Below are 57,671 nucleotides of genomic sequence, written 5' to 3'. Positions count from 1 at the left end.
CCTCGCCGCCGGGTGGCTCAGGGGTTGTTGGTTAACAACAACCGCCAATACCAAAAAGCCCCGGAGAGCAGACCCCATGACTACCGACAAAGCCCGCGAACTCGCCCAGCAGATCGAAACCAGCGTTTCAACTCTCGCCGCCGAAACCGATGCAGCCCGCCGCAGTGATGTTTTCCTCGGATGGCTGAACGCGATGGCGCAGTTTCACAATTATTCTTGGAATAACCAACTCCTGATCGCGATGCAATGCCCAACGGCGACGCGCGTTGCCGGCTTTAACACATGGCGCAAAATGAACCGATTCGTTCGGAAGGGCGAAAAGGGAATCGCCATCTTTGCTCCCTGCATTTACAAACCGAAGAAGCGGGATGAGCCAGAGGGAAACGATGAGCACCAAACGGGCACGGCCGGAACACTGCGCGGATTCAAAGTTGCCCACGTGTTCGACGTTTCCGCCACAGACGGAGAGCCTCTTCCTTCTCTGCCGTGGAAGGTGAAGGATGATTGCGCAGAGTTGCTTCCGAATGTCGAGCAGGCATGTCACGAGCTTGGAATTGAGCTTGAATACACGACAATCACTGACGGCGCAGAAGGATTGAGCCTTGGGGGCAAAATCCAGATCAATCAAGCACTCAGTAACAGCGACCGCGTGGCCGTGATTATCCATGAGCAGGCACACGAAATTCTTCACAAACAGGCTGAAATTTGGAAGAATACGACCCGCCAGCAGCGCGAACTTGAGGCGGAGTCAACCTCATTTGTTGTGCTCTCGCATTTCGGAATTCAGCATGGCAGCCCGTTCTATCTGGCCACCTACGAGGTCACACCCGAAATGCTCACCCAATCATTGGCGACGATCAGCGGCGCCGCCAAACGGATCATTGAATTGATCGAAAGGGATCTTCCGGCAGTAATGAATGAAGACACCCCAGAACTGCTCGCCAGCTAGCCAGGCGCGGATTGGGCCGAACTTCCCGGCCCAATCCGCGATCTCTCCCGCAACGAGCCAATCATCAGTTCGCCAGCCTAGCGCACGACCTCTTCGAGAATCCTTCTGGCAAGCCCGACACTTTCAGCAATGACAGATGTCAGTCTTGGCGACGGCCTGCTGATGTGCTGATCCCGTGCCAGCCTCACCGCCGCAATGATCGATGCGGCGATCACCAGTGTCGATGCGAACCGGTCTGTCATCCGCTTCTGCTCTTCCATCGCATTCCTTCGCTCCTGCTCCTCGCGAGCTACCGCCCGCCTCATCAGGCCCACGGATCACCTCACGCCTCTGACCCGTTGCACCGCGACGTGATGGGAGAGCTTTCCCTGAAAAATCGCTGCTGGCAGATAGCGGCGCTTTTGGGCACAGAGCGGACACACTGCAATGATCCAGTCATCCGGCAACGTCTCCACCGGCGCAGGAATGTTCTCGTGACACCCTTTGCAGACGATGACAAACGGAATACAGTCCGGAAGTCGGGATGTGGAACATGGATTCAGTATAGGCGAATATACGGCGAAGATTTGAACAATGAATAGTATACTTGAACTACTTGTTTAAAAATAGTATATTTAAGGTACTATAAACCCATATGGCGAAGAAACCCGAGCACCGCGACCTCTTTCCTGGCGCACTGGAATTAATGGTCCTTAAGAGCCTCAACTGGAAGCCGATGCACGGCTATGCGCTTGCTCAGCGGCTCAAAGATATTTCCGAAGATTACCTCCAGATTGAGGATGGTTCCCTATATCCCGCTCTGCAGAGGATGTTGAAGACTGGCTGGCTGGAAACGGAAATGGGGCTCTCGGCCAGGAATCGTTCCGTGCGAGTTTTTAAAGTGACCGACGCAGGCAGGAAGCACCTCGAGCGAGAACTTGCGAGCGTCGAGAAGATGTTCGCCGGAGTCACGCGCGTACTTGCACTGGCAGGACAGTAGGAGACCTTATGGGCTGGCTTGGACGGTTGTTCTCTCGGCGTCGTCTCTATAATGAGCTTTCAGAGACGATCCGCGAGCACATCGACGAGAAGATCGCGGACCTGATAGACAGCGGCATGACCCGGGAAAAAGCCGAACGTGCTGCTCGCCGTGAATTCGGCAACGTTACGCTGATCGAGGAGCGCAGCCGCGAGGTCTGGCAATGGCCCAAACTTGAAAACACCTTCGCCGATATTCGCTTCGCATTTCGCCGGTTTCACAAGACCCCTGGGTTCGCCCTCGCCGTAATCGTTGTCCTGGCACTCGGCATCACTGCCAGCGTCAGCATTTTCGCCTTCGTGAATGCCGCCCTACTCAAACCTCTGCCCTACCGAGACCCCGCAAGTCTCGTCGCCGTTTTTGAACAGACGGCGACCTGTCGCGAATGCGGTTTGTCTTATCCTGACTACCAAGACTGGAGCCGGAACAACTCCGTTTTTCGAGCATTCGATGTCTGGGCCCCGCATGCGTATGTTTGGCGCAATCCCGCTGGCGCTCAAGCCCTTCGAGTAGGTCAGGTCTCCGGCGGTTTCTTCGAAACGCTTGGCGTTTCACCTTTGTTGGGCCGCCTGTTCACTCCATCCGATGACACTCCCGCCGCGCCACGTACCGTCGTGCTTCCCTACGGCACATGGCAACATTTCTTTGGAGGGCGTGCCAATGTCCTCGGTGAATCGCTAACGCTCAACAATGACGCTTATATCGTAATTGGCGTCCTCCCGCGTGAGTTTGAGTTCGCTCCGCGCGCCGCCGAGCTTTGGGTGACGATTCACGACCCTGGTCCCTGCGAGCAAGATCGTGCCTGCCGCCCTTTCTCCGCCGTCGCGCGCCTTAACGAGGGTATTTCCATCGGCGCTGCGCTCGCGAGTACCCGGACGATCGCCGCTCAACTGGAAAAGCAATATCCTCAGTCGAATCTCGGACAGGATGCATTTGTAGAGCCCTTCCGCGACTCAATCATTGGAGACGATCGCCCGATCCTCCTCATTTTGCTTTCTGGGGCCGTGCTGCTGCTGCTCATCGCCAGCCTAAACGTGGCCGGCCTCTTCCTCGTTCGTTCCGAAAGCCGCCGTCATGAGATGGCTGTTCGGGGAGCGCTTGGCGCATCCCGGGCGCGTTTGGCTTATCAACTCCTCGTCGAGGCAGCTCTTCTCGTGGCGCTCTCGGTCGCCGCGGGACTTCCCGCCGCCTATAGCGTGGTCCGCCTGCTAGCCGTACAAATTCCCGAGCGCGTCCTCCGCGGCATGCCGTACTTCCAGTCCATCAACTTCGACCACCGTGTCTTCATCTTCGTTGCCGCAGTCTTGCTCCTCGCCGTGACCGTCTGCACCAGCGCGTCTGTCTCGCGGCTCTGTTTCGACGATCTGCACACCGGTCTGGCAAACGGAGCACGTAGTTCCTCCGCCATTTGGCGACGTTTCGGCTCTCACCTCATCGTCGTGGAACTAGCCCTGGCCATAGTCCTTCTCGCGGCAGCGGGATTGCTCGGCAAGAGCTTCTATCGCATCACCCACGTTGATCTCAATTTCAACCCCGACCACATCGCCACCTTGGAGATCGACGCCAACACAGGCTATGACACTCCCGCGCGACAGCTCGCGCTCCTCCGCAGCCTCCTGGCGACCGTCAACACTGTCCCGGGTGTTAAATCAGCGGCAACTGTAACGAGTCTTCCCGTCACCTGCAACTGCGACGTAGCCCCCTACCGTGTCCTCGGGCATGCATGGAGCGGTACACAGCAATCGGCCTTGTCACGCACAGTCAGCGCGGCATACTTCGCGACACTTGAAACCCGACTACTCAGTGGCCGCTCTTTCAACGAAGCCGACAACGGAGAACATCCTCACGTAGCTCTGATCAATCGCACCATGGCACAGCAGTTTTTTCCCGGTGAAGATCCGGTCGGCCGCATCGTCGGGGACACCACCCTATCTCCCGCCTCGCTCCATCAGGTCGTCGGAGTTGTCGACGATGTCCGCGAAGGTGGACTCGACGAACCGCTACGACCTGCCGTCTACTTCCCCGCCAATCAGAATCCATCGAATTACTTCTTCCTCGTCGCGCGAACGACGCTGGATCCCGCCGTCGCCATGCCTGCACTCGCAACCGCCGTCCACAGACTTGATCCTAGCCTCGGAGTCCGCAACGAGTTCACTATGGTCGGCCATATTCATTACGGAGCGGCTTCCTATCTTCATAGCTCCTCGGCGTGGTTCACGGGAGGCTTCGCCGCCTGTGCACTTCTGCTCGGCGTCATTGGGCTTTACGGCGTCATCGCCTATTCCGTCAGCCAGCGCACTCGCGAGATCGGCGTGCGCATGGCGCTGGGAGCACAACGAGCCGCGATCTGTCGCCTCGTCCTTCGGAAAGCAGCCTGGCTCGTACTCCTCGGTCTTGTCTTGGGAATCGCAGCTTCATTTTTCACCGGGCGTCTTCTCGGGAGCCTGCTTTTCGGCGTTCGGCCCTGGGACCTTTCGATTCTCATCGGAGTCTCAGCTACTCTCGCAGTCGCAAGTTTCGTCGCAGCCTGGATACCGGCCCGCCGTGCCGCTGCAACCGACCCTATCGAGGCACTCCGCAACGAGTAGTTGTTGTTGTGCTCGATCTGGACGGAGACGGAGTGCTCCTTTTTTCCTGGCAAGAGCCACTCTTCACACCAGTCTCGTCACCTGTGTGCAGCGCGAACTCTGGAACTGTATAGCTGAAACAGCGAACAATAGACTCTAGCAACGAGTCTGCATAAGACTACCCCTACGCCAATCATGCTGCTCAAGACCAGAGTGATGCAATAAGCAATCCAAAGCATATTCGACTCCCTACCAGTGCCTCCCCAGCCAAAAGCCGCAAGCCAGGAGAGCGGCGCCTGCCACTAGGCCGGCAGCGAAGACGCTCCAAAGCAGACCGCTCCATGCTCCGAAAAGTCTGACGCGAAAATCCCTCGTCACGGTGCCGAGCGCGCCCTCTGCCAGTTTGATAGAGTCGTTGAGCTTGCCCGTTACCCACGATTCCATTTTGGCTTGGCTGATTTCGAGCGCTCGGCCCAGCTGCGCTTCCATGATTCGTGCGATCACGACACCGAATTGTTGCCTCGTTTCCTCTGTATAGCTCTTGAGGATTGCCTCGCCGGCAATGGCATCATGCAAGTTGGCCTGAACGTCCTCCAAGAGCTGGCGCGTTTCTGCCGTCGTAGTTTGAACCGTCATCTTCAACTCGCGAGCGGTAAAGTCGGCGATCTCCCTTGTGACCCCGCGGAGCCGATCTTGGGCCGCGGCTGATTCAACCAAGCGGGTAGCTACGTTTTCCATCGCTCGGCACTCCACCACGGTCAGTTTGTACCGCAGCCACTCGGGATCTTGCGGGTCCATCTTCGCGAACTGTTGAATAAGGTCGAAAAGAGCGCGTTCCCGTGCCTCGCCTTCAGGGAACGCCAGGTAGACAAGATCACGTATCCAATCGGTCGAACTCGTTTTCAACTCGGCTGTGGATGAATTCATGGCAATAGAACCCTCTGTACAGTCGCGAACTCGTTGAATGCTCGAAAGCGGTATGTTCGGGCACGCAGCATCATATCCGGCGCCCTCAATTCCGGAGCCTTCGCCTTTCGCTCTCCGACTGCCGTGAGCGTGTCACAGCCGATCCGCATGAACTTCTGAAGATCGGGCCGACGCGCGTCCATGCGAATCTCCATTGGAGAGAATGCCCGTCGAAAGGCGGAGACAAGCTCTGCAACCGATGGACTTTCCCACGCAGAGGCCGCATCGTCGCGATGATGGTTGTGGACGATCAAGTAATCCACACCATCCTGCAACGCCTCACCCCAATCAAGAACCGACCGGGCGGACGCAATGTCGGTATCTACCACTCCGATAGCGGTCCACCGAAGCGGGATTCCAGAATCTTGCATGACCCGATAGAAGTCACGAAACCACGGAATCATTCGATGGCCTTGGGCAGCGCCCATGTCCGCCAGGACGATATCCGCCTCTGAGTCCAGCGACACTCCGAGCAGCTTGTCGTATGTCCAGTTCTCCAGGGCCGGCAGCTTGTGAGCATCCGGGAAAAATGAAAAGAGCGATCCCTCAGCTTTGTTGTCCGGGTCCATATCGAACATAGCCACCTTGAAGCCATTGCTCACATACCACTCTGCCAGGGTCGCCATAACGGTAGTTTTGCCAACTCCGCCTTTTCCTGCCATGGGAAAGACTACCCGCTTGGGCTTAAGCTCTCCGGGCCAGTCCCCATTCACCTCGGCGGTTCGAATGGCTGATTCGTGAACAGCTTGGGCTTGACCTTGCTCGCCTCCCGCCGCCGATATTCCTCCGCCTCCCGATCCAGTCTCGCCGCTACTTCTTCTCTCTGCTGCTGCCATGCCGGTTTTCCCTTCTCCTGAATTTCACCTTCATCGTTGACCGAGCTGCTCGACTTATCTTGCGGTGGTACTCTTTCCCCTTCCTGGGGGAGGAGGTTTTCTTCGACGTATGCTTCGGCAGACCGCGATTCACTGCCGCGCAGACCGACGATTCGACCGCATGTTTTGCAGAACTGCGGATAGCTTCCCTGGTAACCGTTCTCGTTCAGGGCCTTCCATATCACCTTCAGCGTGAGCCCGCTACGGTACGCCGCAATGAGTTCGGCGGCGAGTCCCCTCAACAACCGCGCGCGCAAATGAGCCGCCGTTCTGAGGCCAGTGAACTTCACGATGACGGCCTGTAGTTCCGCAGTGCGTTCTTGTACTGGCGTGTCCATTTCAATACCACAGTGCCAGAGAATCGGAAACAATGCAAGAGCCGAAGCGATATAGACCGCGCTCACCCGATACCACGCGAGACTCAGACGGTCAGAGTTGGTAGGGAAAGATACGTGCGGGCGACAATCTCGTTTAGGCGCGGTCTGTCTCACGTAGTCTCGCTACGTCTCGCTTCTTGTTGCAGCCGCAGGCTGCACTTTCTGGCCGAAGGCCTCAGAGAGGTGGGCTGCTGTAAGGCAGCCGGTCTCAACAGGTATAGGGGTAATGGAACATAAAGGAGTGCCTCTCTTTGAAGGTTTTTTCTTTTCCATCCGGTTGCAGTTTCGGGCGATAGGTGCGATTCACTTTGGGCTAGTTCAAATGCAAAATGACTCACTTTCAGTTCGCAGTGTAGCCTTGTAGTGAAATGCACATTGCGGTAGTATTCGACGTATGAACACTCGCAAGAGATCGGAGAGCGTGCAATTCACGTTGCGGCTCAATCGGGCTCAAGCCGAGCGCTTCGAAAAGATTCAGCAGGAGTTGAACGTCAAAAGCAAGAGCGACGTATTCGATTACTTGGTCACGTTTGCATCGGCGAAGAGGGATGACCAGGAGACCCTCTTCTTTTCACTCATTGATCGACTAGGCGAGATGATCGGCAAAAGGCTCCAACACGTCGAGACCATCAATCAATTGCATTTGGCCCTGACTGACTCATTCATCAAGTACGCAGTCAGCGCGCTTCCCGACGTCCCAGCGCAGCTACTTGATGCAGCAAGGTTTCGCGGGACCCAGATTTACGAACGAATCAATATAACCGCGGCGCGCGAATTCCAACGTCGGCGAAAGAGCGACGCCTATGAACCTTCCGCCCTCGGAATCGACGAAGATATCGAAGGCTTGACATAGGGAAATGACGAATGGCCAGATCTCCCAGATTCTCGATATCGAATCGAGACGGAAAGCAGTCAAGCATTGACGGCCCGTCTGCCAGACTGCGGCCCGGACGTGTTCGACGACTAACCGCGAGCCCAAGCACAGGAAGTGCACGTCGTCTGCTTCACTTGGCGCGCTCGGTCAGCAGAACCCCGAGTCTGCGATCCGGTCAGCGAAACACCGTCCGGAGCGGTAGGGGAGCGGTCACCCAGTTTCAACGCCGGGCGATCGTGAATGTCAGGTATTCGAATTCCCGCGTCAAGGGAGCCTGGAAAGCCCACGGAAGATATCTTGAGCGTGAGAGCGCAGCCGGCAAATCCGGCGGCCTTGAACATGAACGGCTCGATTCCAGAAGCGAGCAGCCTCTTCACTCCATCACGGATCAATGGCAGCGGGCAGGAGATACCCGCCTGTTTAAGATCATTCTCTCTCCAGAGGACGGGGATGCAGTGGACTTCAAGGCCGCGTCTGGAGACATGATTCGCGCCCTGGAGCAACGGACGGGCGAACGCCTCGAATGGGCCGGGATCGTGCATAGAAATACGGACCACCCCCACGCCCACATCATTGTGCGCGGGCGATCTTTGTCCGGCAGCCCCCTGTTCATACAGCCCCGTGTAATTCGCGAGGTCTTGCGTGACGAGGTCCAGAGATCGCTGACGCGTCAGCTCGGCCCGCGCACCGTGGCCGATGTTGTGCGGCAGCGGACCTCCGAGATTACGGCATTTCGAGTTACGAGCGCGGATCGGAACATGGCGCGTCAGGTGACGCGAGGCAAGGAGTTCTCCCACATCTCTCCCAAAGATGACTTCGAAAGGCGCCGCTTGGCAGTCCTGGCCGGCTTTGGCCTCGCACGCGAGCAGCATGGGAGCTGGCTTGTGCAATCAGATTTCATAAAGCAGCTAAGGCAAATGAAAGACTTGCAGGATCGCGCTCGGATTTTGTTCCGGAGCGGTGCGGCCATAAGCGACCCTCACGCCCCAATGGAATTCGGGACGCAATCGCGCAAGCTGATCGGAAGGGTGCTTCTCAACAGTGAGGACGAACGGACCGGTCAACTTCAAACCGCGTTTGAAACCTTGGACGGCAAAGTGGCGATCCTCCGGCATGACGCCACTCTGCGATCAGCCTGGGCGCGGGGCGATCTGAAGCCTGGCAACATTGTTTCCATTGACAGCTTAAAAAGTGACCCAAGTCGCCTCTACGCGGCCGCACTCGGAAACTCAGAAACCATTCTCCATGATCCAAAGGCCCTCGACGGAATCGCGAGGCGCGTGAGAACGATAGGCATCGTTGTCTCCGAGAACGACAAGGGATGGATGGGTGATCTCCGTCGCTCGATTCGCCATAGAGAGTCCGAGATCGGTTACTGACAGTCGAAATCGCACGGGCTTCAGAATGAATACGTACGTAATTGCAATGCACATCGCTGTAAAGGAGCACCGAACATGCGGAATGCCCAAATTGCGCCACCCGGTTATGTCCTCCCCAGGCGCCCAGGTTGGCAGGGCGGCTGGAATTTCAAAGCCGTTTGCGGGGCCGCAGCGGTCTTTGTGCTCACTTCGTCTGCCACCACAGAATGGCTTGCCATCACACTTGGCAATCCCATTGAAATGGGAGAGCCTCTTTTCTGGTTCAGGGGTGTTGGCGCCTTCCAGCCATTTGCCGGCATTCGACTTTGGAGTCGATATGCCGCCAGCAGACTCATCAGCTCCGAAGTGCGCCGAGACATTTGGATTGCATTCGCGGCAACAATCATCCTTGGAGTGTTCTTCGCCTGGATTGCCTACTGGTTCCTTTCACTCATCAGAGACCGCAAGGATACCGACAGCCTGCAAAATCTGCACGGTTCCGCGAAATGGGCAGACAAGAAGGCCATCGAAGAACTCGGCCTGCTTGATGCCACGGACGGCGTGTATATCGGCGGATGGCGTGACCCAAATACGCAGGAACTCCGCTATCTCATCCATTCGGGCGCAGAGCCCGTCCTTCTCTTCGCTCCGAGCCGCTCAGGCAAAGGCGTGAGCGCGATTGTTCCTTCTTTGTGCCAGTGGCGCCAGAGTGTTGTTGTTTACGATCTCAAAGGTGAAAACTGGGACCTCACCGCAGGGTTTCGACACAAGATTGGCCAGCGTGTACTCAAGTTCGCGCCGACGTTGCCCGAGGAGAGCTGCTGCTACAACCCTCTTTCAGAGGTCCGGTGGGAGACTGACCACGACGTCGGCGATGCCCAGACAATCGCAAACGCAGTCATTCGCCATGGTGGCGAGAACAACTTGTATCAGCACTTCGAGGATGCCGCTGTAGACCTCGTTTCAGCCGGCATCTTGCATCTCGGATACTTCTTCCGTCGTCTCGATCCGCCGCGCGAGGTCACGCTTTCTGATGTTCTGGATCTATACTCGCTCCCCGGAAAAGACATCTCCGACACGCTCAGGCAAATGCAAGCCGAGACGCACGATCCCGGCGGCAGGTCCGCGCCGCGGCTCAACTGGAAAGACATCAATGGCCATCCCACGGTTACGCACCCGTTCGTTGCTAAGGCTGTACAGCGTCAATTGAACCGGGCGGATCGGGAAGGGGCAAGCGTTCAGTCCAGCATCGTCACTCCGATGACCATATACGACGATCCCATCGTGCAGAAGACGATCTCTCGCAGCGATTTCAAGATCAGGGATCTCGTCTATGGCGAAAGGCCGATGAGCCTCTATCTGAAAATCCCGCAGCCAGACCGGGACCGCCTTCGCCCACTCGTACGCCTGGTCCTCCAACTGATCTTCACTCGGCTCATGGAACAGCCCGCAAAGGACCGGCACCATCTGCTATTGATGTTGGACGAATTCCCGGAGTTAAAGAAAATTCCAAATCTCGCGTCTGCAATGAGCCTGATGGCCGGCTACAAGATCAAGCCCTATCTCATCGCCCAGACCCTCACGCAGATTCGCGAAGAGTACGGAGAGAACGAATCCATCACGGACAACTGCTATATCAAGACCGCATTTCAAACCGACAACCTGATGACCTGCAAAAGCCTGTCCGAGCTGTCTGGCAACATGACCATTGAAAAGGAAACCGTGAATTATAGCGGGCAAAGGACGGACTTTTATCTGAAGCATATTTTCCGGAGCGTTGAGCAGGTTCAAAGACCCCTTATTACTGTCGATGAGATTCGAAGAATGAGACCGCCTCGTAAGGCAACAAACGATCCAGACAGCAGAATCATCGAGCCGGGCGACATGCTGATCTTCATCAATGGTGTCGCCCCAATCTACGGAACGCAGAGCCTTTTCTTCTTGAGCAAAACGCTGTTGGCGCGAACCAAGCTTCCGCCGCCGCGATTTAACACGGCTGCCAACGAACCGACCCAGGCAGCCGCCGAGAAGGTCTCGCTTGATACAGCAGCAATCGCAGAGCAGGCAATGGAGGAGGCCGCCCATGGGCAGTTCAATGAGCTCTAACATCACTCAACAAGCAGGCAATCTCACCGACAAACCAACCATTGACCGGGTTGGCAATCGTGAATTCGTCAGAGCGAGATTGGCACAGAGTTGGCAGTACGACACACAAGGCAAAACCGTCACGCATCGGCAGTTTCTGCCGTTGGTTTTCTTCGGTCGAAGCGTACAAGCGGCTCGCCACTTCGAAAAAGGCGACAACATCCATGTCACGGGTCAGCTGATCCGTCGCGAGATGCCACGGAAAGGCGACGACCCGGACGGTGGCAAAAGCCCGTCCACGGTCTGGGAAATTCATGTCACAGATGCCCACCGCATTTCAGGTCTCACCTCAGACGAGGAGCCACCCATCCACCAAAACGAAATGCGACGTGCGCAATCTCCTTATCAGCCCCCAGCCTACATTCAGGAGAGCATTCATGATTGGCCGCTTTGATACAAGCAGAGTGATCAAAAAGGCGATTCGTGTTGCTCTCTTGTTTGGCACCGGCGCTGCGGTCTCAGCACTGGCCTTCTTCGAGTTCGGATTTGTCTTCAATTTCACTCATTCGGCGCCCTTCGGAATCTACCGTCAAGCGGCGGAGCCGACTTCGGCCACTCGTAAGAACTCACCGTATGCGTTCTTTTGTCCCGATCAGCGCTGGTCAGGTTTCAGCGACAACCCAAATACGCGGCGGAGTCTGGGCACTTGCCCCGATGGCTACGCAGCGCTCTTGAAGCCGGTTGTCGCGTGGCCTGGCAATGTTGTGACAACCTCGCCCAGCGGAGTAATCGTGGACGGAACGCCGGTTCCTAATTCATCGGCACTCACTCGCGATTCGCTTGGTAGAAAACTTCACCCGTATCCTTACGGGACCTACAAAGTGGCTCAAGGCCAGATTTGGGTTGTCAGTTCCTACAGTTCAAGGAGTTTCGATTCCCGCTACTTCGGTCCGGTGCCATTGCGAACTGTCAGAGAGTGGGTTCGCCCGTTCATTACCGAACGATACAAAGTGCGCTGATAGCGCTCATCGAGTTGCCACATGTTGCTGTTCAAAGAAAACCAACCTCTTCCAAGATCGCGATCCAACGGTAGTCACACAGCCGGCCGCACGGTCATCCTGTTCGCCGCCGCGGCCCTCATCGGCTTTCTGGGATGGAGTGGCGTCGCACGCTTGAGCTGGATCTCTCTTCTTTATCCGTTCTTGTATCTGCAATCACGCTCAAGATTGGAAGCATTCTCTGCCGTGTTCTATTACGCCGGAGCAACTTGGAGCGTCATCCCAGGTTCCGCCGTGTTCTTCGGAACCAACGCAAGCTTCGCGCTTCCGTTGCTTCTCTTCCTTGGCTGCATTGCGCTCGGCAGTCTTCCCTGGCTTCTGCTTTATCACCGCCGGTTTATTGAGGTGTCTGCAATCGCCGCGCTGGCAGTTCTGGCTCTTCCTCCACTCAGCCTCATGACCGTCGCACACCCACTGATTTCGGTCGGTCAGTGGTTTCCGGGTACTCGGTGGCTTGGAATCTTCCTGCCGCTGATTGCGATACTCCTCTACCGCTGGTTCGGGCCGAGGTACACAGCGGGCATTTTGCTCGCGTCGTTTATCGTCACCCATGTCAGGTGGACTCCGCCTGCCGTGGACCCTCATGTTGCAGCAATCGACACGCACTTTGGGGGATCAGCGTTTGTACCCCGTTCCTCGTTGGTTCTGTACCATCGGGAGCGCCTGATACAGAGAGAAGCCCTCAAGCACCGTGATTCCGTTGTGTTGTTCCCGGAAACGATCGTACCCACGTGGTCCAGGATGACCGACGCCCATTGGCAGGACACATTCCGCTCTCTGCAGCAACAGCACACAACCCTCTTGCTTGGCACCACGGTCCCTGTTCCAGCCACGCAAGGCAGTCGAAATATTCTCCTCACGCGCGGATTCGGTCCGCACTTTGCGTATGTACAACGCATACCAGTTCCAATTGCCATGTGGCACTTCGGTGGCAGAGATGGTTTTCCCCTGATGCTGCGCTATCCGCCAACGATCCGCGTGCTGAATCAACATGCGGCCGTGCTCATGTGCTATGAACAGCTACTCATTTGGCCGGCTTTGCAATCTCTCGCCCGCAACCCGGACATGCTACTCGCCCCGAGCAATGATTACTGGGCCTCGAAGACTGCCATTCCGGCAATTCAGCACGAGGCGGCGAAAGATTGGGCAGACCTATGGGATATCCCACTTTACGAGGCGCGGAACGAATGAAGATTGCATTCATCGCAATGATGCTTCTCTCATCGGCGTCCACCTATGCAGAGACGGCGAATCTCAGCCGACTTCGTGACCTGTGCGTTCCTTCAGCGCCATTGGCCACGTTGGCCGCCATCGTCAGCGCGGAGTCCGGTGGAAACCCCGACGCGCTTCAGCTCGATTTTCCCCGCGCGCTAATGCAGCGCTGGCGACTTCCCCCAGGCACGCTCCGCCTCATGCGTCAGCCCAACAACGCGAGTGAAGCTCTCGAATGGATCGACTACTTGAACGCACGGCACATCTCAGTGGATATCGGCTTAATGCAGGTGAGCACCGATGAAGCTGTGCGCCGGCATATTTCGCCGGCGGCACTGCTTGATCCCTGCACAAACGTCCGGACCGGGTGGGCGATTTTGAGCGACGATTATCAGATCGAAGTGCGGACCTACGGTCCAGGACAGGCCGCGCTACAACATGCTCTTTCCCGCTACAACACCGGCGACACGAATCGAGGGATTGAAAATGGCTATCTTGCGCATGTCATGGCAGTCCGGAAGCGCCTTGCCGGTATGCCCAATCCGAGGCAATCCAGAAACGAGCAGAACCCAGGAGGTCAGAAATGATTGAGCCCGAAGATCTCATGTTTCCGGACACTACTGCCCATCCATCGAAGCTCGCGATCCGCGAATCTCGGGCGCTCAATCAGGTTAATGCAGATTCGATTGCTTATAAACTGACGGGGCTTGAGTCCACGCCGGTCATCGGTGCGTTCGACGCCAATCATCTTCAGCAGGTACATGCGCGCATCTTTGAGGACGCGTTTCCGCGGGCCGGCCAACTTCGCCAGCCGCGACCGTCTTCTCTGTCATCTTCGTTGGATAGTTTGTTCGACAAGCTCGCCAGCGAGAACCGGCTCAAGGGATTAGAGCTTGAGGAATGGTCCAAGCGCGCCACGGAGTATCTGCGCGGGATCGAATGGATCAATCCGTTCGATGAGGGTTCAGACCTCGCCTCTCTCGAATTCTTCCGTGAACTTGCAATCGAGAATGACCTTACGCTCCGCTGGGCACCCACGTTGATGGAGTCCTCAAAAGACGAACTCCAGGCACAAATCCAGAACCTCCAGACCAATAACCTTCGACGACTGCTGATACTCGCAGTGGACCCCGACCTATCCAAAAGGAAGTCGATCCCAGGCCGGGATCGGCGCAATTCACTGGATTTGTTCCCGTTCCCGTAGCGCGGAGCAACTGAACAACTGAACAACTGGCACTTCGTAGTGCCTACAATTTATTCCTGCCGAAGAGCCACCATCGGGTCGATTTTTGCTGCACGTCGAGCTGGAAGCCAACAGCCGAGGGCGGCAGTCAGAGTAACCAAGCTGATTTCCATCCAGAGGGCGCCAGAGTTTCCGGACTGGAGTCCTTGGAGTATGCCACGTAGGATTCGCATTAAAGCCAGCGTGAATGCTATCCCGGAAATCAGTCCTATGGTCGCACTGACAAAGCCCTGGCGAAAGATCAATACTTCGACCTTGCCACGTGTGGCTCCCAGCGCAATGCGTATCCCGATCTCCTGCTTTCTCCGCGAGGTAACGTAGGATGCCACCCCATAGACGCCGGCGGCAGCCATGGCAAGGGCAAGGCAGCCGGTCAGAGCCAGGAGGAGCATTATGAACCGTCGATCCGCAAGGGAGTCGTCAATGAGGGCTTGCATCGTCGCGCTTAGAAAGATCGGCTGATTGGGATCGATGCCAGCGATGGCCTGACGGACTGCCTTTTGGAGATCGATCTCCGGCCGGTGGCTTCTCACGACCAGAAATACTGCTTTGTGCAAAGCACCGGCGGCGACATAGACCGTCGCCTGCTGCTGCGGTCCATCCATTGACGAATGCCGGCTGCTCGATACCACCCCGATGATCCGTTTCCAGTTATTCGGATTTTCCGGGGAGCAAAAGACGCAGATGGGTTTGCCGATCGGGCTCTCGCCCGGCCAGAGACCTTTTGCAACAGCGTCACTCACGACAGCAGCGCCGCTGGAGTCATTCATATCTTCTTCATTCAACCATCTTCCCTGCAGTAATCGAATCCCCATTGTTTGCAGGTAGCCAGCGCTCACATCATCGATCTCCGCAGTGATCTGGCCGCTTTGCGTCGCTCCGCCAGCGTTCCTGCCAACGAGTCCGCCAGTATTCTCTCCGCTAAACGGAAGAGCATCGTTGGTTCCGGCGCTCTCGATGCCAGGAAGTGCGCGAACCGAATCCAAGGCGCTACGGTAGAACTTTCCCCACTCTTCAGGAGTCTGGTACCGCACACGGTCCGGAACTATGATGAACGCAGTGACGCGCTTCGCGTCGAAGCCGGGATCGGTCCGGAGCAGGGTAGCAAAATTTGCCAGAAGTTGCCCTCCGACCACAACCAGAGCTACCGCCAGGGCGACTTCTATGGCAACCAGAGCGCCGCGGACTCGATTGCTGCCGGCAATTCCGCTATGCGAGCGAAGGTCCTGATTCGCTTTGGCTCGCGTCCAACCTGCTCTGATAGCGGGGACCATCCCAAACAATAGACCGTTGGCGAGCGCAATAACCAGCGAGAAAACAAGGATTCGCCAATCCGCGTGTGCTCCGCCAAGGCGAGGAACGTTTACGGGCGCGATCCCCGGCAAGGCTCTCCAGGTAGCTACGGTAAGAGCATAGCCTCCCATTCCGCCGAGAACCGCGAGAACACAACTTTCTGTCAGCAACTGGCGAACAATACGTGACCTGCTCGCGCCCAGTGCCATGCGAATCGTAATCTCTCGCTGGCGCGTCAGCCCACGCGCCAGCAAAAGGTTCGCTACATTCGCACAACCGATAAGAAGAAACATCACAGCGGCCGCCATCAACACCCACAGAGCATCTTTGGCGCTTCCCAGCATCCTGTCGCGAAGAAGCCCCAGGTGGAGGATGTGGTCCCGATTCGTTGTCGGAAACTCGCGGCTGAGATCGGTGCTAATGGTTGCAAGGTCCTGTTGGGCCTCGTTTAACGAGGTGTCTGATCGCAATCTGGCTACCACGCCGACCGCTGCGTACGGGGCTTGAGGTTTACCGCTGCGATACGGAGCCCAAAAATCGACGTAGGGAGAAGGAGTGTGAGCGGCTTGGCGACGCAGCGGAAAATCAAATCCGCGCGGCATGACGCCGAGAATGAGGCAGCTTTGGCCGTCAATCGTGACGCTGTGTCCAACAATCGACGGATCTGCATTGAACCGTCGAACCCAAAGCCCATAGCTGAGAATCATCTCGTTGGCGTGGCCGGGCTGATCTTCGTCAGGCAGAATGTTGCGCCCGAGCATAGGCGCAACGCCGAGCGTGGGAAAGAGATTCGCGGTTACGCGCAATCCGTACAGGGCTTCGGGAGGTGTGGAACCGTTGCTCGCAAGGTTGAACATTTCGTTGCGATAAACAGCAACTGAAGCAAGGGTACGGGTTCGTCGAGCGATCTCCTGAGCGTCGCTCCAGAGGGCCCAGTCGGTATGTGACGGCTCGAACTTGGGGAAATCTGTTCTGATCTGTACAACTTCAGAGGGGTGGGCGTAAGGCAAAGGCGCAAGAAGCACCGCTCTGACTGCCGTGAAGACCACCGCGGTCGCTCCCACGCTCAATGCGATCGACACCAATGCAATTCCCGTAACGGCGGGAGTGCGCCATAACATTCGGAAAGCTTGCCGGAGATCGCGCATCGGCGACATACCCCCATGCCAGTATGTTGAGATTTTATCTGTTGGTCAAAGTCGACATTCTGCATACCCTCAGACCCAAGGTGAAGCCGCTGCGCTAAATGCTCCGATGCGAAATCACGCTGATCGGCAATTCCCGTTCGAAGTATCAGGCAACCCGCCCCAGAGAGGCACGCGTCAAACGACAAACGCGCCGGTTTCGACTGCAGGGGAGCCCTGTCCGCATAGGCCCTTCCCAATTTTCCTGCGGCGCAGGATGGGCTCTTGAGGGTTACGCGCCGGCAGCTTGCTACATCTATCTCACTGATTGCAATAGCCGTTGCAGGAATATGCTGGGCTCAGTTTCACACTGCCAGAGTTGACGACCGCGACCCGGATTCTCTTCTCAGTCAAGCGGACGCGCTCTCATGGAACGACAACTGGATTAAAGCCGAGCCTCTGTACCACCATGCAGAACTTCTCTTCGCGCAGCAGCACCGGGCGTCGAAGGCACTCTACGCACATGTCAGCCAGATCCCGCCGAATTCCGAATCCTCCAGCCTGACCGCCACAATCTTTCAGCTCACCAACGATCTGGCTCGTCCCGAAGCCGCGGACCCGGAAACGCGGCTTCGCATTCTGACGATCCGCGGGATGTTGGAGACCGATTACGACGCGGCTTCCGCGCGGAGCACCTGGACTCAAGTTGCCGAACTCGCCCGTCGCCGCGGCCATCTCCAACTGGCCCTGCGCGCCACCGGTGAACAAGGCATCGCCGCGTTCATCCTTGGAGATACAGCGACAGCGAAGAAAGATGTGCTGGAGGCGTGGACTTCCGCCAAGGTCTTGCACGATCCGGCTGCCAGTGTGCGGTACGCCAGCGTTTACGGCGACGGCCTGGTCGAGTTGCGCCGGTACAAGGAGGCGCTGACTCCACTCGACGAAGCAATAAAACTCGCGAAAGCAAATCCCGATCTTGCCTACCCGTCGATTGCAGTTAATTCGAAGATCGATGCGCTCCGCGGCCTCCGGCGTTACGACGAGGCATTGGCCCTTTCGGCCGATGCGCTGGCTCACCTGCCGAATGCCTCTTTGAAAGGTCACGAATTTCAGATTCTGATGTCCCGCGCCGAGGTTTATGAAGACCTCAATCAGTGGTCACAAGCGGTTGCCGATTGCAATAGGTCGCTCGCGGATGCTCGACTCCTCTCCTACTGGAGAGGCATCACAGAAGCAGGCGGCTTTCTCGCACTTGCGCATGAACACCAAGGCCAGCTTCCTGACGCACTGAAGGCGATCGATGAAGCCATCGACGCCAACACCCATATCCCGGACGAACTCTATTTTGTACCAAGAAATCTGGCGATCAAAGCGGAGATCACACAGAAGCTTGGCAATGCGAAAGGGTCAGACGAACTCTACCGCAAGAGCGCGGCGCTCATTGATGCAATGCTTGCCCATGCCCCGACTCAAAACGTACAGCGCTACGTGCTCGCCCAGATGGGATACGTTTATTCCGGGTTCTTTGCGTCCCTCTCCGCTCAGAAGAAATACGAAGATGCTTTTCGAGTGCTTGAGGAGGTCCGTGGGCGCGTCGAAGCCGAGGGTTTGCAACATCACGTGACAATTCCTCCGCACGCCCCTACGCCAGAAGAGCTGAGACTGACCAGGTTGAACCTGGCCCTCATAGACACTGACGATCCGAAGCAGCGCGCGCAGATCACGGACGCTATCTACCATACTGAACTCAACATCGATGGTTCATCTCTCGAAGGGCAGACGGCAACGCGGCCCATCACGCTTGCCCAGCTTCAGCACGACCTAAGTGATGACGATCTCGTTGTCGAATACGTCGTCGCGGAACCGCACTCACAGGCCTTGGCAATTACCAAGACGACCGTGCGCCCGTACACATTGCCTGGACAAACGACATTGGAAACCGATGCCGACAAATATCGGCATGAACTTCGCGCACAGGGGGTAGATCCCACTCTCGGTCAGAAACTGTTTAATGAAGTCCTCGGGCCGGTAAGGGAGTTGCGCGAGAAGTCCCATTTGATTCTGATTCCAGACGGCTCGCTGCACCTACTGCCGTTTTCGGCCCTGGTCGACAACGGGAAGTATCTTCTCCAGACGCACGAAGTAAGCGTCACGCCGTCCTCGACTGTTCTTCACATCCTGAAAAAGCGGGCCAGTGAGGATGAAGACCAATCGTTGCCGTATGTGGGAGTGGCCGCGTGGACCCAAACCGCCGATACCCGCAACTTCATCACGCGCGCCATCTCGGGGCCTGAACGCAGCGAGCTTACGCCGCTCCCTGACAGCAAGAGAGAAGTGCAGTCAATCGCCACCACGCTGCCCAAACCCAGCACAATTCTCCTGGGAGATGACGCGACCAAAACCCACTTCGAGAGCTTGCCACTTGCCCGATTCAACGTGCTTCACCTCGCCTTGCACGGCTATACGGATATCGATTATCCCGATCGTTCGGCGCTCGTGTTCGCTCCCAATCCAAGCAGGAGTGACGACGGCCTGCTTCAGGTGCGAGACATCCGCAAGATGCACCTAAACGCAAGACTCGTGACACTCTCCGCCTGCAATACAGGCGTCGGTCCTGTGGGCGAAGCCGGCGTTGCAAACCTCGTCAACGCCTTCATCGAGGCGGGCGCCGACAGCGTGGTCTCAACACTGTGGGAGCTCGAAGATCACTCCACCTCGCGAATGATGACCGACTTTTATCGCCACGTCGCAATGCACGAACCAGAAGCCGAAGCACTGAGAGACGCGCAGCTTGCACTCATCAAAGACAACGCACCGCCTTACTACTGGGCGAGCTTCCAACTCGTCGGCAATCCCGACACCACCTTGTAATTCATCCCCTCTGGAGAGGATTCTTATGGCACTCACCCGTTCTGATCGGCAAAACCTACTGAACAAGATTTCAGCGTTGGTGGCTGAGAAGTATTACGATCCGGCGTTTGGCGGTAAGGACTGGAAACAGGTCGTCGCGAAGCACACCGAATCGATTCTCGGTGGAGAAACGGTGGACGGCTTCGAAGCGGCGGTGACAAGCATGCTGCATGAGGTTCACTCCAGCGGGTTGGGCTTGCTTGGCCCAACGACTGAGATCACCCCGCGGAACGCAATTAATGCAAGCTTTCGCAAAGTCGAGACGAACGCCGATGGGACTCGGTGGGTCTTTCAGGATGTGTTGCCGGGAGGTGTGGCAGCTCGCGCGGGTGTCCAGCCTGGAGATTCCCTGATCTCGGCAAAGGGGCACAACATTTTGCCCGATGAGCCGCCTGTATTCCCGATGGATGAACGAATTCCCATCGTCATCTCCAGGAACGGGAACAGGGCCGAAAAGCGCTTGGACCTGGCGACGCCGGAACCTAAGTACAAAGACAATCCCTATTCGGAGCCAGACAGCGTGACCGCCGCCATGGCGGCCGAGTCCCTGGGAGCCGTGAAGGTAAGCTTGTTCCCCGGCAAGATTGGGATCGACTTCGCGAAGGATGTCGATGCTGCCTTTCACGAGAAGATCCCCAACGTCGAGCGATTGGTGATCGATCTGCGGGGGAATCCCGGTGGAGGAATCGGCGGGCTGCACCTGATGAGCTATCTCACTCCTTCAAAAGTTCCGATTGGCTACAGTCTGGACCGCCCGACTGCGGAACGCGGCTATGACAAGGCCAGTCTGCCTAAGTTTGATCGCATTCCGAAGTCGAAGCTGGAAATTCCATTCCTCGCTCTCAAGTTTCTCGGAAAGAAGTCAGTTGTGCTTGAAACATCCGGCTTGGGAAGGCAGAGCTTTCACGGCCGAGTCGTGATTCTTGTGAATGAACACACCACGGGCGCCGCGGAGATGCTCGCTCAGTTTGCCCAAGAGAATGGGCTCGGGACTATTGTAGGGAACAAAACGCCCGGCCGACTTCTGTCTCGTTCTGGTTTCAAGATCGGAAACGACTATCGACTCGTCATTCCAATTGGCGCGTATGTGAGTTGGAACGGAAACCGCATAGAAGGCAAGGGGATCACCCCGGATGTTCCCGTGGATTGGTCCTACGGTGAAGCGCTACTTGGGCGCGACAATCAACTGAGCAAGGCTGTCCAGGTCGCTCAAGGTTTAGGTTAGCTCCTCATAATTGCCATTCTTTTGCGGCCGAAGGTTCCGCATAGGCGATCACACAGCCCCTTGACATCTCTGCGAGCGCTGCTCCGCCTAGTGCCAATATGGATGGAGGCGCGTCTAGTACAACGTGGAATCTTCTGGGTCATCGCTTTTCACAGCGCTTCAAGAACAGCTTGACCTCAAACTGGAACCGCGCAAGGGTCCAATAGACGTTCCTGTCATAGATCATGTCGAGGAGCCTTCGCCGAATTAGGCGTTCAAGGAAGCAGCAGTCTGGGGGGTTCCAGTGATGAGAGGCGCTCGCTGCGCACGCATGTTATTGGCCGGCATGCTTGTTGCCACTGCGGTTATGCCGTTGACGGCGCCCAGCCAAACGCCTCCTGTTCCGATACCCCCTCCCCCGACACCAGCGGACCAGGCGCCCGCATCCCCCCAAAAAACTCCCGTACCTGCGCGCGAAGCTCCCGGAGCTATTTATCAAGACGCGATGCATCCGTTGGCTGTGGTGCGCGCTTCGATCGACAACTGGTCTGAGGCTGAACGTGCTGCGCTGGCTGTCGGCATGCAAAGGGCACGCGAGGCCTGTGATGCAGTCAAGCCCGACGACTATCGAGGCGAGGACCTCTACGACCTCGCGCGTCTCTGTGCCTTTGGCCAAGACTGGAGTCCAGCCAACGAAGCGGCCCAAAAGTATATGGCAAGCAAGACGCAAGCGCATGAAACCCAGGCCATGGCGATCAGCGTGAGAGCGCTGGCGCAGCTCGGGGCAATGGACATTGCGCTGAACACGACACGCGGGCTGCTATATTTCACCTACGACGCCGATGTGGCCTACACGGTCCGGTACATGAAAGACTTGCTCGAGCACGCCGGCAGCCCAGACGCGCTGGGGCTTGCCCGCGACGAGCACGCCGCCATCGTGCAGGCGTTGAGCCGGCCCGGTCCGTTGACAGCGGCTGGCAGCGATGCCGCCATTTCAACCGGGTCGCTGTACGCGTCCGCAATGGAGTTGGCGTTTTTCAATCGTTTTGCCGGCAACACCGACGCCGCGGCGGCAGCGGCAGCCGACGCGGACGCCGCGCTTCAGAGACTGACGACAATCTCCGCCGAAGACCAACAAGAGATCAATGAAGTGCGGACACAGTACTATTTGTTGGGCATGCATTTGCCAAATGTGCATCCGACACGAACGCTGCAATCGGCGAGCGCCAAGCTCCGGATCGATCCCAATTTCGGCAAAGCCACTGTGCTCGTACTCTTCTCCGACTGGTGCATCGAGTGCCGCGAACTGGTGAAGACCATGACGAAGTTCGCCGCGGCCAACAGTAATGCACCAATCCACGTCTACGCGCTGCTCTACCCTGAAGATTCGCCTGCAGGCCAGCAGGACGCTGCCAAAGTGCTGCACGCCGAGAATGAGAAATACCTGGCGGGCACGCCCACGCTCGAGGTTCCCGCGCAGACCGCACGGACCTTCGGCGTGGTCGACTATCCACTCGGTGTTGTGCTCGACAGTAGCGGGACTATCCGGTTTATTGGCGTGGTCCCCAGCGATGCCTTCGAGCGAAATGGATATGTCGAGAAGGTGCTCGGGCACATTTTTGCCAAGAGCCCATCGAAAGGGAACTAGTTGCGCTAAGCAGAACGCGCGAGGCGGACAGGATGACGCCTTCGACCGTTTTGTTGAGTTCCGGGCGAGTGGTGGACAATGTAGGAGATTCGTGGGCGCCAATCACCGGGCCGGCCCCATTTGTACCGATTTCCGCTTTGGTGATACGCCCGGAACTCCAGGGACTACGAATGCCGTGACGAACAGGATCATTCGAGGTTCGACTTTCGGGATTGCAATCGCGCAGCCTTCTCCGGGAAGGTCGCCGCCTGAAGTTGGACCACTCCGGAGATAGGATGTTGGTTAGAAAGATCGCTATAAGCTGGAGATGCCTTGGGACCGAATACATGAACGTGATGGCAAGGGATAAACCGACCGGTTTGTGGTACAACTCTGTTGTCATGCTTGCACTGGTCATCGCTCACGTGATGATCAACCGGAGATTGGTGTCTCTGGGGGTGGCTCCCGTAGGCACCGACCCGTGCGATGGGGTAAATGCATTCGCGTTCTTCGCCATTGTCTTCATCGCTATTGGCTCCATAGTGAGGTTGTTTAGCGGTCACGGCTCGTCGTTCCCTGTGCGAGACCTCTACAGCCTCCGATCACAACAGGCAGCTCTCTTTGCCATCTTTATTACGTTCATGGCGGAGATCATTGCTTTGGCACGAAATCCGGCGACGTGGATCGGGATTGTCTCACCAACTCGGCTTTTCGCATTACTCGGCGGTCTGACCGCGGTGACTGTTGCAGCACAGCTGCTCATCCTCGTTACACAGCGAAACGAGATATCGCTGACCTCGTTGCGATGGACTCGCACCGTAGTACCTATCGTGGTCGCCTTAGTTGCCCTCACCATTTGTCCGGAGTGGCCAACCGACAGCCCGTCACGAACCGCGCACATCCTCACGGTTGCTCTCGGGGCGCTGGTGGTCTACGTCCCGATGCGTCTGGTACTGCCCGAGATCGTGCTGAGTGGATCGGATGTCAATCATGAGAAAGCAGCCTACGGCACGGCACGCGAATGGGCTCTACTCCTGATCGGAATCTCGGTGGACCTCTTCGGATTCTTCCGGCACGTTCCAATTTTGGGAGCCGATATTGCTCAGCTTTTCATCGCCTATGCGCTCCTGGGGCCGCCGCTGGGTTTTGCCGGAGGAATGAAGAATGCCATGCAGACTGCGCACGGCAATTGATTTGTTGATCGCGTTCGGAGCGAATCGTGGGCAATGTGGAAGTTTTTTGTGAGCGGGATCGCCTGGAAGCCGACCAAGGCCAACGCCGGAGACATGCTCAGCACCACTAGTCATGCATGCGAGTCAGGAACTCGACGTTGATGGGAAAACGAGATGCCGACCCAATCACTCCATCGATTGCGCACTTCCGACATAGAGCTGTTCGACTCTGATCAATCCACTCGGATATAGCGGACGGCGGAAATGTCTCGGAACAATAGAAAGCCGCCGCAGATTTCGCTCGACTCGATCTCGGCACGGTGCAGGCTGCAGCGCTCGTGCGCCTTTACGTGAGGCGGATCGAATCGGTGAGGGTTAAGCCCAAGCATCGTTCAATCTATTGCATAAGCCAATCGAATACGGCAACTCTGGTCGGGGAAGGGGCGCCCTTCAACGCCCCTGGACATTAAGCGGGTAGTAGTAAGTCCCGTTATCACTCTCTCGCACGGTGGCCAGAAAATATGATCCGGACGGTGCCCCGCGCAGGTCGAGCGGAACATCCAGGAACAATCGTGGACCATCGGCAACCGTCTTTCCGCTTCCGCGAGCAGCAATTGCCGTTCCCGCCTTGTCCTTTGAAACCGCGACGACATAGTTGCCGGGGTCACTAAACCGCGGCAGGATCAACCGGAGATGCACTAACGCCGAAGGCAGCGAAACCGCCTCCAGCGGGCTCGGTTCGCTTCCGCCACGGGGAGTCCCATGGTTGTAGAGGTCAATCGTCTGGTCCACAGCCGCCAATTGGCCGACTTGTTTTTCCGTCCCGCCTCCGGCGCTTTGCGGAGTCGGCTCCCTTAGCAGTGCTTTCGATCCGTAAACTCCTAGAGCAATGAGCAGACAGGCCGCGAGCCCCCACGCGAGAATCTTCAATCGGGATGCGCGCGCGGCATCAGCTTCCGCTTTGAAGCTGCGAAACTCCGCGAAACATGGCGAACAGGAGGCGAGGTGCAGCCGCGCCGCGTGATCCGGGGGCAGACGATTCTCCGCGATGTCCTTTAACGTCTTCTCGTCAGGACAGCCTTCCCGTCTGGGATTCGGATTTGCTTCGAGAAAGAATTTACGAATCGATTTCACTCTGGACTCTGATCACCAAATTTTAAGGCTAAATGTTCTGGATCGTGGCATTTCTTGTCATCTTCATTGCCTTCACTGCCGGTCCCGGACAGTATTGCCGCCATCCTTTCCCTTGCACGCTGGATGGCTTTTGCGGCAGCCAGATAGCTGATGTTGAATGCCTTGGCGATTTCTTTGGGCCCGAGGTCCTGTTCGAGTAGAACGAGGATCTGCCGGTCACGTTCGCGCAGTCGAGCCTTAATCTGCGAAAACAGGACGTTCAAATCCGCGGCTGAGGTGGATTTCGATTTATCTCCTGTCAGATGTTCGACTTCCGCGAGGTCCATCAGTATTTCGATTGCCGGATGCGCGCGATACCACCCCTGCAATTTGCCGGTCAGTGCGGTGAAAGCATACCGCCTCGGGAATTCTATTTGCTCCAAGCGCCGGCACATTGCAAGCGCCACAGATTCAGCCATGCCCGCAAGCACGGCTCGGTCAAAATGCTGATATTCATGTAGCGCCCAGCGATAGGCGGTCTCGACGGCTAGGCGCACCTGTAGGGGGACAGGTTGGTCGTGTTCGTCAACAAGATGAAGAAGAATGGCCGCCATTAAATCGCTGAAGCCTGCACGCTCAAAAAAAAAAGTTGAAGTCGGGTGTCAAACTTCAGGTCAATTCAACAGCTATGAGAGTAGAGGCGCCTTCAGCCTCTGATTGCACAAGAATACTGAATCCTTTGACGCGATTTAAGGATCGCAAGTTGGCTCACGCAACGCGTAACCGCACAGGAGAACCTTCCCCCATGGCCTACTTGATCGAGCGCAAGAGTCAGACCCTCTTCGTTACAGCCACGTCAATAGTTGCAAACGGAAAACCACGAGAGATGATCGTGGAAAGCCGCCCCGAATTCGCAGTCGTCCAACTCACTGGCGTCCATGAGAAATTCCCGGTGCCGTGGGAGGAAGTGTACGCAGCGGCGAAGAAAAGGCATGAGGCCAATCTCAGAATCGAGGGGGCGGTGATGCAGAAGAGAAGGCGTGCCAACCGATCGAAAAGGTAGTCATCGTTCGAGCCGGCAACAACAGACGGCTTCTCGAACCAGATTAACCCGATCATCGAACAGAGCGTCTGGCAGGGATTGCTTTCATTCGAGCTTCATCCAAACCAGGTCGAATTGATTGGGTCGAACGGCTCACACCGACCCTACCATCGATCCACGCTTCGATGTCCGATTCAAGCCATCCCACGGCACGAGCACCGAGCGAAATCGGTTTCGGGAAATCCCCCGCAGCGATCTTCTCGTAGACGCTGCTTCGCGAGAGCCCGGTCCTATCCTTGACCGCCGGCAGCCGAAGAATCTTTTCATCCATTCCGTTTTTTCCTCATAGCGCCTTTAGGCGAGATGTGGATGGAACACAGCTCATCGACATAGTCAGCCCAGCTCTGCAGCATCTCCCGGCGCTGCTCCGCGTATTCCGCACGGTTATAAACGCCGCGAACTCCCCCGATGGTGTGGTTCAACGCTTTCTCCACAACGTCTGACGAGAAACCGCGCTCATGGAGGATTGTGGAACCGGTTCGACGCAAATCGTGAATCGTAAAAGGTGGAATCGGGAAGTTGACGCCCTCAAGGGCCTTATTTAGAGCATTAGATGCAAACGGCTTGGTGAGGCTTCCACGACCGGGCAAAACGAACTCGGAATCACCAGCAAGCGTCTTCAGCTCTACCAAGATCTCCGTTGCTTGCCGGGACAAGTAGACAATGTGAGGCTTTTCATTCTTAACGCTTTCTCCCGGGAGGGCCCACTCACCCAGTTTAAAATCTACCTGACTCCAGAGCGCATGGAGCAATTCAGATTTGCGCACGAGGGTAAGCAGAATGAGGTTCAGCGCGAGTTTAAATTGGCGTCTAATGTTCGAACGATAGAGAACCTCCAGATATGTCCTCACTTCTTCCGGAGACAGCGCACGAGTCCTGGGCCGGGCCCGCGTGATGAACCGCATTGGAGTCGCGTGGACAGGGTTCACGGAAATTAGGCCGCAGACAATCGCATAATCGAATGCCCGCTTGAGGAGATTACGGATCTGTGCGGCAGACGATTCGAACCCGTTGTCGCGTTTCCGGAAGACGAGGCGCTGCACATCCTGGGCGGTCACATCCTTCATCTGCTGGGCACCAAACGACGGATAGATTTCCTTATCGAGATAGCGGCGGAGCTGTATCGGATTCTTCCAAGTTTTCTCGATCACCTCCTTGAAATACCTCTCGCAAAAATCGCGCACGCTCGTGGAATTCGCAAGCGCGACTTTTTCAAGCTGTTTTTGGCGTGCTGGCGACTCACCGCGGAACACGGCCGCGGCGAGCTCATCCCGTTTGATTCTGGCTTCTTTGAGCCCGACCACAGGGTACCGACCAAGCGTCACCTTTTCGGTTTTCCCATTCAGCTGATAGCGATATCGCCAGCACGCTGTGCCGGAGGACAGGACTTCGAGTGCCAAACCGCGCCCATCTGTCACGAGGTAAGGTTGAGGTTTAGGTTTCAGGCTTCTGAGCTGTAGATCGGTAATCGGCATGTCGATTCTACGATTGTCCATGACAGGACAATTTGGTGTCTATAGCGTGACCATGGACAATCCAATGGACAAGAAAAGCTCCGGCTAACGTCGGACTATCTGAGCGTAATTTACCGTAATCTATTGACTAAAAATATATTTACCGTATACGTGGTACCGCGAACCATTTTGCTATCAAGGCCCATCACTTGCCGATGCAGAAGGTGGAGAAGATCAGCTGCAGGATGTCGTCGGTGGTGGTCTGGCCGGTGAGGGAGTCGAGGGCCCACAGGGCGCGATAGAGGTCCAGCAGAATCATCTCGTGGGGGATTCCGCCTGCGTTGGCGTTTTTTGCATCAGTAAGCGCGCTGAGCGCCGTGGTGACTGCCTGATGCTGCCGCATGTTGGTGAGCATGCCGCTTTCGCTGGCGGCGCCGCCGGAGGCAAGCGCGAGAATGCGGCTGCGCAGCTCCGCGACGCCTTCGCCCGTGAGGGCCGAGGTGGCGATGGCCGGGATTCCCTGCGCGTTTTGCGGGGCGGCCGCGGGCGTTGCGAGATCGCTCTTGTTGCAGGCGACCAAGGCGGGGCGTCCCTGCACTGCGGCGAGGAGGTCGCGTTCTTCTTCATTCAGCGGCTGGGTGGCATCCATGACGATGAGGACCAGGGCTGCATCGGCCAGCGCTTCCCTGCTGCGGGCGATGCCGAGCTGCTCGGCGACGTCATGGGCTTCGCGGAGGCCGGCCGTATCGACGAGTTCCAGGGGGATGCCGTCAAGGGAAATGCGCTCGCTCACGGTGTCGCGGGTGGTACCGGGGGTGGGAGTGACGATGGCGCGATCACGCTCCACGAGGCGATTGAAGAGGGAGCTTTTGCCCGCATTGGGGCGACCCACAATGGCGAGCGTGAGACCGTCGTGCACGATGCGTCCGCGGGAGAACGAGGTCTCGAGGGCGGCCAGCGGGAGTGCGATCTCGTCGATACGACGTGCAATTTCCTGCTGCGGAGTGACGTCGATATCGTCTTCGGCGAAGTCGATGCCGGCTTCCATAAGGGCGACGAGTTCGACGAGGTTCTGCTTTGCGGGGGCCGCGCGGCGGCTGAGGGCGCCGCCCATCTGGCTGGCGGCCTGACGCGCCTGGGTGAGGGTTTGCGCCTCGATGAGGTCGCGGACGGCTTCGGCCTGGGTGAGGTCAATGCGGCCTGACAGAAAGGCGCGCTGGGTGAACTCGCCCGGCTCGGCCAACCGCGCTCCATGTTCGATGGCGCGGCGGAGCAACAGATCCAGCACCACGGGGGACCCATGTGCGGCGATCTCAACGAGATCGTCGGCGGTGTAGGAATTGGGCGCGGCAAAGTAAGTCACCATGGCTTCGTCTATACGCGCGGGGGACTCGGCGCTTTCAGCGGTGTCGAGCACTTCCGCCAGGCGTGCCCGGCCATGCTCGAGGGGATGGCGGAGCCGCAGCAACTGGGCGGCAATGGATGGCGCATCCGGCCCGCTCAGGCGCACGATGCCGATGCCGCCGCGGCCGGGCGGCGTTGAGACGGCCGCGATGGTATCGAGAGCTTGGACTGGATCGGGATTTTGGAGGATGTCGGCCATGCGGCTCATTTCATTCTAAGAAGGCCGGATCGGCTGTGGCGAATCGATTTTGGGCCGTGTGGGGAAAGGGCGATCGAAGCGGGATTCCCGCAACACAAACGTTTTAGCAGCGCCCGCGTATTATACTGCGGAACGAGGTTGGGCCCTGCTTCGTAGTGGCTTCTATCTACCTTTCTGTGAAAGTTGAATTGGTATGTCCACCCCATTGGTTCCGTTTTTTCGTCGTTCTTTTTCTGTCCGGGCTTCCATTGTTTTGCTTCTGTCGATCGGCTTGGTTTTTGGGATTGTGATGGTTCCTGCGCATCGGGCTCCGGCGCAGACACCCGCAACCGAGCCGGCGCAGCCGGTACTGCGCGGCCGCGTGCACAACGCAGCGGGGGCTCCCATTGCCGGGGCCAAGGTAAGACTCAGCGCCGAAGGCAAATCGTTGAGCGCGATGAGTGCGGAAGATGGCGGATTTCGAATTGAGCCGGTTGCTCCCGGCCACTACCAGCTGACGGTTGAGGCCAACGGCAAATCCAGCGACTACGGCCAGATGGTCGATATTCGGCCGGGCATTCCCGCGTTCAGTATCGAGCTGTCGGATCGCGGGGAAATTTCGATTGCGGTCATTAAAGATCGCACGGCAGCGGCCACGGGCGGGCAGGAGCTTTCGAGCCAGGCGGTGAGCGAACTGCCTCTGAACAAGCGGGATTTCAGCCAGTTGCTGCTGCTGGCGGCGGGGACCATGACGGACGCCAATGGCGCCACCAATTTCACGGCGCAGTTCGCCATTAACGGGCAGCGGGGTGTGGAAGCGACTTTTGCGATGGACGGCGCCGATATCAGCGATCCCGAGATGGGCGGGTCAACCTTCTCCAACTTCAACGTGGATGCGGTGGAGGCGATCAATTCCAGTTCGGGGTGGATGCCTGCCGAAGTGGGACGCGGCGCGGCGGGGTTCACCAACATCATTACGCGCAGCGGGGCCAGCGGCTTTCATGGGTCGTTTTTCGAATTTGTGCGCAACTCCGCGTTTGACGCGCGCAACTACTTCGACCATCCCACGCCTGCGTATCCGGGGCGCATTCCGCCGTTCCGCCGCAACGAGTTTGGATTCACCAACGGCGGCCCGATCTATCTTCCCCACATTTACGACGGCCGCAACCACAGCTTTTACTTTGTGCAGTATCAGGGGTTCCGGCAGGTGCTGGGGACGACCCAGGTGATGCCTGTGCCGACGGAAGCGGAGCGCAGCGGCATCGACACGGTTTCGTATCCGGATGGGTCAAAGGACATTCTCAACGTGCCGATCGACCCGGCCATTGCGTCGGTTCTGGCGCGCTATCCCAAGCCGAACGATCCGACCGGATCCTACGGACTTCGCACTTACGCCACGGCCTCGAAGGTGGATACCAACGCCAACCAGTTTTCGATTCGCTTGGATCACAAGTTCTCTGACAAGGACCAGTTTTTTGCGCGGTTCAACTACAACAATCTGACGGGGCCGACGACCAACCCCGATCAGACTGCCATCGATCCGAGTTTTGCGGTTGAGTATATCGATCGCCAGCGCAACGTGGCGGGTATCTGGACGCACTCGCCGAATGCGCGGCTCACCTTCGAGTCGCTTATCGGCATCACCCGTTCTACCCCAGGATTTCCGACGCCCAATTTTGTGGATCCGGCGATCAAGTTTGGCGATGGGCTGTATGAAGCGTTCAACTCCGCGGGCGGATCGGTGATGCAGGCGTACGGCAATCTTTTTCAAGGACGGGAAACGGTGTCGTATCTCCGCGGTCGCCATGCCTGGAAGGCCGGGTTTGAAGCGCGCCTGAACCGCGACACGACTTACTTCGGAACTGCTCCCAATGGCGAATATGATTTTGGCGGGGGAACGGCGTACGCACGCGCCTTCATCCCTTCGGCGAGCGGCAACCATGATGTGCATCCGGGGGACGCTCTGCCCGACACATTGTCGGGGTTCCTGTCCGGGAGCGCGTTTATCTACACGGTGGCCATAGCTCCGCCGTATTTCTCGAGCGGAGAGCACACCGGGCCGGCGGCTATCAATCGCGAGAACTACAGCGCGTACCTGCAGGACACGTGGAAGGTTTCCAGCCGCTTTACGCTGGACTACGGCCTGCGCTGGGACCTTTACACGCCGATCACCGAGCGCGCGCGCCGCACCTCGGCTTTGCGCATGATCGACGGCAAGCAGCAGTTCGTGGTGAATCCTCAGCCCGGCTACTCTACCAACTGGCGCGCCTTCGAACCGCGCATCCAGGCTACGGTGCAGGCGCCATGGAACGTGATGGTCCATGCCGGCGGGAGCATCATGGCTATTCCGCCGAACATCTGGCAGGACAATTTTCTGACCGGATCGACTCCTTACGTTGCCTATCCGCGGTCAGTGGCTACGGCAGGGACGCCCATTCCTTACGGCTACAAGATCACGCCCGACCAACTGCCGCAGGCCTACACGACCAGCGGCGAAAACATGTTTCCCAACGGGGCAGCAGGGCGGGTAGCTCCCAACACCATCATGGATATTGATCGCTACGAGAAAGACCTCGCGGCGGTGACGGCGGGTCACGTGGTCAGCGCGCTCAACCTGAGCGGCATCGACGTCAAGTTCGGCAACGCAACCCTTTACACATGGACGCTTGGGCTGGAGCGCAAATTCGGCAACATGGTGGCCGATGCAGCGTATGTGGGAACAGCCGCCGAGAAGCTTCCGCGCTACAGCTTCCCCAACGCCTATCCGGGTGCCTATCCGGGGTTCGCCCCGCACACGGAGTTTGACGCTGAGGGCAACGTGACTGGCGGATTCGGCGTGGAGAACGTCATCGTGGCGGACGCGCATTCCAATTATCACGCGCTGCAGACCTCGCTTTCGGGCAATCTCGGACACGCAGGGCCCGGCATCCAGGCCAGCTACACGTGGGGCAAATCCATCGACAACACCAGCTTTGTTCTGGGCGGGGTGGGCGGCACCGGAGCGGTGGCGTCAGGCTTATCGCAGGATCCTTATGACACCCATCCTGAGAAGGGGCCGTCCAGCTTCGACGCCACTCATTCCTTCTCGGTCAGCGCGGCGCAAGACCTGCGCCTGGAGCACATCGACGCACTGAGCGCTATTAGTCGCAAGGTCACTTATGGGTGGGAGGTGCTGGGGATCTCGAGCATCAGCTCCGGCGCGCCGTTTACGGTGTTCTCCGGGATTCAGCAGACAGGGTATGGGGCCAATGGGGTGGACCGGCCGGACCAGATTGCGAAGCCGGATCTTTCCACTGGCCGGAAAAATCGCGCCGACTATTTCGGGCACGGCGTCAGGAACGACACGGATTTCTTCTCGATTCCCATTTTTGTGGATGGCGGGACTGGCCCGAACCAGGGCCGCTTCGGGACATTGGGCCGCAACACCTTCCGCGGACCGGCGTTCTACAACTTCGATCTGGCGGTGATCAAGGACACGCCCTTCGGCCGGCGCAAATCCGGTGCGGAGCGCATGGATCTGCAGTTCCGCTCGGAGTTTTTCAACATCTTCAACATCGTTACGATGGGTCTGCCGGCGAACATCCTGACGGGATCGGGCTTTGGCATGATCAGCAAGACGGCGGGCAACTCGCGGCAGATTCAGTTTTCGCTGAAGCTGATTTATTGACGGAGATTGTCAGGCCGGCACAGAGCGCGGATGGGTGTGGCGGGGGTCAGGGGCGCGGGATGTCGAACTCTGGATTGAGCAGCGGCTTCAGGCTGTCCCATGACATGGTGAAGGGCTCCGGGGTGCAGGCGTAGCAGGCCACGGCGTACTGCTGGAAGACGATGGTGATGCCGCGGGCGTCGATGGTCCAGTTCTGGGGCTCTTGGACGATTTTGTGGAGGGTGGCCGCGATCATGCCGGGGCCGCTCAGGCTCTGATAGTCACCGCCGGCATCCTGGTCTAGAACCGAGTGAAGGTACTTGTCAGTGCGGTCATAGAGGATCTGCGGCCAGCCTGATCCGGTGTGAAAGACGTCCTCAGCATGGAGGGGACGCCTCTGCGGAAGCATCCAGTGGAACTGCGACCGATCGGTGTTGGGATGGGCTGCGCCGTGGCTGTACCACTCGTTGGTGATGGTGGCGGAAACGAGCCGGGGCGTGACGAGGCGGAGGGCGGTCTGGAGATCGGTGTCCATGCCGCCGGCCCATTCCGGTTTCCATTTGCGGTCGGGTTCGCCCTTGCCCTGGGAGGCCGCTTTGCGGGCGGCATCTTCGATGGCTGCGTTCCAGGCCTGCCACTCGGGGGCTGGGGATAGAGCCCGCGGCCAGGACGCATCGAAGGTGCTCACGGCGCTGACGCCGCGCTGCTTGTCCTGGTTGTCGAGGGGTGGAGAATCGGGCACCGTGAACGAGACCGAAAGCATGACGAACTGCACGCCTCCCTCGGAAAAGAGGGTGTGCTCGAGTGCTTTGGTGCGGGCGTCCATGGCCGCGGCAAGGCAGGATTCGATCGCGGTGTTCGGGTTGCCGGGGAGGCAATTGAGGCGGATGCGGCGAAGCCACGCGCGCTGGGCCTGGTGTATCTGATCGCGGAATGCCGCGGGGGCACCGGCGAGAGTGGTTTTGTAGGCGGCGGCAAGGTGGTCGTCGGCTTTGCTCAGCTCGGGCGAGGCGCAGATCGCCTTCTCCTGCGGGGTGGTGGCTTTGGCGCAGTCGAAGCTGGTGGCATGGGCGGCGGCGCAGGCGCAGAGCAGGACGGTGGCGAGAAATTTTGCCATAGTTCGCCGGAGGGCTGATCCAGCATAACCCAGCCGATGCGTTCTCTAGTGACCCTTGTATTCCTGGTAGAGGTCGGGGAACTGCTTCTTGAGGGCGCTGATTTTGGGCTTGTCGCAGACCAGGATATAGGGGTTGGCGGGGTTTTTGAGGGCGTAGTCCTGGTGGTAGTCCTCGGCGTCATAGAAGCCTTTGAGGGGAGTGACCACGGTGACGATTTTGCGGGGAAATACTTTGGCGGCATCGAGCTGGGCGAGGTAGGCCTGGCTGATGCGGCTCTGCTCGGCGGTGGTGGTGAAGATGGCGGAGCGGTAGGAGTTTCCCACGTCGGGCCCCTGGCGGTTGAGCTGGGTGGGGTCATGGGCCACGCTGAAGAAGATTTGCAGGAGCTGGCCGTAGGTGATCTGCGCGGGATCGTAGACCACCTTGACGCTTTCGGCATGGCCAGTAGTTTCAGAGCTCACATCGCCGTAGTTGGCGGTTTGCGGCGTGCCGCCCGCGTAGCCGGCGCTGGTGGTTACCACTCCTTTGACTCGCTCGAAGACGCCCTGGACGCCCCAGAAGCAGCCGCCGGCGAAGACGGCGGTTTCGCGGCCGGAGGCGTGGGCGCGGGGCTCGTCCGTTGCGGGGGCGGGCACGGGCGAGCTGACGGCGGGGCGGGCCTGTATCCAGGCATGCCCGAATAGCAGGGCTAGAAAAAGGATGGTGCCCGCGGTGAGAGCGCGATACATGAGAGATCCCTCCAACTAGCAGAACGAAACGACGCAGGAGTTGGATGTGTTTGGGAAGAGAAAGTTACTGCTTGATCAGGGGGACTGAATTAAGGCCCTTGTTACAAAGCCTGTAGATTGAGAAGGTAGCCTTGGATCTCCAGTGGCTCACGCCCGGACTGGGATGCTGGGAGAGGTCGTCGGGAGGTTGGACCGTAATCCGCATGTCGCCGTAGCCGGGTTTGCTCCAGAACGCGAAGTGGCTGGCGGGGAGGACACCCGTTCCGTTTCGCAACTCAGTGGACCGTACTCCAACGTTCTTCACAGGCGGAGGGAGGCCGCCGGTTTAGAATGCTTTGCGAACCCTCGCGCAAGCTCTCGGGAACCGCTGTGCCAGACCGTGCGTATAGCCCACATATGCAGTGCGTTGGCACATTACGGTGGAGCGATGTGGGGCTGGGTTCGTGGAACCCGGGCAGGCCGGCGCGTCAGGCTGCTGTTCGGGCGGTCGCTCCAAGCGGCTCCCGGAGCTCAGACCGGCAGGCCCGTGCCGCCGAATCGGTGGCCGCTGCAGTCCGGGGGAACGGCGAAGCAGAGCGCGGTAAACCAGCACGCGAGCTGACACCGAGCAAGCCGGGAACGCGACCCATGGGAGAAGGAGCCCGCAGGATGGACGGGGAAGTGAGACCGTTGGAGATCGACTGGTCCGTGACCGTCCGCCGCTGCATGGACGGTGATTCCACCGCGTGGGCGGCACTTGTCCGTGCGCATCATAAACGTGTATATGGACTTTGTTACCGTTTTACGGGTTCGCCGACGGATGCAGAAGATCTGACGCAGGATGTGTTTCTAAAGATCTATTCCAATCTCGCCAGCTTTGACACGGGGCGGGGCAGTCTGCAGGTTTGGATCACGACGATGACGCGTAACCTGCTGGTGGACAATTTCCGTCGAACCAAGAATCAGCGGGTGACAAGTTCTCTGGATGACGGGTGGGACCAGACCGAGGAACTGCGGCCGGTAGACCGGCTGGTGGGCCGGGAGCCCTCGCCGCATGAGATGGCGGCGCGCAAGGAGCTGGGGAAGATGGTTCAGGAGGCCCTATCCCACGTTTCGGTAGAGCTGCGGGAGGCCGTGATATTAAGGGATTTACAAGACATGGACTACAAGGAAATCGCCCAGGTGCTCCAGATCCCCGAGGGGACCGTGAAGTCGCGCATCAGCCGCGGCCGCGCGGAACTGGCGCGCCTCCTGGAACGTACTAAACGGGAGGTGATGTAAATGCCCGAGCGTACAAACATTCCGACTTCCCCCGCCTGCGGTCAGTGGGAGACGCTTTTGGCGGATGCGCTCGACGGCATGCTCAGGCCGGAGGACGAGGCGACATTCTCGAACCATATGGCGTCGTGCGCAGCGTGCACGTCTTTGTTTGAGGAATCGCGCCGCGGGCAGGAGTGGCTGGATTTTTTATCCGTTGAGCCTGAGGTGCCGGCGGGGCTGCTGGACAGGATTCTGGCGCAGACCGGGCCGGGGCAAAGCGGGGAGCTGAGCTTTGCGGGCGCCGAGGGCGAGACGGCGGCGGTGGAGACGGCGGGCATTCCGCTGCGCAGGCCGGTGGTGCCGGCATGGCAGAAGCCGGGCTTCATGGGTTACATCCGGCGCTTTGCCGAGCCTCGGCTGATGATGACGGCGGCCATGGCGTTTTTCTCAATCGCGCTGACGCTGAACATGACGGGCGTGCGCATCACCAAGCTGCGGCTGGCGGACCTGAAGCCGAGCACGATTCGTTCTTATATGCAGCGGCAGATCACGGTGGCTTACACGCCGATTGTCCGCTACTACGATCATCTTCGCCTGGTGTATGAGGTGCAGTCGCGGGTACGCGAGATGCGCCGCAACAACGAGTCAGAGAACGAGCAGCCCAAGACTTCGCAGCCTTCAGGCGAGTCGAAACAGAACCCTCACAAAGACGGTGGATCCAAAGTGAATCCGCCGCAGCAGTCGGTGACACCGGCGCTCAATGACGTTGATTTGCTGGAGACATCGCTATCACTTCACGATCGGCCCGCGCATTCCGTAGCACCCCGGGGACAGAGACATGTCACTGAGGGCGCCACAGCCGGCTCCGCGAAGGAAGTAAGAAGGAGCAGTGTATGGACTGCGTAAATCATAGCGGTGTTTCCGCCTCGGCTTTTTGCCAGAACTGCGGCAGAGCCCTTTGCTCCAACTGTGTGCGCCACGGCAGTGGCGGACAGGTGTTGTGTGAGCCGTGCAGTCTGGCCTGGCAGGCGGTGCCCAATCCGTTTGTTGCGCCAGTGGCCACCGGCGTGCCGAACCCTGCAGCAGCCGCCGTGCTGGGGCTCATCCCCGGCGTGGGCGCGATGTACAACGGGCAGTTTTTCAAGGGATTTATTCATGTGGTGATCTTCGCGGTGCTGATCAGCATCACGGATCACTTTCCGATCTTCGGCTTATTTATCGGTGCCTGGGTGCTCTACCAGTCGTTCGAGGCATATCACACGGCGAGGGCGCGCCGCGACGGCGAGCCTTTGCCCGATCCGCTAGGCCTGAACGAGGTAGGCAACTGGCTCAATCTCGGGACGCGGCCGCAGTATCCGCCGGCAGGTGGAGTGCCGCCGGTGAATCCGATGGCGGGTGCGCAGGGGCCGATGGGGGCGCCGGGGCCAATGGGCATGCCGGGAACAGGGGGCGGGCCGGGGAGCACGTATCAGGCTCCTTATGGTTCGGCTACTCCTGGCCAGGCTCCGTATACGCAGCCGCCCTACACGGGAGCGGCGGGATGGCAGCCGCCGTATACCGGCGGTCAGGCACCATATCAACCATATGAGCCACCTCCGATTCCGCCCATTCCACCGGTTCCGCCGATGCACTGGAAGCGCAGGGAGCCGATTGGCGCCATCGTACTGATCGGCCTGGGCCTCTTGTTCCTGCTGGGACAGCTGGACATCTTCAACGGCCGCCTCTGGCAGTTCACCTGGCCACTGATGTTGATCGCGCTGGGTGTGTGGCTGGTGATCCGACGCGCAGGTCATGGTCAAATGCCCTCGCAGCCGCCGAATGACAGCAACAAGACGAATGGCTCCGGAGGTGCGCTATGAACCGATACATTTTGATTCGCCGTCTCACGGGACCGGCCGTTCTACTGCTGATCGGGGTGTTGGCGCTGCTGCACCAGGCGGGCATCATCGAAGGCTGGTGGCGCCTGTTCTGGCCGCTGCTGCTGATCCTGATTGGGGTGCTGAAGCTGGCGGAGCGCGCGGCGCTGGCCAGCGAACCGATGCCGCCGGCCCCGGGCGTTCCCGGAGCGGGATACCCGCCCTATCAAGGTGGGTACCCCGGTGGGTATCAGGGCTATCCGTATCAGGGCTCGTATACCGGTGCGCCGCAGCAGCAGCAGGCGCCGGCCGCGAGTGAAACCTCCATCGTTCCCTCTAACCGGAACGACATTGAGCGCAACGGGGGTGGGCTATGAGCAGCGTTCCTCCGAATTCTCCTGGCGGGGTTCCGCCCTACGATCCGCAGACGCAGTGGCGGGTTTACCGAGAGCAGCAGCGGGCCGCGTGGCGGTCGCAGCGCGACGCTTGGAAGGCACAGCGATATGCATGGAAGGCCGGCGTGGGCGGGGCTTATGCTCCGCGGGTTCCCTCGGTAATTGGGCCGCTGATCCTGGTCGCGATCGGCATCATCGCCCTGCTGATGTATTCGGGGCGTCTTGATGCCGCCGACTTCTGGGCGTGGTATGGACGCTGGTGGCCACTGGCCCTGATTCTTGCCGGCCTCGCGATGCTGGGGGAGTGGTTTATCGACCTGCGCGCCAAGGCGCCGGTTCACCGGGGCGGCAACTATGTGGGCCTGCTGGTGCTGCTGGCGATCGTCGGCATCGGCTCCTCGTGGACCCATGCCAACTGGAACTGGATGCATGCCGGGTTCGGCGATCATGACGATTTCTTCAACACACTGGGGCGACCGCAGCACGATCGCGACCAGGAGGTGTTGAACACGGAGGTCCCGGTGGGGTCCGTGATCGACATCGAAAACCCGCGCGGTGATGTGAGCATTACGGCGGGCGATACCCGCAGCGTACAGATCAACGCCCATCAGATCGCCTATGCCAACTCGGACGGCGAGGCGCAGAAGATCTTCGAAGCGGAAGCGGCGCACGTGACGGTGAGCGGCAAGACGGTACTGGTGAAGTCGGCCGGACACAATAACGGGCGCGTGAACCTGACGGTTGTGGTGCCGCTTTCAGGCCTGGTGACGGTGAATGCGAGTCGCGGCGACGTGACGGCGGCGGGCCTGGGCAGCGGCGCCACGATCAGCGCCGGACATGGCGATGTGCGGCTCAGCGCGATCAAGGGGTCAGTGCAGGTGCACTTCTCCAACGATCGCGGGGACTTCTCCGCGCACCAGATTGACGGAGACGTGAATGCCGATGGGCGCTGCAACGATCTAACCCTGTCAGAAGTGAAGGGCAAGGTCATGGTCAACGGCGACATCTTTGGTGAAGCGCACATGGAGAATCTGAAGGGGCCGGTGCATCTGCACACATCGGTTACCGATCTCCAGTTTGGCGAGCTGCCGGGCGATCTGACCCTGAACGATGACGACCTGCGCATCACCGAAGCCAAGGGGCCGGTGCGGGTAGAGACGCACTCCAAAAACGTCGATCTGACGCAGATATACGGCGACACCTATGTGTCGGATCGCGACGGCAACGTAAGCATTTCGCCGGCCGGACCGTTCTCAGTTGAGGCGAAGATCAAGAGCGGCCACGGCGACATGGAAATCACGCTTCCGCCTAATGCGTCGGCTACCATCAACGGCAGCACGCGCAACGGCGACATCCTTTCCGACTACGATCTGAACGTGAGCGGTGAAGAGAGCAAGACCGTGAGCGGGAAGATTGGCGGCGGGAACGGCAAGATTGTGGTGAGTACGGATGTGGGCGATGTGCGGCTGAAGAAGGGGTCGGGATTCCCGGCGACGCCCCCACCGCCGGCAACGGCAGAGACCTCGGGCGCACCGGCTCCACCGAGCGCACCGCATCTGAAGGCGCCGAAGACGCCTCCGCCGGCACCGGTAACGCAGTAGAAGTGGTTGAAAACGGGCCGGCCGCTCTGAAGAGAGCGGCCGGCCCGTTTTCATTTGGGGCACGAATGAATTCGTACCTTTGCATCACCGCCCGCTTGAGGGAACCTGCGCTTTGCCGGTTCCCTCGACTTTGCTGCTGGACTTATGCTGCGGAGTGTTCGCGGGTGTGCCTGGGCATCCTGGAGACGTTTGATACGTAGAAATCGACGATAAGCGGCAGGTGGTCCGAGGCCCAGAGGGCCATCTTTGAGCGCCACAGCCGCGAGGACTGCACGTGCAGTGGTTCGTCGTAGTAGCAGTGGTCGAGGCTGACCAGCGGCAGCATGCCGGGGAAGGTCCGCGGATACCGTCCGACATGGCGCGGGCGAAAGGTTTTGAAACTGGACTGCAGCAGGCGGGTGGTAATGCCTCGGGTCCACTCGTTGAAGTCGCCCAGGACGAGGCGCGGTCCGACCAAGTCCGGCTGCTCCAATACTTCAGGATTGAGCAGCTTGCGGGCCTGGTAGCGGCGCTCCATGTGTCCGGTACCCAGGTGGACGTTGAAGACGTGGACCACCGCCCCGCGCGCTATCTCGATTTCCGTCTGCAACACGCCGCGGGGCTCGCGCCGCTCGCGCGAAAGGTCGTGGTTCTTCCACGACACGATGGGAAATCGGCTCAGGGTCATGTTGCCGTAGGTTCCTCCCTGGAACGGCCGGTTGGCTCCGAAGGCTACGTGGAAGTCTGGGAAGGTTTCGGCGATGGCGTGAGCCTGGTTCCACTGCGGCGGGCCGGTGGGCACGTTCGCCACTTCCTGCAGACAGAGGATGTCGGCGTCCAGTTCCTTGAGCACGTTGAGGATGCGCTCGGGCACAATGCGGAAGTCGAAGCCACGGCACTTGTGGAGGTTATAGGTTGCGATGCGGAAGTTCGGGGATGTGGTCATCATTGCTGCCGCTCGAAAACCCAGCCTATCAGTTCTGTTGCCCGTTCCGTGACCGGGCGATGACGCCAGTCTTGCAATGAGACACGCTGGGACTGGCGCAGGTCGGCTTCCATGTCCTCTTCGAGGCGCCTGGCGAGCGCGGCGCCGCGAACGGCCAAGTTTACCTCATCATTAATTCCGAAAGAACGGTTATCGAAGTTTGTGGATCCCACGACAGCCCAGCGGCCGTCGACGCAGAGGATCTTGGCATGGATCATGGACGGCTGATACTCGTAGACCTCCGCGCCGGCTTTGAGCAGCTTGCCGTATCCGCCGCGGCTGGTGGAGCGGGTGAGGAGGTGGTCGCTTTTGCGGCCGGGGACGAGGATGCGCAGGCGCACTCCGCGTTCGATGGCATTGCAGAGTTCGCGCATCAGGCTTTTGTCGGGTAGGAAATAGGGTGTGGTGATGGAGATCGTCTCTCGTGCCGAGGCCAGCAGCAGCTGAAACAGGACCCGAGCGCGTGTGGAACCGCCGGGGCTTGGGGTGCTGTTGATGATCAAGGCGGTGGTTGGATCCGGGCACTCAATGCGAGGAAAGTAAGCCTCGCCCACCAGAAGTTCGCCAGATGCGGTCATCCAGTTCTCGGCGAAGGTGGCCATCAGGTTGGGCACGGCCTCGCCTTCCACGCGCACGAGGGTGTCGCGCCAGCGCGGGTCTTTGGGGCTGCCTTTAAACCACTGGTCGGCGATGCCCGCGCCCCCGATGAAGCCGATTTTGCCATCGACGACGAGCAACTCGCGGTGGGTTCGGTTGTCGATGCCCAGCATGCGGTACCACTTCAGCTTGTTGTAGCGGACGACCTTGCCGCCGGCATCCAGCAGGGGACGCAGGAAAGATCTCCTGGCCGAGATGCTGCCGAAGGCATCCACGGTCAGGTGTACGCGCACGCCGGCGCGGGCCCGCTCTGCCAGGGCCTCCACATAGCGGCGCCCGATGTCGCTCTTGTGGAAGATGTAGGCTTCAAGGCAGATGCTGCGCTGTGCCTGAGCTATTGCCTTGAGCGCCGCGGGATAGAAATGGTCACCGTTGGTGAAGACCTCAATGCGGCCGGTGTGGTTCACCTTGGCGTCGACCAGGGATTCCAGCATTTCGAGGAAGTCGCCGGAATCGTTTGCGGGAATCTCTTCAGAGGCGTTGATGCGATAGTCGGGGAGCGGACCGATGATGCCGCCAAGAAGGTGGACAGCCATCAACACGAAGGCGATGCCGCTCAGCACCACCCAGGGAGCAGGAAGGGAAACTGCCAGCAAAATCAGCATGGCCGTCCTCCGCGTGCTCTATTTTGGTGTACCGCCACACAGCGCCGTTCCATCGTTTTTCTCCCCGCCACGACGCGATTAGATGCGGGCTGTTGGGGTGACGGCGGTTTCCAGATTGGGGTGACACAATGCGGTTGCGGCGCGGGGTGGCCGGTGGTACTGTGAACCCGTACCTCGGCAGCCCGGGCACCTGCGGCGCGGCAAACTGCCCTCCGGCGTTCCCGGGAGGGTAACCGCGCGGGATGGCGGTCCGGCTCTACCTGCGATGCTCCGCTCTTGAGGGTTCGCGTATGGAGGCGTATTGGGAGCACACCGGGAAAGGTGTGCCGGCGCCTTGCTGAGGTAGCCCGCCTCTCCCACGCGTTCACATTTCAACACCTGAAGGAGAAGAGCTATGGGTCATCCTGCGCATCATCACAAGATCAACTACATTGAGTTCTCTGCCAGCGACGTAGGCAAGGCGAAGGAGTTTTACAGCAGCGTGTTCGCATGGAAGTTTCAGGTCTGGGGCGCGGAGTACATCAGCTTCGATCACGACAGTGCGGGGATCGATGGAGGTTTTCGGCTGGCGAACGATGGGGAGCAAGCCGGAGGCTGCACGCCGCTGGTGGTGCTCTATTCAGCCGATCTGCTGGCCACGCAGGATGCGATTGTGGCTGCGGGCGGGAGCATCGTGGTGCCCACGTTCGAGTTTCCGGGCGGGCGGCGGTTCCATTTTTCGGATGGCGTGGGGAATGTGCTGGCGGTGTGGTCGGAGTAGTAGGTCAGGTGGTCAGGTGATCGGGTGGTTGGGGTTGGGTGGTTGGATTGCGAGTCAATCCGCGATCACCTGCTACCTGAATCCTTTTCACCTGATCATTTGACCACCTGATCACCTCTCCGCGATCACTGAATGGGCGGAGGCGGCAGGGCCTTGCGTACGGCGAGTTCTTCGCGAACCAGGGTGAGTCCCAGAATGCAGCGCTCGAACCAGTCGCTGAGGCGGGAGAAGAGCGGCGCCTCCTGCTCATATTCGAAGAGATTGAACTGGCTCACGATGAAATAGCTCTCTTTGCCGGCGCGCACCAGTTCTTCAAGGGAGGGATGGCCGCGCCGGTGGCGCCGCCAGGGCTCCACTGCTTCGGGATACATGCCGGCCACGAACAGGGCGTAGTCGCCGATGTGCTTGCGGATCAGCCGCTCGGCATCGAAGGAGGGCGCGCTTCCGTTCACCGGGTCGGCTGCGAGGATCATCTCCGCTAGCTCGTTGATGGGGCGGCCAGTTTCGTCGCGCACCTTGTAGAGCTTGTCAGAGTGGGAGAACTCGCAGAGCAGGTGAGCCACATAGCCGGTCACATTGGGATCGTTCAGGCCCAGCTTGCCCTGGTAGCTGTTGCGCACGGCCTGGTGAAAAAACTGTTCGAGCGGGTGTGTTTGCGGCTGCATGGTGACCTCCGGTGCGGTCTGATTCGCACTCTTTTTGCGCGCACTCGCGACCTGTTAGCAGGCCGTGGTCGGGTTCGCCGATGCGCGCAGCCGGAGGACTCCAGCCACTGCCTTTGGGGCTCAGGGACGAAGATACGTTGACCTTCGCCTCATGCCCCAGTTAATTAGGTTTGACAGCGAGATTACCGCAAATGTTGCGCAGGTCGAGCACGAGGCCGAACCTTTTCTGGCACTGAGGAACCCGGATTGCAAAGGAAGACGCGGGAGGTTGTTCCGGCGCAAAACGTGAAGGCCGGGAAGCATAGTCCCGGCCTTCGTTTGTGCGGCAGCAGCAGGATGGAGCAGAAATCAGGCGGCGGGAGCGGCCATTGCGAGCCGTTTTCCCAGTTCCTCGCGTACCAGCGCCAAGCCCAATACGTAGCGTTCGAACTGATCGGAGAGGCGGGCGTAGAGTGGCGCCTCGCGGCGATACTCGAATACGTTGAACTGGCTCACGACGTAGTAGCTTTCTTTGCCGGCGCGGATCAGTTCGCCCAGGGTGGGGCGGCGGGTGCGGTTGTCGTGATCGGCATCAATCACCTCCGGCACCATGCCCGCGACGAAAAGGCAGTAGTCTCCCACGTATTTGCGCATGGCACGCTCGGCGTCAAACGAAGGCGCGGTGCCGAATACGGGGTCGGCGGCGCGCATCATCCCTACGAGTTGCTCGATGCTGTGGCCGGTGAGGCCGCGCTTGAGGAACAGGTTTTCGTCTTCAGAGAAGTGGCACAGCACCTTGGAGACGTAGCCGGAGAGCTCCGGATCGTGGAGGCCGAGCTTCCCGTCGAAGATGCTGGTGACTTCGTGGAGGAAGAACGGTTCGAGGGGGTGAGCCGAGGTTTGGATACACGTCTCCTCATCGCATGCACAGGGGGGATTGAGGCAGAAGACCCGGTTGCACCTTGCGCAGCGCGGGGCGTGTGCCCAGCCATGCTGTATGGAATCTTTAAAAACGACTGTAGCGCAATCGTTGCGGAATGCAAGTGATATAAATCACAACTTTTGTGGGATGTAGGAAGAAAGAAGAAAGGGCAGCCGCGGCGGGCTGCCCTTTGCTAAAAAAGGGATTTGAACTGGATTTGCGCTAAACGCTTGCCGGTGTGCGCGATTCGAGCTCTGCCAGGCGCTTTGCCAGGAGGGATTCGAGGTTCTCGAGGGCCTTCGAGAATCCTTCAATGCCTTCCTTCAGCTTGTCATGCGCCATGCGGTCTTCGGCATGCATGCGCTCGAAGGTGGCTTCATCCATGGAGATCTTCTCGATCTGCATCGACTTGGCCTTTTCGGGATCGAGCTTGCGTGGCAGGTCACCCTGCGTGTTCTCGAGCTCACTCAGCAGTTGCGGCGAGATGGTCAGCAGGTCGCTTCCGGCCAACTCCTTGATTTCGCCGATGTTGCGGAAGCTGGCGCCCATGACCTGGGTCTTGTAGTTGAAGTGCTTGTAATAGTTATAGATCTTCGTGACCGACTGCACGCCGGGGTCGTCCGCGCCCTGGTAGTCCTTGCCGGTGTCTTTCTTGTACCAGTCGAGGATGCGGCCGACGAAGGGGGAGATGAGGGTGACACCCGCTTCAGCGCAGGCAATGGCCTGATGGACGCCGAAGAGCAGGGTCAGGTTGCAATGAATGCCTTCCTTTTCAAGCTGTTCCGCGGCCTTGATACCGGGCCAGGTGGAGGCGATTTTGATCAGGATGTGCTCGCGGCCGATGCCCGCCTTGTCGTACTGCTTGATGATGGCGCGGGCCTGGTCGATGGTCTTCTGGGTGTCGTAGGAGAGGCGCGCGTCCACTTCAGTGGAGACGCGGCCGGGGACGATTTCAAGGATGCGCTTGCCGAAGGCGACGGCCAGGCGCTCGAAGGCGTACATGGCCACGTCGTGATCGCTGGCGCTCTCGCCCTTCTCGTCGCGGGCTTCTTTCAGCACCTCGTCCACAAGCGGCTGATAAGCGGGCATCTGCGCGGCGGCGGCAATCAGAGAAGGATTGGTGGTGGCATCAGTGGGGCGGAACTCTTTGATCGCTTCGAAGTCGCCGGTATCGGAGACCACGGTGGTGTAACTGCGCAATTGTTCAAGCAGATTCTGCGGCATCATTCCTCCAGCGCGTGTCGTGCAGCGAAGGGACGCCGCACGCAGCGGACACCCTTAGTCTACGCCCCTATGGATGCATCTCAGGGGCGAATGGGTCCGCTGCGGGTTAAGATTGCACGCAATGCAATCCTTCTTCAATGATTTGGACGGCCTGACCGTTTTCACGACTTTGGTGGTCGTTGTGATCGGCATTCTCCTGGTGCTTTACACGGCCGGAGAGCGTCCGCGCAGCATCGCGAGGCGCAGGTACGGGTACTACGTGGGGATGGTGATCGTGTGTCTCTCGATCGCGTGGGATGCGTATTGTCCCGATGCCGATCAGCCGCACATCCGGGCGACGGGATGGGCGTGGCCGGTGGAGAGCTATACCTACCACTCGGGCAAGAGCACGCACACGGGCCTGATTGCCTGTATCAACAGCTGCGACGACACGGATCCGCGACTGGCGCTGGACGAGTACGCCGCGTATCTGTTCCGGCACGGGGCGGTGCGGCCGGGGGTGTCTGTGACCTATCTTGGCCGCACCGAGAAGGAGAACATCGGGAACATTCGCACCGTGCCTGCGCACCCGGTGGTGGAGATTGACAGCGTGACGGATGGCAGGCGGCTGTTCTATCGCGACACGACACGCCACTGGCCGCGGGTGATTGTTCTGCTGAGTGATTTTGTCTTTGGCATGGGCATGATGGCGGTGTGCTGGACTCTGCGGGGCAGAGAGGAAGAGGGCGACAGCGCGTGGAGCAACGACGGTCAGCAGAACGAACTGCTGGGACTGGGACTTGGAGGGGCAGGCCGCCAGCAGTAGGGGTCACTCTGGCTGGAACGTGTTCGACAGCACGCCGAGGCCAGCGATGGAGATGTCGACGCGGTCGCCGGAGCTGAGGGGGCCGACGCCCGCCGGAGTTCCCGTCAGCACCAGGTCGCCCGGTACGAGGGTGATGGCCTGAGTGATGTACTCGAGCAGTTGCGGGATCGAGAAGATGAAATCGGCAGTGGAGCCGTGCTGGCGCACCTCGCCATTGACGCGGGTCTCAAGGACGAGGCCGGCAGCCGGATCGATCTCGTCGCTGATGAACGGGCCGACGGGACAGAAGGTGTCCCAGCCCTTGCCGCGTGTCCATTGGCCCTCTTTCTTCTGCAGATCGCGGGCGGTCACATCGTTGGCGAGGGTGTAGCCGCGAATCGCGCCGCGCCAGTCGCCATCGGCCTTGAAGCGGCTGGTACGGCGGGCGATGACCAAGGCCAACTCGCCCTCAAAGTCCACGCGCTGGGAGGCCGACGGCATTTTGACTACGCCGTTGGGTGCCAGCAGAGAGGATGGGGGCTTGAAGAACAGCAGGGGCTCGGTGGGGACCTCGTTGCCCAGTTCTTTGGCGTGGTCGCGGTAGTTGCGTCCCACGCAGAGGATCTTGGAGGGCGTAACCGGGGCGAGCAGATGCGCCCCACTCAACGGCAACGGATCGAAGTCGAACCCCGCCGGGTCGAAGGCGAGCTTGCGCTGGGCCGCGGTTCGGGCACGTTCCAGATGGAAGGCGAGGTCTTCTTCCTGTGCATCGATCAGGTCGACGATCCAGGGCTCACCGCCGCGGTCTTCGACGCGCCCATATTGAATCTGATCTTCAAACAAAAAGCGGCAGTATTTCATGGCGTATGCTCGTCTTCTGGAACCGGACTTATTGTAAGCGCCGTTCCCGGGGGCGTTCCGTTAGGGCTGGGGCACTGTGTCGGAAGCCTCGGTGGACCGCGGGCTCTCATTGCCGCGAGTATCCACCGCGGTGACGGCATAAACATAGGTGTGCCCGGGTTGCACGTCGGCATCGTGGAGGGCCGGCCCGACCAGCGGCTGATCACCGGAGATGCGGCGCCACTCTGTGCCCTCGCGGCGATAGACACGATAGCCGGCCACGTCGTTCTCGGCGGTGGGCTGCCAGCTCAGGTCGATGGATGCTGGATTCCCGTTGGCAGCGCCGATAGCCACCGCGGCCAGATCCGCAGGGACCGCCGGCGGAAACACATCCTGGGCCGTCACGCGAAGGGGCGCGGAGATTTCGCCCGGCAGCTCCATCGTCTTTCCCTCTGAGGTGACAGGCGCGATGCGTTGCGCGCGATACTCATAGTCCCGCCCGAAGGTCACGCCCTTGTCCAAGGCCACGCCGCCGTCGTGTTCCACCAGGAGGTCAAGCGATACGGATTCGGCGGCGGGCGCCAGGGGGCCCTGTTTCGGCGTCGTGGCGGGAGGATTGAGGAGAGTCCGCTTCAGCCGGATCGAGTCTGCCGGATCGATGGCGTTCCAGCGCAGCACAATGCCCTGCTTGCGCACCTCCGCCTGCAGGCCGGTGACCGGCGCGGGCGCACGGCCGCCGAGGACAACGGCTTCATTCGACAACCCAGCCGATTTTCCGGCGCGATTCTTCAACTCGACGTAGTAGCTCAGGGGCTGGGGCGGTCGCGCCGCCAACGCATCCGGCAGAGCCACAAGAAACGATGCCTCTACTGCGGGGGCAAAGCTCCTGGCTCCAACGGGCACGCACCCACCGCTGCCAATGCGCCAGCACACCTCTGCGGCGATGTCGTCCTTCAGCGTCACGCGATCGGTGGTGCGTTTGGGCATGGTCCACGTCAGCGCCACCTGGCTGCCGGTGCGCACGGCCCGAAGGTCCGCGACCCGATCCGGCAGGTTGAGCGACGGCGGCTGGGGCGCACCGGGTGTTCCACATCCCGCCAAGCCCATGGCAGCCGCCAGCAGCACGCACGCAACCGGCAGAGCCATCACACGTTGTGGTCCCGAGGACATTCCTCCTCAGTCTACCGGAGCGCATTCGCAGGCGGACCCACGTGCTGTACGCCAGACGTTACAATGCTTGCGATCCACAGAGAACACCTCGACGGGCCCGCGCCTCTCCTCGGCCCGCTCGCTTGAAAGGACACCCGCCGCCGTGTTAATCCTGCTCGCCGCCATCCTGGCCATCTTTGTTTACGGCATGATTGCCGCCATGCTGGGCACCATCCTGCCCGATCTCTCAGACCGCTTCAAGCTGACGCCCACGCAGAACGGCACCATCGCGACGGCACAGGCCATTGGCCTGATGATTGCGTCGCTGGCGGTGGGCCCGCTTCTCGACACGCAGGGCGACAAGATCGGCATCCTGCTGGGGCTGGTGTTTATCGCCATTGCGCTGTTCGGGCTGCCCCGCTCGGGTGGATTTGGGAGCATTACCCTGCTCATGTTCCTGCTGGGTGTGGGCGGCGGCATCGTTGTGACGGCGGCCAACGCGCTCACCTCGGCCGTGAGCCCGGATCATCGCGCCACTGCGCTCAATCTGGTGAACCTTTTCTTCGGGCTTGGCGGCCTGCTCACGCCGTTCATCTCCGCCAATCTTTTCAATCGCAACTGGGTGCGGCTCTGCTACACGATTGCCGTTCTGACCGTCGTGGTGGGGGTGTACCAGATCACGGTGCCGATGCCGGCGCCGGCGGGCGGTTCGGGATCAATCTTCACGCAGGCGGGGCCGATCTTGAGCAGGCCCATCCTGTACCTGCTGGGGCTGTTCCTGTTCCTCTACATCTCGTGTGAAGTGGGGGTTTGGAACTGGCTGGCTCGCCATCTGATTGCGCAGGGCATTCCCGAGTCGAGGGCGCTCAACATTCTTTCGCTGGGGTTTGCGCTGGGCCTGCTGGTGGGCCGTGTGGCGGTTTCGCCGGTTTTCAAAAGCGTGCCGCCGGTAACGGTGCTCCTTATCGCCTCCATCGCCATGGCCATTACCACTTTCCTGATGCTGCAGACCGACAAGCCCGGGACAGCCGCTGGACTGGTGTTTATCGCGGGGCTGGCGATGGCGCCGGTGTTTCCCACGACGCTGGCCATCACGGCTTCGGCTTTTCCGCAGATGACGGGCACGGCGCTGGGGTTTGTTATCACCTGCGGGTGGGCTGGACTCGCGGTAAGCTCGCGGATCATTGGGGCCATTGCCGGACCTGATCCGCGGCGTATCCGCAAAGCGCTGCTGGTGCTGCCGGCCTTTTCCGTGCTGATGATCGGGTTGAATGTGGCGATCTGGATCTCGCTGCGGTGAGCCAGCCGGCAGCTTACGGCTGCTGGATACAGTTCCTCATGGACCTGCCGGGTGACTCAAATCACACCCGGGCCGTCCTGCCCCCGCGTACGCTCGAACGCAGGAGTACATCATGCGAGCCGCGTCCCCTTCCGGCGAAGCCACTCAGACTGTCGGGATAAGCTATTCAGAGAAACGTATGCGAACGGCGATCATTGGCGGCGGCATTGCCGGCCTAGCGGCCGCGTATGAGCTCGAGAAGGCGCGCGCTGCCAATTCTGCCATTGAATACACCCTGTTTGAATCCCGCGATCGTCTGGGCGGTGCGCTGGCCACCGACATCTACCAGGGAAGCGTGCTGGAGCGGGGCCCCGACTCATTTCTAAGTGAGAAGCCCGCCGCCGCTGAGCTTTGCCGCGAACTGGGACTCGGGCCTGATCTGATCCCCTCCAACGACGCGGACCGCAAGACCTGGATCGTGGTGGGCAAGCGGCTGGTGGGCCTGCCGGACGGGCTGATGTTCCTGGTCCCGACCAAGTTGGTTCCCACGGCGCTGTCGCCGCTGTTCTCGATTGCGACAAAGATTCGCATGGGGCTGGAGCTGCTGCATCCGCCGCGCCCCAGCACAAAGGACGAGTCCGTGGCCGCATTGGTGGAGCGCCATTTCGGCAAGGAGGCGGTGGACCGCCTCGCCGACCCGCTGCTCTCCGGGATCTATGGCGGCGACGCGACGCAGCTCAGTGCGCGAGCCGTTCTGCCGCGCCTGGTTGAGATGGAAGTCGAATACGGTTCCCTTTCCCGGGGTATGCTGGCGGCTCACAAAAAGATGCGGTCAGCAATGGCGGCCAGAGCCCGGTCGGCTGCCGGACCGGCCGCCAGCTCAGGCGCATCCGATACGGCGTCCCAACCCGATCGCCTCAAGTCTGTGGGCGCGCAGCCAACCGGCCCGCGCTCCATCTTTACCGGTCTGCGCGGCGGGTTGCAGCAGCTCGTCGACGCCGTCACTGCCAAACTCAACCCGCTTTCGGTTCGCCTCAGCACCGCGGTCGACGCGATTGAGCGCACCGCTTCTGGCTGGCAGATCACCGCGGGAGGACGAAGAGAGACCTACGACGCCATCATTCTTGCCACGCCGGCGTGGGCAGCCGCTGCCATGCTCTCCACGGTCGACACGCAGCTCAGCCAGGAACTCGCCGGGATTCCCTACTCTTCTTCAATCACCATCAACCTGGTCTATGACGAGGGAAAGATCGGGCCACTGCCGGAGGGCTTTGGTTTCCTGGTTCCCGCCAGCTCTGGCCGCGCGATGCTGGCCTGCACGTTCGCGCATCGCAAGTTCCTGGGGCGGACTGCGCCGGGCAAGGCGGTACTGCGCGCGTTTCTGGGTGGCATGCGCAATGAGGCGCTGATGACCGAACCCGACAATGTTCTCATCGCAACGGTCCGCCGCGAGCTCAGCGAGATTCTGGGGCCGCGCATCCTTGGGCCGCACATCGAGCCCGATTTCGTTCAGTTGAACCGCTGGCGACGAGCGATGGCGCAATACGCGGTGGGCCACAAGGAACGCATCGAGCGTATTCTCACGCACGTCGCCGCGCTACCAGGATTGCACCTGGCAGGAAACGCCTACGATGGAATCGGCATTCCCGACTGCATCCGCCTGGGCCGCAAAGCCGCGCGGCAGATTGTGGGCAGCAGCGCGCACGTGCGCTGAGATTCGCTCTGTCTGATTCCTTTTGGGTTTGGCTTCCGTCCGACCGGCAGGGCTACCGTCGTGAGGTTCTGCGCTCCGCCGCGGAGTTCGACGTGCTGCTCTGGTAGCGGGTGGTGCTACTTGATGCGTGCCTCGCCGCGGCCTCCGCTCGTGGGCGGTGCGATGCGGAAAGCCAAATGATCAGTGGAGGGATGCAGGACCTTCGAAGCTCGCCCTTCCGATTGCAGGCGACGGTGTGCTACGTCCCATGCGGGCAGTACGGCCTCTGGTTGCGACCAGTGCACAAGGGCGGCCTCATCGCACCACTCGAGCAATTTGCGCATGGCAGGACCGTGCGGTTTCGTGATCATGAATTTGCGCATGGAGGCTTCGGTGTCCCAGCAGGTGCTGGTCCACCAGCTATTGTGGGCGTCGCGGAGGACTTTCACTGCCACGTTGCCGGGCGCATTTGCGGCCTGGCGTGCGCTGCGCACCGCGTCGAAGAGGAAGCCGGGAAGATAGCGCCAGGAGCGCACGCGCAGGCGGGTAATCGAGATGACGGCCATCGTGGCTCTCCGTGTTTTCCACGATAACCCGGGTGGCCGCGGCGCTGTGTGAAGAATGCGCGATGGAGATGCGGCCGCCAGGGAGATACGCTATCGGCCGGAGCTGCCGAAGCCTTTCTCGGCGCGGAGGGAACCTTCCAGAGAGTCTACCTGTTGGACGGCGCCGGTGAGGACGGGCACAGGAACCATCTGGGCGATTTTTTCTCCCGCGGTAAGGTGGATGGGCGCGTCGCCGAGATTGGTCATGACGATGAGGATTTCGCCGCGGTAGCCGGCATCGATGACGCCGCCGGTGCAGGCCAGGCCGCGGGCAGCGATGGAGGAACGATCGCGCACGAGCAGGCCGAGCGGGGCGCCGGAGTGCGGATGGCGGGCCTCCACGGCGATGCCGGTGCGGAGGCGGAGGGTGTGACGCGGCGCAAGGGAGACGGACTCGAGGCCGAAGATGTCGTAGCCGAGGTCTTCTCCGGGATGGGCGACGGCGGGGAGGCGCGCGGCGGGGTCCAGCAGTTTCACAAGCAGCATACATCGATGGTAGCGGAGAACAGCGAAGCTAGCGGGATAGACGAACTCAGCGGATTCCACCGGAGGGATGGTTGTGCTTGTGTTCTGGCACTTCTGCCAGTTCGAGCAGGCGGGCTGTGCTCGATAGCCTTTGGGATCACTGCCGCTCAGAGAGCGGTGTGCCCGCGCACATGAAGCAGATCATGGATTATCCGGTAATTCTGTGCATCGTGACCGTCGTTTTGCTATCTGCATCGGCGCGGATTGGCGCGATTATGCGCAGGAGACGGCGCAGCGATGAAGAACTGCAACAGGGCGAGTATGGTGTAGTGCTGAGCGCGACTCTGACGCTGCTGGGGCTGCTGATCGGGTTCAGTTTTTCGATGGCGATTGGCCGGTACGATCAGCGGAAGGACTACGAAGAAGAAGAGGCCAACGCGATCGGAACCGAATATCAGCGCGCAGATCTGCTGCCCGACGCGGCGCGCTCAGTGGTGCGGGCTCAACTTGTGCAGTATCTGGACCTGCGCATCCGGAGGTACGAGGCACACGCCTCACACGATGTAACGGAACTGGCTGCGAAGACGGCTGTGCTTCAAGATCAGATGTGGAAGGCGGTGCGGGATTCGGCCATGGCGATGCGGGACCCCATCTCACTGGCGGTGCTGACGGGAATGAACGATGTGATCAACCGGCAAGGGTATACGCAGGCGGCGCGGTGGAAGCGCATTCCTTTTCCGGCGTGGGGGCTGATGATCACGATTGCGCTGTTCAGCAATTTCCTGATCGGCTACGGCGAGAGTAAGCCTCACATCTACACGCTTCTGGTGGTTCCGCTGGCCATCTCGATTTCGTTCTTGCTGATTGCCGATATCGACAGCCCGCAGGGAGGGCTCATCCGGATCAGGCCGCAAAACCTGGTTACTCTGGCTGACTCGTTGAAGCCAAAATGACCCGGGGCATGGTACGTCAGGAGAGATTGGAGCCGAAACCCGCTTATCATGCGGATTTCGGCCTGTTGGTGAATTTCGGCAAAAGGACCTGTAAGCCGAATTCTGTCGTGTGCGGTCATTCCTCTAGGCGGAGCGTTACCGCTCGCGCTCATCAGCGACCTACCCGGAGGTTTCGCCATTGCGTGGAGCGGGCTTTCGGTACCGGGCCGGCGCCGAGCACGGGCATCGCTCCTTGTCCGTGCTTCCCTCCCTATTTGGTCTTGCTCCGTGTGGGGTTTACCATGCCCCCTCCATTACTGGAGGAGCGGTGCGCTCTTACCGCACCTTTTCACCCTTACCCCGGCGCCGCGCCGATCGCCAACGCAATTGAGGCGAACCGGCCCGGGGATGCCCGCCATAAGACGGGGTAGCCGAGGCGGTATATTCTCTGTGGCACTGGCCGTCCACGGGCTTTGAAGCCCGCGTCCCGGACGTTATCCGGCACACTGCCCTGCGGAGTTCGGACTTTCCTCCCCCGGAGACCCTTGCTTGCGCGCGGGTTCCGGCAGCGACCGCCCGGTCCTCCTGCCATGATCTATTCTATCCCGGATGCAGATGGCTGAATCGGGCATTGTGGTCGGGACATCCATCAGCTAGGTTCACGTTTTGCGTGTCGCAAGCCGGGTGGAGATGCGATGTTTGAAATGGTCAGGAGAGACCCGTGAAGCAAGCTGCAACCGTTTGCCGTTACCTGCTGGGGCTGGTGTTTGTCGTCTTCGGCTTCAACCACCTGGTGCCGTACATGCCCGCACCCGCTCAGACCGGGATTGCCGGCCAGTTTACAACCGCCATGATCGCATCACACTGGATGTTTGTGGTCGGGTTGTGCGAGGTCATCCCCGGTGTTCTGTTGCTGATCAACCTGTACGTTCCGCTGGCACTCACGGTGCTGGGCGCGGTGATCGTCAATATTCTTCTGGCTGGGTTTCTGCTAGCACCCATGGGCATTCCTGCGGGAGTGATTGTCGCGCTTCTGTGGGCCATCTTGTTCTGGCGATATCGCGCGTCGTTTGCAGGCATCTTCAAGGCGCGCCCTGTGCTGGACTGAGGGGCGCCGGCAGAAGCCCGAGGGCGGGGGCATCACTACAATCGGAAGAGTGATGATTCAGTATCGCTACCTTGGACGGGTTGGCTACGACGACGGGCTGCGCCTGCAGGAACAGCTTGTGGAGTTGCGGCGCGCCGACCGTATTGGAAACGTGCTGCTGCTGCTGGAGCATCCGCCGGTGCTGACGCTGGGGCGGCATGCGAACCGGGCCAACGTGCTGGCCTCGGATGAGTTGCTGGCGGCACGCGGAGTGACGCTGCACCACATCAGCCGCGGGGGAGACGTGACGTATCACGGGCCGGGGCAGCTGGTGGGGTATCCGATCTTTGATCTGCGCAGCCTGGAGAAGCCCGGTAGCGGACGGATGGGTCCTGTCGATTTTGTGCGGCTGATGGAAGAGGCGCTGATTGGGGTGTGTGGTGCGTATGGCGTGCGGGCGGGCCGCATCGCGGGCCTGACGGGCGTGTGGGTGGGCACCGAAGATGAGCAGCGGGCGCGGAAGATTGGGGCGATCGGAATTCATGTCTCGCGCGGGATTACCTCCCATGGGTTTGCGTTGAACGTGAGGACCGATCTGCGGGATTTTCAGTTGATCAATCCATGCGGGATTACGGACAAGCCGGTGACCAGCCTCGAGGCATCTGGAGTGCGGCCAGCTGGAGCTTCATCCCTGCCCGGCGTGGAGGTCATTGCTCAAGAGGCTGCTCGACAGTTTGGACTCGTGTTCCGGCAGGAGATGCGCGAGTTGCCGAGCCTGGAGGCGCTGCTCGAATCGGCGGAGAAAAAGGCGACGGGTTCGGCGCGGGAGTTTCCGGCGGAAGACACGCCGGTGCAGGTTCCAGAAGAAGTGGATCGCCTGCTTGGGCACACGGAGCGGCCGGTTCGAGGGTGATGTTGCGGGGTTGTGATGACGCGCCGCGAAGGCCGCGGGCAAAACATCGTGAGATTTATAATCCGGCTGGAGCCGGCACTTCATTAGTCCTCAAAGAGCGGAGAAAACGATAGATGGCAACCGACGTGGTCATGCCCCAGATGGGGGAATCGATCTTTGAGGGCACCATTACCAAGTGGCTGAAGAAGCCGGGCGACAGGGTGGAGAAGGACGAGCCGCTGTTTGAGATTTCGACCGATAAGGTGGATGCGGAGATTCCATCGCCTGCGAGCGGCGTGCTGAGCGAGATCAGGGCGCAGGAGGGCGAGACGGTTGAAGTGAACAAAGTGGTGGCGGTGATTGGGGGCGAAGCGCCTGCGGTGCGGCTGACTGCGCCGTCGGCGCTGCCGACAGCTACGACCCGGGCGCCGGGGAGCGGGACGCCGGTGGTGATGCCGCAGATGGGCGAGTCGATTTTTGAGGGCACCATTACCAAGTGGCTCAAGAAGGTTGGCGAAGCGGTGCAGAAGGATGAGCCGCTGTTCGAGATCTCAACCGACAAGGTGGACGCGGAGATTCCGGCGCCGGTGGACGGAGTGCTCGGCGAGATTCGGGTCGGTGAGGGCGAGACCGTGGAGGTGAACACGGTGGTCGCGGTGATTGGCGGGGCGGGCGCGGCGGCGGAAGCTCAGGGATCACCGGCACGAGCCGGGATTGCGCAGAGTGGAGCCGCGGAAGAGGCCCGGGCGGCGGCACCGCCGTCGCCGGCTGCCATGACGCCGCCCGCTGCCGATGCGACGCCGGAGCCGGAGTTGCTGGCGGACGGGGTTCGTTCGTCGCCGCTGGTGCGGCGCATGGCGCGGGAGCACGACCTCGATCTGCGGCGCATTCGCGGAAGCGGAGCCAACGGGCGCATTACCAAGGACGATGTGCTGGAGTACATGAAGAGCGGAGGCGCGTCTGCTCCCACCGCGGAGAAGATTGCGGCAAGGCCAGCCACGGTGACTCCGGCGGTTGTGGTCTCTCCCGGAACTGTCTCGGAAAAGTTGGCCGCACCGCAGGTGCCGCTTGAGGGCAAGCTGGAGCCCATGACCCGCATGCGCGCGATTATTGCGCAGCGCATGGTGGAGAGCGTGCAGACGATTCCGCACGCTTACATGATGTACAAGATCGACATGACGCGGGTGGCGCGGGTGCGGGAGCGGGAGCGGGCGGGGTTTGAACAGCGACACGGCGTGAAGCTGACCTACATGCCGTTCATCGCGGCGGGTGTGGTTGAGGCGATACGGAAGTATCCGATCGTGAATGCGAAGGTGGAAGGCAATGCCATCCGCTATGCAGACCACGTGCAACTAGGCATCGCGGTGGCCCTGGAGTGGGGATTGATTGTGCCGGTGGTGCGCGAGGCGGAGCGGCGCAGCTTTCCCGATGTAGCGAAGATGATAGCGGATCTGGCGGAGCGCGCGCGGACGAAGAAGCTGAAGCCGGAGGAAGCCTCAGGCTCCACGTTCACGCTGACCAACTTCGGCGTGTTCGGCGGGGATGTGGGAACGCCGATCATCAATCCGGGGGAGTCGGCGATTCTGGCAATTGGCGCGCTGAAGAAGGAGCCGGTGGTGCTCACGGATGCGGAAGGCAGCGACACGATTGCGATCCGGTCCATGCAGCAATTCTGCCTGGGATTCGATCATCGCATCATCGATGGTGCGGATGCTGGGCGGTTTATGATGGCGTTCCGGGATGCGCTGGAGGGGTGGTCTAGAATTCTCGGTTAGAAATGAACTACTGAAGTCATTCGGTTGGACTATCTCGCGATGCCTTTTTACCAGGCTGTGTCTGCCCACGCACAGTTCCGGGGTGATCCGACAGCCACGGAAGAGGCGGAAACCGCCATACTCGATTTTTTTGGGTTGGTCCGAGGCGGAGCAGCTTAAAGCTTTCGGAAAGTCAGTGCGCATCATCCTTGTGGCTCCCGATTTCTCTAGAGAGCTGACAACAACAGTTCTTTGGCTTACGACCGCTGGGGTGGATATTCGGCGCACTCGAATTCGTCCATATAGCTTTCAGGGTCGAACTCTACTGGAAGTCGACCAATTAATCCCGCTGCGCGAGGCACAAGAATACACGGTCTGGTTGAAAGAGAAGCTCGACGAAGCTCGACGAGTGAATGAGTCTAATGTCGACTTTTCTCACTATAACCTGACAGTCAATGGCCTAACCTATTCGAATCTTTAGCGGAACCTGTTCTGGCAAGTTGTAGCATCAGCTCTTCAGGCAGGAGTTGACCTGCCCCCGATTTCTCAACCGCTGATAACTGGAGTTTCCGGGTTTTGGTTTAGCTCCGAGATTATCTCGCAGCCGCCGCCGAGGCTGTGTAAATGTGGGAAGCGCTCTTTGCTTTCCACATTTGCATAGCCTGCATT

At 59.7% G+C, this 57,671-nt stretch carries 53 protein-coding genes and 1 other RNA gene; 31 read left to right on the top strand and 23 right to left on the bottom strand.

The window, feature by feature from the left end; all coding sequences use genetic code 11:
* Window positions 1-76 precede the first annotated feature (76 nt).
* Window positions 77-949 (top strand): ArdC family protein, encoded by an 873-nt coding sequence (locus VGL22_RS15095; RefSeq protein ID WP_465267765.1) that lies wholly within the window; start codon window positions 77-79, stop codon window positions 947-949.
* Between the two features lie 77 nt (window positions 950-1,026).
* Here the strand turns inward: VGL22_RS15095 and VGL22_RS15090 are convergent, their stop codons facing one another.
* Window positions 1,027-1,209, bottom strand: a complete 183-nt coding sequence (locus tag VGL22_RS15090) for a hypothetical protein (RefSeq protein ID WP_465267764.1) — start codon at window positions 1,207-1,209, stop codon at window positions 1,027-1,029.
* Between the two features lie 374 nt (window positions 1,210-1,583).
* On the opposite strand from VGL22_RS15090, the gene VGL22_RS15085 reads away from it, so the two are divergent.
* Window positions 1,584-1,928 (top strand): PadR family transcriptional regulator, encoded by a 345-nt coding sequence (locus VGL22_RS15085; protein WP_465267763.1) that lies wholly within the window; start codon window positions 1,584-1,586, stop codon window positions 1,926-1,928.
* An 8-nt stretch (window positions 1,929-1,936) separates the two neighbouring features.
* Window positions 1,937-4,555 carry an ADOP family duplicated permease gene (locus VGL22_RS15080; protein ID WP_465267762.1) on the top strand — a complete coding sequence of 873 codons (2,619 nt, stop codon included), beginning with the start codon at window positions 1,937-1,939 and terminating at the stop codon, window positions 4,553-4,555.
* Window positions 4,556-4,783: 228 nt separating this feature from the next.
* Here VGL22_RS15080 and VGL22_RS15075 read toward each other — a convergent pair whose 3' ends face one another.
* From VGL22_RS15075 to VGL22_RS15065, 3 genes are read right to left on the bottom strand one after another with little or no spacing between them, the layout of a single operon-like run.
* On the bottom strand, window positions 4,784-5,461 hold the full coding sequence (locus VGL22_RS15075) for a hypothetical protein (protein ID WP_465267761.1): 678 nt from the start codon (window positions 5,459-5,461) through the stop codon (window positions 4,784-4,786).
* The gene (locus tag VGL22_RS15070) at window positions 5,458-6,213 is read right to left on the bottom strand and encodes a nucleotide-binding protein (protein WP_465267760.1); all 756 of its coding nucleotides are present in this window, start codon (window positions 6,211-6,213) and stop codon (window positions 5,458-5,460) included. Before VGL22_RS15070 ends, VGL22_RS15075 begins: the two co-directional genes overlap by 4 nt.
* Entirely contained in the window at window positions 6,210-6,779 is a 570-nt protein-coding gene (locus VGL22_RS15065) for a hypothetical protein (RefSeq protein ID WP_465267759.1), read from the bottom strand. Before VGL22_RS15065 ends, VGL22_RS15070 begins: the two co-directional genes overlap by 4 nt.
* 394 nt (window positions 6,780-7,173) lie before the next feature.
* Between VGL22_RS15065 and VGL22_RS15060 the strand changes: the two genes are divergently transcribed.
* The 8 genes from VGL22_RS15060 to VGL22_RS15025 all read left to right on the top strand — a co-directional run bounded on the left by VGL22_RS15060 (window position 7,174) and on the right by VGL22_RS15025 (window position 14,543).
* Entirely contained in the window at window positions 7,174-7,605 is a 432-nt protein-coding gene (locus VGL22_RS15060) for a hypothetical protein (protein ID WP_465267758.1), read from the top strand.
* Window positions 7,606-7,862: 257 nt separating this feature from the next.
* Entirely contained in the window at window positions 7,863-9,005 is a 1,143-nt protein-coding gene (locus tag VGL22_RS15055) for a relaxase/mobilization nuclease domain-containing protein (protein WP_465267757.1), read from the top strand.
* A gap of 75 nt (window positions 9,006-9,080) precedes the next feature.
* Window positions 9,081-11,090 carry a type IV secretory system conjugative DNA transfer family protein gene (locus VGL22_RS15050; RefSeq protein WP_465267756.1) on the top strand — a complete coding sequence of 670 codons (2,010 nt, stop codon included), beginning with the start codon at window positions 9,081-9,083 and terminating at the stop codon, window positions 11,088-11,090.
* Entirely contained in the window at window positions 11,068-11,523 is a 456-nt protein-coding gene (locus VGL22_RS15045) for a single-stranded DNA-binding protein (protein WP_465267755.1), read from the top strand. Before VGL22_RS15050 ends, VGL22_RS15045 begins: the two co-directional genes overlap by 23 nt.
* Window positions 11,507-12,088, top strand: a complete 582-nt coding sequence (gene traF, locus VGL22_RS15040) for a conjugative transfer signal peptidase TraF (RefSeq protein WP_465267754.1) — start codon at window positions 11,507-11,509, stop codon at window positions 12,086-12,088. The genes VGL22_RS15045 and traF overlap by 17 nt, the downstream gene beginning before the upstream one ends.
* A 21-nt stretch (window positions 12,089-12,109) precedes the next feature.
* Window positions 12,110-13,318: a carbon-nitrogen hydrolase family protein gene (locus VGL22_RS15035; protein WP_465267753.1), complete on the top strand. Its 1,209-nt coding sequence runs from the start codon at window positions 12,110-12,112 to the stop codon at window positions 13,316-13,318.
* A complete protein-coding gene (locus tag VGL22_RS15030; RefSeq protein WP_465267752.1) occupies window positions 13,315-13,926 on the top strand; it encodes a transglycosylase SLT domain-containing protein in 612 nt (203 codons plus the stop codon). Before VGL22_RS15035 ends, VGL22_RS15030 begins: the two co-directional genes overlap by 4 nt.
* Complete coding sequence (locus VGL22_RS15025) at window positions 13,923-14,543, top strand: hypothetical protein (RefSeq protein ID WP_465267751.1); 621 nt, start codon at window positions 13,923-13,925, stop codon at window positions 14,541-14,543. The genes VGL22_RS15030 and VGL22_RS15025 overlap by 4 nt, the downstream gene beginning before the upstream one ends.
* A 50-nt stretch (window positions 14,544-14,593) precedes the next feature.
* Here the strand turns inward: VGL22_RS15025 and VGL22_RS15020 are convergent, their stop codons facing one another.
* A complete protein-coding gene (locus VGL22_RS15020; protein ID WP_465267767.1) occupies window positions 14,594-17,023 on the bottom strand; it encodes an ABC transporter permease in 2,430 nt (809 codons plus the stop codon).
* A gap of 261 nt (window positions 17,024-17,284) precedes the next feature.
* Between VGL22_RS15020 and VGL22_RS15015 the strand changes: the two genes are divergently transcribed.
* From VGL22_RS15015 to VGL22_RS14995, 5 genes are all read left to right on the top strand, one after another.
* A complete protein-coding gene (locus VGL22_RS15015; protein ID WP_465267750.1) occupies window positions 17,285-19,870 on the top strand; it encodes a CHAT domain-containing protein in 2,586 nt (861 codons plus the stop codon).
* A gap of 25 nt (window positions 19,871-19,895) precedes the next feature.
* On the top strand, window positions 19,896-21,134 hold the full coding sequence (locus VGL22_RS15010) for a S41 family peptidase (RefSeq protein ID WP_465267749.1): 1,239 nt from the start codon (window positions 19,896-19,898) through the stop codon (window positions 21,132-21,134).
* A gap of 124 nt (window positions 21,135-21,258) precedes the next feature.
* Complete coding sequence (locus VGL22_RS15005; protein ID WP_465267748.1) at window positions 21,259-21,384, top strand: TIGR03435 family protein; 126 nt, start codon at window positions 21,259-21,261, stop codon at window positions 21,382-21,384.
* Window positions 21,385-21,618: 234 nt separating this feature from the next.
* Complete coding sequence (locus VGL22_RS15000) at window positions 21,619-22,761, top strand: TlpA family protein disulfide reductase (RefSeq protein WP_465267747.1); 1,143 nt, start codon at window positions 21,619-21,621, stop codon at window positions 22,759-22,761.
* 326 nt (window positions 22,762-23,087) lie between these two features.
* Window positions 23,088-23,933 carry a hypothetical protein gene (locus tag VGL22_RS14995; protein WP_465267746.1) on the top strand — a complete coding sequence of 282 codons (846 nt, stop codon included), beginning with the start codon at window positions 23,088-23,090 and terminating at the stop codon, window positions 23,931-23,933.
* Between the two features lie 429 nt (window positions 23,934-24,362).
* Here the strand turns inward: VGL22_RS14995 and VGL22_RS14990 are convergent, their stop codons facing one another.
* Entirely contained in the window at window positions 24,363-25,046 is a 684-nt protein-coding gene (locus VGL22_RS14990) for a hypothetical protein (protein ID WP_465267745.1), read from the bottom strand.
* Window positions 25,043-25,639, bottom strand: coding sequence for a sigma factor-like helix-turn-helix DNA-binding protein (locus tag VGL22_RS14985; protein WP_465267744.1), 597 nt, complete (start codon window positions 25,637-25,639; stop codon window positions 25,043-25,045). Before VGL22_RS14985 ends, VGL22_RS14990 begins: the two co-directional genes overlap by 4 nt.
* Window positions 25,640-25,830: 191 nt before the next feature.
* On the opposite strand from VGL22_RS14985, the gene VGL22_RS14980 reads away from it, so the two are divergent.
* Complete coding sequence (locus tag VGL22_RS14980; RefSeq protein ID WP_465267743.1) at window positions 25,831-26,088, top strand: hypothetical protein; 258 nt, start codon at window positions 25,831-25,833, stop codon at window positions 26,086-26,088.
* A 52-nt stretch (window positions 26,089-26,140) separates the two neighbouring features.
* Here VGL22_RS14980 and VGL22_RS14975 read toward each other — a convergent pair whose 3' ends face one another.
* The 3 genes from VGL22_RS14975 to mnmE form a co-directional block, all read right to left on the bottom strand.
* Entirely contained in the window at window positions 26,141-26,398 is a 258-nt protein-coding gene (locus VGL22_RS14975) for a helix-turn-helix transcriptional regulator (RefSeq protein ID WP_465267742.1), read from the bottom strand.
* Window positions 26,391-27,602 (bottom strand): tyrosine-type recombinase/integrase, encoded by a 1,212-nt coding sequence (locus tag VGL22_RS14970; RefSeq protein ID WP_465267741.1) that lies wholly within the window; start codon window positions 27,600-27,602, stop codon window positions 26,391-26,393. Before VGL22_RS14970 ends, VGL22_RS14975 begins: the two co-directional genes overlap by 8 nt.
* Before the next feature lie 184 nt (window positions 27,603-27,786).
* Entirely contained in the window at window positions 27,787-29,184 is a 1,398-nt protein-coding gene (gene mnmE, locus VGL22_RS14965; protein ID WP_465267740.1) for a tRNA uridine-5-carboxymethylaminomethyl(34) synthesis GTPase MnmE, read from the bottom strand.
* Window positions 29,185-29,473: 289 nt separating this feature from the next.
* Between mnmE and VGL22_RS14960 the strand changes: the two genes are divergently transcribed.
* Window positions 29,474-32,830 (top strand): TonB-dependent receptor, encoded by a 3,357-nt coding sequence (locus tag VGL22_RS14960; protein WP_465267739.1) that lies wholly within the window; start codon window positions 29,474-29,476, stop codon window positions 32,828-32,830.
* 46 nt (window positions 32,831-32,876) lie between these two features.
* Here VGL22_RS14960 and VGL22_RS14955 read toward each other — a convergent pair whose 3' ends face one another.
* The 3 genes from VGL22_RS14955 to VGL22_RS14945 all read right to left on the bottom strand — a co-directional run bounded on the left by VGL22_RS14955 (window position 32,877) and on the right by VGL22_RS14945 (window position 34,929).
* Entirely contained in the window at window positions 32,877-33,926 is a 1,050-nt protein-coding gene (locus VGL22_RS14955; protein ID WP_465267738.1) for a lysozyme inhibitor LprI family protein, read from the bottom strand.
* Between the two features lie 45 nt (window positions 33,927-33,971).
* A complete protein-coding gene (gene msrA, locus VGL22_RS14950) occupies window positions 33,972-34,655 on the bottom strand; it encodes a peptide-methionine (S)-S-oxide reductase MsrA (RefSeq protein WP_465267737.1) in 684 nt (227 codons plus the stop codon).
* A 64-nt stretch (window positions 34,656-34,719) separates the two neighbouring features.
* Window positions 34,720-34,929: a hypothetical protein gene (locus tag VGL22_RS14945; RefSeq protein ID WP_465267736.1), complete on the bottom strand. Its 210-nt coding sequence runs from the start codon at window positions 34,927-34,929 to the stop codon at window positions 34,720-34,722.
* 386 nt (window positions 34,930-35,315) lie between these two features.
* Here VGL22_RS14945 and VGL22_RS14940 point away from each other — a divergent pair, with 386 nt between their 5' ends.
* The 5 genes from VGL22_RS14940 to VGL22_RS14920 all read left to right on the top strand — a co-directional run bounded on the left by VGL22_RS14940 (window position 35,316) and on the right by VGL22_RS14920 (window position 39,746).
* A complete protein-coding gene (locus tag VGL22_RS14940) occupies window positions 35,316-35,915 on the top strand; it encodes an RNA polymerase sigma factor (protein ID WP_465267735.1) in 600 nt (199 codons plus the stop codon).
* The gene (locus tag VGL22_RS14935; protein WP_465267734.1) at window positions 35,916-36,800 is read left to right on the top strand and encodes an anti-sigma factor family protein; all 885 of its coding nucleotides are present in this window, start codon (window positions 35,916-35,918) and stop codon (window positions 36,798-36,800) included.
* 92 nt (window positions 36,801-36,892) lie between these two features.
* Window positions 36,893-37,753, top strand: coding sequence for a LiaF transmembrane domain-containing protein (locus tag VGL22_RS14930; protein ID WP_465267733.1), 861 nt, complete (start codon window positions 36,893-36,895; stop codon window positions 37,751-37,753).
* Complete coding sequence (locus VGL22_RS14925) at window positions 37,750-38,127, top strand: LiaI-LiaF-like domain-containing protein (RefSeq protein WP_465267732.1); 378 nt, start codon at window positions 37,750-37,752, stop codon at window positions 38,125-38,127. Before VGL22_RS14930 ends, VGL22_RS14925 begins: the two co-directional genes overlap by 4 nt.
* Window positions 38,124-39,746 (top strand): DUF4097 family beta strand repeat-containing protein, encoded by a 1,623-nt coding sequence (locus VGL22_RS14920; RefSeq protein ID WP_465267731.1) that lies wholly within the window; start codon window positions 38,124-38,126, stop codon window positions 39,744-39,746. The genes VGL22_RS14925 and VGL22_RS14920 overlap by 4 nt, the downstream gene beginning before the upstream one ends.
* A 142-nt stretch (window positions 39,747-39,888) precedes the next feature.
* On the opposite strand, the gene VGL22_RS14915 is transcribed toward VGL22_RS14920, so the two are convergent.
* Both VGL22_RS14915 and VGL22_RS14910 read right to left on the bottom strand, forming a co-directional pair.
* A complete protein-coding gene (locus VGL22_RS14915) occupies window positions 39,889-40,674 on the bottom strand; it encodes an endonuclease/exonuclease/phosphatase family protein (protein WP_465267730.1) in 786 nt (261 codons plus the stop codon).
* Window positions 40,671-41,972: a phospholipase D-like domain-containing protein gene (locus tag VGL22_RS14910; protein ID WP_465267729.1), complete on the bottom strand. Its 1,302-nt coding sequence runs from the start codon at window positions 41,970-41,972 to the stop codon at window positions 40,671-40,673. Before VGL22_RS14910 ends, VGL22_RS14915 begins: the two co-directional genes overlap by 4 nt.
* Before the next feature lie 394 nt (window positions 41,973-42,366).
* On the opposite strand from VGL22_RS14910, the gene VGL22_RS14905 reads away from it, so the two are divergent.
* Window positions 42,367-42,732: a VOC family protein gene (locus tag VGL22_RS14905; protein WP_465267728.1), complete on the top strand. Its 366-nt coding sequence runs from the start codon at window positions 42,367-42,369 to the stop codon at window positions 42,730-42,732.
* A gap of 125 nt (window positions 42,733-42,857) precedes the next feature.
* On the opposite strand, the gene VGL22_RS14900 is transcribed toward VGL22_RS14905, so the two are convergent.
* The 3 genes from VGL22_RS14900 to VGL22_RS14890 form a co-directional block, all read right to left on the bottom strand.
* On the bottom strand, window positions 42,858-43,397 hold the full coding sequence (locus VGL22_RS14900) for a hypothetical protein (protein WP_465267727.1): 540 nt from the start codon (window positions 43,395-43,397) through the stop codon (window positions 42,858-42,860).
* A 348-nt stretch (window positions 43,398-43,745) separates the two neighbouring features.
* Complete coding sequence (locus VGL22_RS14895; protein ID WP_465267726.1) at window positions 43,746-44,171, bottom strand: hypothetical protein; 426 nt, start codon at window positions 44,169-44,171, stop codon at window positions 43,746-43,748.
* 349 nt (window positions 44,172-44,520) lie between these two features.
* Window positions 44,521-45,522, bottom strand: coding sequence for a transaldolase (locus tag VGL22_RS14890; protein ID WP_465267766.1), 1,002 nt, complete (start codon window positions 45,520-45,522; stop codon window positions 44,521-44,523).
* 121 nt (window positions 45,523-45,643) lie between these two features.
* On the opposite strand from VGL22_RS14890, the gene VGL22_RS14885 reads away from it, so the two are divergent.
* Window positions 45,644-46,327 (top strand): hypothetical protein, encoded by a 684-nt coding sequence (locus VGL22_RS14885; protein ID WP_465267725.1) that lies wholly within the window; start codon window positions 45,644-45,646, stop codon window positions 46,325-46,327.
* A 3-nt stretch (window positions 46,328-46,330) separates the two neighbouring features.
* On the opposite strand, the gene VGL22_RS14880 is transcribed toward VGL22_RS14885, so the two are convergent.
* Both VGL22_RS14880 and VGL22_RS14875 read right to left on the bottom strand, forming a co-directional pair.
* Window positions 46,331-47,167, bottom strand: coding sequence for a fumarylacetoacetate hydrolase family protein (locus VGL22_RS14880; RefSeq protein WP_465267724.1), 837 nt, complete (start codon window positions 47,165-47,167; stop codon window positions 46,331-46,333).
* 60 nt (window positions 47,168-47,227) lie between these two features.
* Window positions 47,228-48,316, bottom strand: coding sequence for a fibronectin type III domain-containing protein (locus VGL22_RS14875; RefSeq protein WP_465267723.1), 1,089 nt, complete (start codon window positions 48,314-48,316; stop codon window positions 47,228-47,230).
* A 67-nt stretch (window positions 48,317-48,383) separates the two neighbouring features.
* Here VGL22_RS14875 and VGL22_RS14870 point away from each other — a divergent pair, with 67 nt between their 5' ends.
* Window positions 48,384-49,595 (top strand): MFS transporter, encoded by a 1,212-nt coding sequence (locus VGL22_RS14870; RefSeq protein ID WP_465267722.1) that lies wholly within the window; start codon window positions 48,384-48,386, stop codon window positions 49,593-49,595.
* 178 nt (window positions 49,596-49,773) lie between these two features.
* Entirely contained in the window at window positions 49,774-51,288 is a 1,515-nt protein-coding gene (hemG, locus tag VGL22_RS14865; protein WP_465267721.1) for a protoporphyrinogen oxidase, read from the top strand.
* Window positions 51,289-51,404: 116 nt separating this feature from the next.
* Here the strand turns inward: hemG and VGL22_RS14860 are convergent, their stop codons facing one another.
* Entirely contained in the window at window positions 51,405-51,833 is a 429-nt protein-coding gene (locus VGL22_RS14860; protein WP_465267720.1) for a DUF3291 domain-containing protein, read from the bottom strand.
* A gap of 90 nt (window positions 51,834-51,923) precedes the next feature.
* Window positions 51,924-52,358, bottom strand: a complete 435-nt coding sequence (locus VGL22_RS14855; protein WP_465267719.1) for a dUTP diphosphatase — start codon at window positions 52,356-52,358, stop codon at window positions 51,924-51,926.
* A 182-nt stretch (window positions 52,359-52,540) separates the two neighbouring features.
* Between VGL22_RS14855 and VGL22_RS14850 the strand changes: the two genes are divergently transcribed.
* Window positions 52,541-53,290, top strand: coding sequence for a bestrophin-like domain (locus VGL22_RS14850; RefSeq protein ID WP_465267718.1), 750 nt, complete (start codon window positions 52,541-52,543; stop codon window positions 53,288-53,290).
* A gap of 75 nt (window positions 53,291-53,365) precedes the next feature.
* Here the strand turns inward: VGL22_RS14850 and rnpB are convergent.
* Window positions 53,366-53,857: RNase P RNA component class A (gene rnpB / locus VGL22_RS14845), an RNA gene on the bottom strand.
* A 133-nt stretch (window positions 53,858-53,990) separates the two neighbouring features.
* Here rnpB and VGL22_RS14840 point away from each other — a divergent pair.
* From VGL22_RS14840 to sucB, 3 genes are all read left to right on the top strand, one after another.
* Entirely contained in the window at window positions 53,991-54,377 is a 387-nt protein-coding gene (locus VGL22_RS14840; RefSeq protein WP_465267717.1) for a DoxX family membrane protein, read from the top strand.
* Between the two features lie 52 nt (window positions 54,378-54,429).
* Window positions 54,430-55,269 carry a lipoyl(octanoyl) transferase LipB gene (gene lipB / locus VGL22_RS14835; RefSeq protein WP_465267716.1) on the top strand — a complete coding sequence of 280 codons (840 nt, stop codon included), beginning with the start codon at window positions 54,430-54,432 and terminating at the stop codon, window positions 55,267-55,269.
* 113 nt (window positions 55,270-55,382) lie between these two features.
* Entirely contained in the window at window positions 55,383-57,023 is a 1,641-nt protein-coding gene (sucB, locus tag VGL22_RS14830; protein ID WP_465267715.1) for a 2-oxoglutarate dehydrogenase, E2 component, dihydrolipoamide succinyltransferase, read from the top strand.
* Window positions 57,024-57,671: the final 648 nt, after the last annotated feature.

The sequence above is a fragment of the Occallatibacter sp. genome (genome assembly GCF_036502485.1).
In the GTDB taxonomy this organism is placed as follows: domain Bacteria; phylum Acidobacteriota; class Terriglobia; order Terriglobales; family Acidobacteriaceae; genus Telmatobacter.
This window is presented reverse-complemented; position numbering and strand designations above follow the sequence as displayed.

Bases quoted from the DNA above. Each gene is read 5' to 3' on its own strand.
- VGL22_RS15095 (WP_465267765.1), top strand. From the start codon at position 77: ATGACTACCGACAAAGCCCGCGAACTCGCCCAGCAGATCGAAACCAGC.
- VGL22_RS15090 (WP_465267764.1), bottom strand. From the start codon at position 1,209: ATGGAAGAGCAGAAGCGGATGACAGACCGGTTCGCATCGACACTGGTG.
- VGL22_RS15085 (WP_465267763.1), top strand. From the start codon at position 1,584: ATGGCGAAGAAACCCGAGCACCGCGACCTCTTTCCTGGCGCACTGGAA.
- VGL22_RS15080 (WP_465267762.1), top strand. From the start codon at position 1,937: ATGGGCTGGCTTGGACGGTTGTTCTCTCGGCGTCGTCTCTATAATGAG.
- VGL22_RS15075 (WP_465267761.1), bottom strand. From the start codon at position 5,461: ATGAATTCATCCACAGCCGAGTTGAAAACGAGTTCGACCGATTGGATA.
- VGL22_RS15050 (WP_465267756.1), top strand. From the start codon at position 9,081: ATGCGGAATGCCCAAATTGCGCCACCCGGTTATGTCCTCCCCAGGCGC.
- VGL22_RS15045 (WP_465267755.1), top strand. From the start codon at position 11,068: ATGGGCAGTTCAATGAGCTCTAACATCACTCAACAAGCAGGCAATCTC.
- traF (WP_465267754.1), top strand. From the start codon at position 11,507: ATGATTGGCCGCTTTGATACAAGCAGAGTGATCAAAAAGGCGATTCGT.
- VGL22_RS15035 (WP_465267753.1), top strand. From the start codon at position 12,110: ATGTTGCTGTTCAAAGAAAACCAACCTCTTCCAAGATCGCGATCCAAC.
- VGL22_RS15030 (WP_465267752.1), top strand. From the start codon at position 13,315: ATGAAGATTGCATTCATCGCAATGATGCTTCTCTCATCGGCGTCCACC.
- VGL22_RS15025 (WP_465267751.1), top strand. From the start codon at position 13,923: ATGATTGAGCCCGAAGATCTCATGTTTCCGGACACTACTGCCCATCCA.
- VGL22_RS15020 (WP_465267767.1), bottom strand. From the start codon at position 17,023: ATGCGCGATCTCCGGCAAGCTTTCCGAATGTTATGGCGCACTCCCGCC.
- VGL22_RS15010 (WP_465267749.1), top strand. From the start codon at position 19,896: ATGGCACTCACCCGTTCTGATCGGCAAAACCTACTGAACAAGATTTCA.
- VGL22_RS15000 (WP_465267747.1), top strand. From the start codon at position 21,619: ATGCATCCGTTGGCTGTGGTGCGCGCTTCGATCGACAACTGGTCTGAG.
- VGL22_RS14995 (WP_465267746.1), top strand. From the start codon at position 23,088: ATGAACGTGATGGCAAGGGATAAACCGACCGGTTTGTGGTACAACTCT.
- VGL22_RS14985 (WP_465267744.1), bottom strand. From the start codon at position 25,639: ATGGCGGCCATTCTTCTTCATCTTGTTGACGAACACGACCAACCTGTC.
- VGL22_RS14980 (WP_465267743.1), top strand. From the start codon at position 25,831: ATGGCCTACTTGATCGAGCGCAAGAGTCAGACCCTCTTCGTTACAGCC.
- VGL22_RS14975 (WP_465267742.1), bottom strand. From the start codon at position 26,398: ATGGATGAAAAGATTCTTCGGCTGCCGGCGGTCAAGGATAGGACCGGG.
- VGL22_RS14970 (WP_465267741.1), bottom strand. From the start codon at position 27,602: ATGCCGATTACCGATCTACAGCTCAGAAGCCTGAAACCTAAACCTCAA.
- mnmE (WP_465267740.1), bottom strand. From the start codon at position 29,184: ATGGCCGACATCCTCCAAAATCCCGATCCAGTCCAAGCTCTCGATACC.
- VGL22_RS14960 (WP_465267739.1), top strand. From the start codon at position 29,474: ATGGTTCCTGCGCATCGGGCTCCGGCGCAGACACCCGCAACCGAGCCG.
- VGL22_RS14955 (WP_465267738.1), bottom strand. From the start codon at position 33,926: ATGGCAAAATTTCTCGCCACCGTCCTGCTCTGCGCCTGCGCCGCCGCC.
- msrA (WP_465267737.1), bottom strand. From the start codon at position 34,655: ATGTATCGCGCTCTCACCGCGGGCACCATCCTTTTTCTAGCCCTGCTA.
- VGL22_RS14935 (WP_465267734.1), top strand. From the start codon at position 35,916: ATGCCCGAGCGTACAAACATTCCGACTTCCCCCGCCTGCGGTCAGTGG.
- VGL22_RS14925 (WP_465267732.1), top strand. From the start codon at position 37,750: ATGAACCGATACATTTTGATTCGCCGTCTCACGGGACCGGCCGTTCTA.
- VGL22_RS14920 (WP_465267731.1), top strand. From the start codon at position 38,124: ATGAGCAGCGTTCCTCCGAATTCTCCTGGCGGGGTTCCGCCCTACGAT.
- VGL22_RS14915 (WP_465267730.1), bottom strand. From the start codon at position 40,674: ATGATGACCACATCCCCGAACTTCCGCATCGCAACCTATAACCTCCAC.
- VGL22_RS14910 (WP_465267729.1), bottom strand. From the start codon at position 41,972: ATGCTGATTTTGCTGGCAGTTTCCCTTCCTGCTCCCTGGGTGGTGCTG.
- VGL22_RS14905 (WP_465267728.1), top strand. From the start codon at position 42,367: ATGGGTCATCCTGCGCATCATCACAAGATCAACTACATTGAGTTCTCT.
- VGL22_RS14900 (WP_465267727.1), bottom strand. From the start codon at position 43,397: ATGCAGCCGCAAACACACCCGCTCGAACAGTTTTTTCACCAGGCCGTG.
- VGL22_RS14890 (WP_465267766.1), bottom strand. From the start codon at position 45,522: ATGCCGCAGAATCTGCTTGAACAATTGCGCAGTTACACCACCGTGGTC.
- VGL22_RS14885 (WP_465267725.1), top strand. From the start codon at position 45,644: ATGCAATCCTTCTTCAATGATTTGGACGGCCTGACCGTTTTCACGACT.
- VGL22_RS14880 (WP_465267724.1), bottom strand. From the start codon at position 47,167: ATGAAATACTGCCGCTTTTTGTTTGAAGATCAGATTCAATATGGGCGC.
- VGL22_RS14875 (WP_465267723.1), bottom strand. From the start codon at position 48,316: ATGTCCTCGGGACCACAACGTGTGATGGCTCTGCCGGTTGCGTGCGTG.
- hemG (WP_465267721.1), top strand. From the start codon at position 49,774: ATGCGAACGGCGATCATTGGCGGCGGCATTGCCGGCCTAGCGGCCGCG.
- VGL22_RS14860 (WP_465267720.1), bottom strand. From the start codon at position 51,833: ATGGCCGTCATCTCGATTACCCGCCTGCGCGTGCGCTCCTGGCGCTAT.
- VGL22_RS14855 (WP_465267719.1), bottom strand. From the start codon at position 52,358: ATGCTGCTTGTGAAACTGCTGGACCCCGCCGCGCGCCTCCCCGCCGTC.
- VGL22_RS14850 (WP_465267718.1), top strand. From the start codon at position 52,541: ATGGATTATCCGGTAATTCTGTGCATCGTGACCGTCGTTTTGCTATCT.
- lipB (WP_465267716.1), top strand. From the start codon at position 54,430: ATGATTCAGTATCGCTACCTTGGACGGGTTGGCTACGACGACGGGCTG.
- sucB (WP_465267715.1), top strand. From the start codon at position 55,383: ATGGCAACCGACGTGGTCATGCCCCAGATGGGGGAATCGATCTTTGAG.